The sequence below is a fragment of the Marinobacter sp. genome (genome assembly GCF_052091845.1).
Taxonomy (GTDB): domain Bacteria; phylum Pseudomonadota; class Gammaproteobacteria; order Pseudomonadales; family Oleiphilaceae; genus Marinobacter.
Genome location: NZ_JBQDCO010000033.1, coordinates 1 through 44,454, shown reverse-complemented (window position 1 = coordinate 44,454; position 44,454 = coordinate 1). Strand labels below are relative to the sequence as shown.

Here is a 44,454-nt window from a genome sequence, read left to right as displayed (position 1 = left end):
GCTGAGACCATACCCGCGGAACCTGATCCGGATTATACCGGCGAAGGGATTGAGCACTCGCCCACTCAGGTGGGGCCCGCGGCACGGTTACCTCTGAATAGCTTTTTGATTTTTTGATGAGGGTACACCACCATGCTTAAAAGGGCATTTTCGCTTCTCTTGCTCGCCTTCCTCTCTGTGACTGCACTCGCTGCTCAGAAGGCCTCAACCCTGACCATTTATACTCACCCGTCTTTTGCAGCCGAATGGGGGCCGGGGCCCGCCGTCAAAGAAGCATTCGAGCAAACCTGTGATTGCAAAGTTAACTATGTGGTGTTGAACAGCGGCGGCGACATTCTTCAGCGTCTGCGCCTTGAAGGCGAAAGCACACGGGCCGACCTAGTGCTGGGGTTGGACACCGCCACCATGGAGACAACACGACAAACCGGCCTGCTGGCGGAACATGAAACCGACTTGTCTGCCCTGGATTTACCAATAGACTGGAAAGACCCGGTGTTTGTACCTTACGACTGGGGTTACTTCGCGTTTGTTTACGATACCGAACAACTGTCCGAGCCGCCGCAGAGCCTGGATGCGCTTATTTCTGCCCCGGACGATCTAAAGATCATTATTCAGGACCCCAGAACCAGCACCCCCGGCCTCGGCTTGCTGCTATGGATGCGCCATGTATACGGCGATCAGGCTCCGCAAAAATGGCAACAGCTTAAGGGTAAAATCCTCACCACAACCAAAAGCTGGAGCGATGGCTACTTTTCGCTGTTCATGAATGGCGAGGCTCCGCTGATACTTTCCTACAGCACATCCCCGGCTTATCACATGGCGGTGGATAACACCGATCAATACCAGGCGGTTGAATTCAAGGAAGGCCACTACCTTCAGGTTGAAGTTGCCGCTTTGGTGAAATCATCCGATAAGAAGAAACTTGGCCGGGCGTTTCTCGATTTCATGCTCAGTGCCGATTTTCAGCGGCACATTCCTCTCAAAAACGTGATGTACCCGGCAACAGATTTGGGCGACGAGTTGCCAGCTGTGTTCGACAAGCTGATCCAACCCTCAGAAGCACTTTACTTTGATCCGAAAACCGTAAGCGAGCACCGCCGTGCATGGCTGAATGAATGGCTCGAAGCCATGACGCGCTAAACACAGACAATATGTACACTGTATCAGGTTCCGATCGACACCCTGCCCCGTTTAGTCACCCAGGCTGGCGATTCTGGCCCGGCCTGGCCATTGCTGGCGCATTGATCACGCTGGCATTGGCCGGGCTGGGCGCATTGGTTTGGGAGACATCACTGCCAAGTGTGAGCGAACTGTGGCAAAGCCGTTATTTGCGCACGGTTGTTACCTTTACTGTGTGGCAGGCGTTTTTATCAGTGGTACTCAGCCTGCTTGTTGCGGTTCCTATCGCCCGAATTCTAGCCAGACAACCCTCTTTCCCCGGCCGTTCTGCGCTGCTTCGTTTAATGGAGCTAAGCCTTGTACTCCCTTCAATTGTGGCAGTGTCTGGTCTGGTTAGTGTCTACGGACGCCAAGGCTGGTTCACGAGCGTGGCTAACGACTGGCTGGGCGTATCCTGGAACCTGTATGGCATTAACGGCATTGTCTTGGCTCACGTGTTTTTCAATGCGCCTTTGGCTGCGCGTATCCTGTTACAAGCAATTGAAAGTGCGCCTGCATCCCAGCGACGAGTGGCTGCGCAGTTAGGGCTGGGCCGCCGGTGGTATTGGCGAGCAGTGGAGTGGCCAGCAGTAAGGCCTGTTATGCCGGGTCTGGCGGCTCTGGTATTCACCCTGTGCTTTACCAGTTTTGCCATTGTGATGACCCTCGGCGGCGGGCCAGCGGCCACCACTATTGAAGTTGCTATCTACCAATCATTAAGATTTGAGTTTGATGCCGGTCAGGCCGCTCTGCTGGCCATGGTTCAACTGCTTATTTGCGGGTTGCTCTGGTGGTTGGCCGCCCGCCACGGGCTTACCGCGTCACTACTCCCAGACAGGCAAGTTGCCTCACACCGAAGCAAAGCTGGCAGCTCTCTCAAGACACGCATCGCAGATAGCGCCCTACTCGGATGCTTCGTGCTGTTTTTGATTATGCCCCTGGCCGCTATTCTCCTTAAAGGTTTGCCAGGCATAGGCCTCGCCTTTTTTCCGGAAGGCAGTTTTTCGGTCAACCCGGCCTTACTCGATGCCACCTTGAGAAGCCTTTCCATCGCCCTGCCTGCAGGGCTGATCTCCGTGAGCGCTGCGTTGTTGATTCTGGCTTGCGGTTCAACAAGTTCAAGGCCAGCGTTGTCCCGGCTTACTGATGTAGCTGCCTATCTGCCGTTAATGGTGCCGCCCCTGGTTTTAGGCACCGGTTTGTTCCTGTTGTTCAGGCCAAGCCTCGGCAGTTCCAGTCAGGGCCTGGTCCTGGTGACCATCATTAATGCCATGATGGCGCTGCCTTTTGTACTGCAAATGCTCAGAGGGCCAATGGGGAACCTGGATTCATCCAGCCGTTATCAGGCCGACCAGCTTGGCGTGCTGGGCTGGTATCGCTGGCGCTGGCTACATTGGCCCAGATTGCGCCGACCTCTGGCCCTGGCCATGGCCTATGGCACAGGCCTGTCAATGGGCGACTTCGGTGTGATCGCCCTGTTCGGAACCCCGGGCCAGCCCACCCTGCCCGTTCTGCTTTACCAGCAACTGGGCAGTTATCGCATGGATGCCGCCGCGGCAACCGGATTGTGGTTGGTGCTTTTGTTACTCACGCTATTCAGCGTGTTTAACCGGCTGGGCATACCTGAGCGCAAATCCGGACGAAATGCTCACTCGCAACGCGTAGCCACGGAGCCGACGCATGCTTGACGTAAAAAACCTGGTGTTCGCTTATCCCAATCAAAGCGTACCCTGGAACTTTAACTTTACCGTGGAGCCTGGCCAGTGCATCGCCATCCATGGGGCCAGTGGCTCTGGAAAATCAACGCTGATGAATCTGTTGGCAGGTTTTCTTGACCCGCAATCTGGCGACATTCTGTGGCAAAATAAAAGCGTTCGCAGCCACGCTCCCTGGCAGCGGCCCATGACCAGCGTGTTTCAAGAGCACAACCTGTTCGAGCACCTGAGCGTTGAGACAAATATTGGCCTGGGTATTCACCCCGGGCTGAAGCTTACCCAGGAAAACCGGCAGGCTATTGAGCGCGGCCTGCAAAGAGTTGGGCTGGGAGGCTTTGAAAAACGATTGCCAGGTGACCTGTCCGGCGGCCAGCGGCAGCGTGTTGCATTGCTGCGAGCCTTGCTACGCAAACAATCCGTGTTGCTTCTGGATGAACCGTTAACGGGGCTGGACAGCGAAGCCCGGGGCCTTATCAGGCAACTGCTACTTGAACAAAAAGCCCATGGAACCCTCATAGTGTTAGCCAGCCACGACGAGGAAGATCGCCGGATACTGGCAGATAGCGTTTTTAGTCTCTAAGCTAGTGAGCTAACCAACCAACTTTTGGATTTCTGACACCCGTGTCTCGTGCCAGCTCCCCAGAAAATCAGAAAACGTCCCAAGTCTACCTTCAGAACGGCACTCTGGTTATCCGGGGCGATTGGACTCTCAGCGATTACCAGACACTTAAACAGCTGGTTGAAGAGTGCCCGGACCAGCGTTGGAAATCTGAGCATATTGATCTTAAGGAACTCGGGCGAGTTGATACAGCGGGGGCCTCTCTTCTTGCTACCTTGCTGGGGCCGGAGGTGCTCAGCAAGCTGGCAAAACAGGACACTACCCTGCCCCGGGAACAAGGCGCACTCCTGCAGGCCGTGGCTGATGCCCTGCATCAGAGGCCAGCATCCGAGCCTAAGAACTTTGGCCCCGTTCGGCAGTTCCTGACACAGACAGGCCAAACCATGGAGGGCATCTGGCACCTGCTCTATCAGTTAGCAGGTTTTGCTGGCCAGATTCTCGCGACACTGTTTACAATTTTACCGAGATTTAATCGGTGGCGGGTCACACCGTTTGTAGCGGCCATTCAGGACACCGGGCTCAACGCCCTCCCCATAGTCGCGCTGCTGACATTTCTCGTAGGTGCGGTTGTAGCCTTTCTTGGCGCCACAGTCCTGAGTGATTTCGGCGCCACCATTTACACAGTCAACCTGGTGGCTTTTCGTTTTTGCGTGAGTTTGGGGTTCTGCTCGCAGCCATTTTACTTGCAGGTCGCACTGCCAGTGCATTCACGGCGCAGATTGGCGCCATGAAAGTAAACGAAGAATTGGATGCCATTCGCACACTGGGCCTGGATCCGGTTGAACTATTGGTGATTCCACGGGTTTTAGCCATGATGGTTAGCCTGCCGATTCTTACATTTGTCGGGATGCTGGCGGGTTTAATTGGTGGTGGTATGGTCTGCGCGATAGCCCTGGATATTTCACCGGCCCAGTTTATGGCGATAGTGGAGCGGGATATTGCTCTAAAGCACTTTCTTGTCGGTATGTCGAAAGCACCGATCTTTGCCTTTCTCATTGCTGCCATAGGTTGTATGGAAGGATTCAAGGTAGGCGGCAGTGCGCAATCAGTGGGCGTGCATACAACGTCCAGCGTGGTCCAATCCATATTTATGGTTATTCTCCTGGACGCCTTTGCCGCACTCTTCTTTATGGAAATGGGCTGGTAAACCATGGCGCACACTGGCACTCAAACATTTAATAGCCAACCACGGGCCATTATAAAAGTCCGCAACCTGTGCAATCGTTTTGGTACCCATGTGGTTCACAAGGACTTGGACCTTAACCTGTTCAGAGGCGAAATTTTGGGGGTTGTCGGTGGCTCCGGTACCGGCAAATCGGTGTTGCTCAGAAGCATTGTTGGACTGAACAGACCTTCAGAGGGGCGCATTCAGGTTTTTGGGAAAGACCTGGAGGAGTTAAGCACCAAAGAGCGATCAGAAACAGAGCAACGATTTGGCGTTCTGTTTCAGCAGGGCGCCCTGTTTTCCTCGCTGAACTTACTACAGAACATTTCTCTGCCATTGATTGAGCATTGCAGGCTGTCCCGATCCGACGCAGAAGAACTTGCCCGCATGAAATTGGCACTGACCGGGCTGCCTGCTAACTCTGCCCTTAAGTACCCGTCGGAACTCTCCGGTGGTATGGTCAAACGAGCGGCATTGGCACGATCTCTGGCAATGGATCCCGAAATCCTGTTTCTGGACGAACCCACTGCCGGCCTCGACCCAATTGGTGCTGCCGCGTTTGATAAACTGATCGTTACCCTACGCAATGCTTTGGGGTTAACGGTGTTTCTGGTCACCCATGATTTAGATACCCTCTATACAACCTGCGACCGAGTAGCCGTGCTTTCTCAGAAGAAGGTTTTAGTGGCAGACAGGATTCAAAAGGTGGCCACAACAGACGATTCGTGGATTCAGGACTATTTTCAGGGCCCCCGCGGGCGGGCAGCCAGTTACGCATTCCAGGCTCAGCAACAGAGCCGGCAACAAGAGTAAGAGACTATGGAACCGAAAGCACACCACGTGATCATCGGGCTGTTTACGCTGATTTCAGTGGTGGCCGCCTTGTTGTTTACCATGTGGCTGGCCAAGTCTTCAGCTGATCGCGAATGGGCCTATTATGAAATCGTGTTTGATCATGCGGTAAGTGGGCTCTCAAAAGGTAACCCAGTGCTCTACACCGGTATTAAGGTTGGCGATGTGCTGGATCTTCAGCTGGTTTCAGACAACCCGGGCCATGTGCGTGTTCTGGTGCGTGTAGAACAAGGCGTGCCTGTGCGGGAAGATACTCGTGCGGGGCTGGTATTGGCCAACATTACCGGCAGCATGAGCATTCAGTTCAGCGGCGGCAGCAAAGACAGCCCGATACTGGAAGGCACTATGGATAAGCCCGCACGCATAACCGCTGAACCCTCGGCGTTTAAAAGCCTGCTGACGAACGGTGAAGCGCTGCTAACAAAGGCAGAAACCCTGCTTACCCGAGCGAACAACGTACTTTCTGAAAAGAACACGGAAAACCTGACGGTAATTCTCGATAATGCCAGAGAAGCTAGTGACTCTCTATTGGGCAGCCGTGACCAGATAATGGCACTACTCCAACGCATGGACGAGGCCGGCCAACGCGCTGCCGAAGCGGCAGGTAAGGTCTCTGAAGTGTCGGACAACGCTAATGCTCTGTTAGAAAACGAAGGGAAAGCGGTGCTAACCAGTATGAGTGCCGCAATGCAAACGGCTCAGCAGGCTGTTTCCCGTATGGATAACTTAACCCGTGAAAACCAGGGCGCCATAGATTCCGGGCTTCAGGGTATGGGCGAATTAGCCCCGGCCCTGAGAGAATTGCGCAGCACCCTCCGAAACCTGAACCAGTTTACACGCCGTCTGGAAGAAGACCCCACCGGTACCATCTGGGGTGGCCCCAGCATTAAGGAGGTAACCCAGTGAACAACACTGCTGTAAAGACAATCAGGGCAGCGAGCACTGCACTGCTGATTTCCGGCATCATGACGGGCTGTACGGTTTTCCCAACCCCGGAAGCCCCCAGGGTGATGGACTTCCCGGTGCCCCAGGGGGTGCAAAAAAGCTCGGTTAGCCGGCCCCAAAGCCTTCGAGTCGATACTCCTTTCGCATCTGAGCCGTTTAACAGCACGAGAATACTTGCAAAGCCCGAGCCTTGGGAATTTCAGGTTTACGGTGGGGTTCGATGGCGTGATACGGTGCCGGTTATCCTGCGCGATATGTTGGTAGGCGCCTTCAGGGCCAACGCAAACTTCCGGGATGTCACCATGGATACCGGCCCTGGCAACACAGGCCTCAGCCTGGCGACTGAAATTACGGCCTTCCATACGGTCAACCAAGGCGCCAACACCAGGGCAACTATTGCCATTTACGGGCAACTGATCGATACCCGCTCGAGAAAAACCCTGTGTTCAGAGCGTTTCATTGTGTCTACGCCTGCCGAAGATACAAGCATAGATGCAGTGGTTCAGGCGTTCGGGGGCGCCGGCAAAAGGCTCGCAGGAGAAGTTATAACCTGGGCAAACGCGTGTGAAATGAACCAGAATTAGTCTTTTTTCGGGAACAAATCCGGCCACGCAGCTTTTAAGTAAAGCCCCATGGACCAAAGCGTTAACATCGCTGCGATATATAACAGACCTACGGCAATCCCTGAAAGGAGTTGTCCGGGAGGAAACGCCAGCAAACCTACAATAGACGCCATCTGCGCCGTGGTTTTAATCTTGCCAATGTAGGACACAGCAACACTGGCGCGGCTGCCGATTTCTGCCATCCATTCCCGCAACGCGGAGATGACAATTTCCCGACCAATTATCACCGTTGCCGGTATGGTAAGCAGAAGCGTGGAATACTCCTGAATCAACAACGCCAGCGCCACCGCTACCATCAATTTGTCAGCAACCGGGTCTAAAAAAGCGCCGAAAGGCGTGCTTTGATCAAGCTTGCGGGCAAGATAGCCGTCTAGCCAATCTGTGGCCGCCGCTATGGCAAAAATCGCCGCACTCGCCATATAACTCCACTGCACGGGGAGATAAAACACCACCACAAAAACCGGAATCATGAGGATGCGGGAAAGTGTGAGCAGGTTGGGTAAATTCATACTGTTATGACTCATCGTGCAGTGCTGCGTATATGTTTTCAGCCAGTGATTTACTAATGCCCTGAACTTTAGTCATTTCATCGACACTGGCTTTGCGTAGTTCCTGTATGCCGCCAAAATAGCGGATAAGCTCTCGGCGGCGTTTTGGGCCAACCCCTTCTATGCCTTCCAGGGTAGACTGGCGGCGTTTTTTGTCCCGCCCTGCGCGGTGCCCGGTAATAGCAAAACGGTGTGACTCATCCCTAATGTGCTGAATCAGGTGCAGTGCCGGTGAATCGGCAGGTACCCGGAATACGTCACCGGTCATGGCGTCAATCAGTTGCTCCATGCCTGCACGCCGGGTTACACCTTTGGCTACGCCGATCAGGGGGATATCAGACACACCAAGTTCATCAAACACTTCCCGGGCAATGTTCAACTGGCCTTTACCGCCGTCAATAAATACAAGATCCGGGCGTTTGCCCTCGCCAGCAACCATGCGGCGATAACGACGAGTCAACACCTGGCGCATGGCATCGTAATCGTCTCCGGCTTTCACCCCTTCGATGTTATACAGCCGGTAATCACTTTTCAGCGGCCCATTCTCATCGAAAACGACACAGGATGCGACGGTATTTTCACCATGGCTGTGACTGATATCAAAACACTCCATGCGCGACGGAGTTTCCGCAAGCTCCAACATATCCCTTAAAGCCAACAAGCGCCGATAAACGGTTTCCTTGCTGGCCAGGTGTGTGAGCAAGGTTTGCCGGGCGTTAGTCATGGCCAATTCCAGCCAGCGCCGACGCTCGCCCCGCACATTTCCTCGTATGCGTGTCTCGCGGCCTGCAGCATCGGAAAGAGCCTGAGCGAGCACAACCTGCCCTTCAATATCCACCGGCACCAGCACATCCCGCGGTATTTCGCGGCGGGTATTACCGCCAAAATAATACTGGCCCAGAAAGGCGCTAAGCAGTTCACCCTCTGATTGCTCGAGGGAATAACGGGGAAAATAATCCTTGGTTCCCAGCACCCTGCCGCCCCGCACAATAATAACCACAATGCACACAACACCGGCATCCTGCGCAATGGCGATCACATCGGCATCACCGCCCTCACCGTCTACTGATTGCTGCTCCTGCACATGGCGCAGATGATTGATCTGATCGCGGTAGGCAGCTGCTTTTTCAAACTCGAGATTTCGGGAGGCCTCTTCCATGGCATCCATAAGGTTTCGAATGATAACCGGGTTTTTGCCTTCCAGAAAAAGACTGGCGTGGCGAACATCCTGTTGATAATCTTCGGGCGAAATATACCCCACACAAGGCGCTGTGCAACGGTTGATCTGATACTGCAAACACGGGCGAGATCGATTACTAAAATAGCTGTCGCTACAAGATCTTATGCGAAATACCTTTTGTAAAACATTAAGGCTTTCCTTGACTGCGCCCGAGCTTGGAAACGGTCCGTACCAGGTTCCCCCACCCTTTTTTGTGCGCCCCCGCCTGAAGGTCAGCGAAGGATACTCATGATGGGAAGACACATAAATATAAGGATAAGACTTATCATCCCGTAACAGGATGTTATAGGGCGGGCGCAGAGATTTGATCAGGTTCTGTTCAAGCAGCAGCGCTTCAGTCTCGCTGCCAGTAATGGTTACTTCAATAGAAGCAATTTTTGCCACCAGGGCTTCCGTCTTCGGGGCCAACCCTGTCTTGCGAAAATAGCTGCTGACTCGTTTTTTTAGATTACCGGCCTTTCCCACATACAAAATGGAACCGGCGTCGTCGTACATACGATAAACGCCAGGTCGTTCCGTAAGCTGCTTCAGGAAATGTTTACTATCGAATGTTCTGCTGCTTTCGCTCGCGGAATCAGACTGGGTGGGCATCGAGTAAACCGTACCGTACAGCCATCAGGGCCAGCTCAACATCACTGGAAATTTCCAGTTTTTCGAAAATGCGGTAGCGATAGCTATTAACGGTTTTTGGGCTCAGGCAGAGTCTGTCTGAAATATCCTGCACTTTCTGGCAATCCACCACCATCATAGCTATCTGCATCTCACGCTCAGACAAGCTATCAAATAGCGATGACTCGCCCTCTTCGTATTTATCGCCGCTCAATTGCTTTAATGCCATTTTTTGCGCGATTTCAGGGCTGATATGTCTTTGCCCTGCGTGTGCCATACGAATGGCACGAACCATTTCACGGATATCTGCGCCTTTGGTGATGTAGGCGGTGGCTCCGCTTTGCATAACCCGAGCGGGATACGGATCATCTGCGCATGCGGTAACCACGATCACACGGATCGTGTCGTCAATTCTCAGTATTCGTCGAGTAGCTTCCAGGCCGCCAATGCCAGGCATCCGGATATCCATCAATACAATATCCGGGCGCAGTTTGCGCACAAACTCTATAGAGCCTTCACCGGAAGAAGCCTGACCGATCACATCAATATCCGGGTCATCCGCGAGCATACGGGTTATCCCCGAGCGAACCAGCTCATGATCATCTACAACCAATACCCTGATCAAAATCCACCTCGCACCCCGCTTTAAAAATCAGCGTGATTGTACCTCGTACAAACGTCCCCGGGTAGATGCAAATCAAAACGCTGAGAGGTTAACCAATTATTTCGGCACTCCAAGCCCGGCTGTATTCTCTACCGGATCAAACCAAACCACCAGATCGCCCTGCCTGACAGCGTCCATAATACGGCTTAGCTCAGCGAGAGGGCTTTCGGTATCGTTCAGCCCATGATAACGGGTGCAGTATTCTTCTGCCAAACCTGTGAGTTGATCGTCCGTTAGCAATTCTTTGCTTACAATGAACTTTTCCTCCCGGGGATCCGGTTGCGCCTGCTGCGCCATTTCGTCGTTCATGCCATCTCCTTTTAAAAGTCTCATCTTAGGTAATATGCCTGCTAACGAGAACCCTCGCTCACTTTCAAAATGCCGAATGATTCTCTATTATCCTCCATTTCAAGAAACGTTTGGATGCTAATGAACCCGTTGGTTTTTCGACTCACACTTCCGATTCTTTTCGGCTATCTCCCGCTCGGCATGGCCTTTGGCGTGTTATTTACCACCCAACTGGACTACGCATGGTGGGCTGCGCCGCTAATGGGTGTGTTAATTTATGCGGGGGCTGGCCAAATATTAGCCGTGAGCCTTCTCGCCGCAAGCGCTGGCTTGCTGGAAGTATTTATTGCCATGTTTGTGCTCAACGCACGCCACCTTTTTTACGGCCTTTCCTTGCTGGGGCAATTCCGGGGTGCTGGCTGGCGCAAGCTCTATCTGATTTTCGGGCTGACCGACGAGACGTATTCATTACTGACCAGCCGGCCTCGATCCCAAGACAAAACTCACGAGATGGATGTAGATTTCCGGATTACAGCGTTTAATCAGGTTTACTGGGTGATTGGTTGCACTCTGGGTGCGCTACTCGGACGTAACGTAGCGTTCGACAGCACAGGCATTGAATTTGCCCTTGTCGCCTTGTTCATCGTGCTAACCATCGAACAACTCAAAGCCCTGGGAGACGCCTTTCCAGTTTGGGCAGGTGCCGCTGCGGCAGGCATTGCCATGCTATTACTGCCTTCAGCTCACCAACTGATCGGCGCCATCGCCATTGTTACTGCCGTGCTTTTACTGCAATACCGGCATCTACGGGCTAAAGACCCTGTGGAGGCCAGCGACCATGCATGAGACAGGTTATCTGGTTGCGTTCATTGCCGTTGCTACGGCCGCCACCTTTGCAACCAGAGTTATCCCGTTCCTGTTTTTTGAGCGCCACACTGAACACCCTCTTGTGCAACACTTGGGGCGCTATCTGCCAGCCGCGGTCATGGCTCTGCTGGCGACCGTGTATTTGCAGCGTTCAGGGGATTGGTCAGCGCAAGCGCCCGGGCTTGACGCGGCTATGGCGGGCGCACTTGTAGTCATCATTCATCTGTGGCGGCGCAATGCCCTGCTCTCTATTGCCACTGGTACAGGAGCCTACATGTTGATACGCCAAACCGGGGTACTAAACACGGGGCTTTTTGGTTAAGGTTTTGCCTCAGCCGGCCTTGGGCTCCACATTAGCAACCAGTCTTGAATCGCTCAGGGCAGCGGTACGGTGTTTCACCACATCTTTATATTCCGAGCTTTCGATCATCGCCAAAAATGCGCCTATTGATGGGTAACGCACCAGCAGTACCTGGTCCCAGGACTCATCTGGCGGCGCAATGAGCGAGCCGACACTTCGGCCAGACCAGATAACCTCGGCACCTACAGCACTCACGCTGGCCGCCGCTTCCCGCATATAAAGCTTATAAGCCTCACGCCCACTCAGCTGTGGTATTTCACCGTCATAACTGGCCTTGTCCCGAAATCGCAACAAATTGAGCATCACTACCGGGTGGTCTTTCGGGGTGTCTGCCAAAACCTGCTTCAGCTGCTCAGGCGTCGGGTTTACGGTGCTCATGATGGCCTCTTGGTGCAGTATATTCTGCTTTACTATAGCCTAATTTATGTAACAAAAGGTAAATGATTCCATTACCTTTTAGTCAGACCTATTATAACGCCCTCACTTCTTTGCTAACGGCCACCCTGAATGGATTTGTTTACCCTGTTCCAACAAACACTGGAAACCACACTGCCAGTTTTCGCCATGGTCTTTATTGGACTTGGGCTACGGAAAATCGGCTGGATTGACGATATGTTCGTTCATACGGCTTCGGCGCTGGTTTTCAAAGCAACACTGCCAACCCTGGTTTTTCTCAGCATTATAAAAGCCGATCTCAGCACTTCCCTGAACCCTGGGCTGTTGATTTTTTATCTTTTTGCCACGCTGGCCAGCTTCGCCCTCGCTTGGCTGTGGGCCCGCTGGCGAGTCGCCCATGAGGACAGGGGTGTGTACGTACAAGGGGCCTTTCGGGGCAACTGCGGCATTGTGGGGCTGGCATTAGCAGCAAATCTTTATGGAGACTTCGGGCTTTCGGCAGGCAGTGTTCTGCTGGGGGTGGTTATCTTGTCTTACAATGCTCTTTCGGTGATTGTGCTCGCGGCGTACCAGTCAGGGCAATCTCCAGAATGGCGCAGTATTCTTCGGGATATCCTGCGCAACCCATTGATCCTCTCTGTATTCGCAGCTATTCCGGTCGCCTGGCTTAACCTGAAACTACCGGAGTGGATACTAACCAGCGGAGATTACTTCGCTTCCCTCACCTTGCCTCTGGCACTGCTGTGCATTGGTGCAACAGTCTCGTTCCGTGCCCTGCGCACCGACAGTTCAACCGCATTCAGTTCTGCGCTAATGAAGATGGTGGTATTGCCAGTACTTTGCACAGGCGCCGCTTGGGTAGCTGGCTTTACTGGAGCCGAACTTGGTCTGCTGTTCCTGTTTTTCGCAAGCCCGACCGCAGCAGCCAGTTTTGTAATGGCCAAAGCACTCGGCGGAAACGACAGGCTGGCAGCGAACATCATTGCGATAACCACTCTGATGGCCAGTGTCACCATAACGCTCGGGGTCTTTATATTGAAAAGCGCAGGCGTTATCTAGACCTCGCCACCGCGCTCACTCTTATGCGCTCTCGGCGACTCGCTTCGCCATTGCAAACCCTCGCTTGCAACCGTCCAGATAACCAGAACCAAACAGATTGTAATGATTCAGATAATGGTAAAGGTTGTAGATATCACGTTTCTGCAGGTAAACCTCTGAGCGGGGATAAATCCGGTCATAAGCCTCGTAGAACCGCCTGCCAAAACCACCGAACATTTCAGTCATAGCCAGGTCTGCCTCTCTGTCACCGCAATACACTGCTGGATCGATCAACCAGGGTTGTTTCGCGTCGAACAGCACATTGCCACTCCAAAGATCGCCGTGCAGCAGGCTGGGGTGCGCGCAATGTTCGTTCAGCCACTCGGCCAGACTTTCTCCATGCTTGCTCAAAATGTCATGGAATACCGCCAGTACAGAAGGCTCCCGGATTCTGGAAACCTGATAGGCAAGACGATCCCTCACGAAAAACTCGCCCCAACCTGCCGACCAGCGGTTCGGTTGTGGCGATAGCCCTATGTAATTATTTCTATCCCAACCATATCGGGATCTCGCAGCCTTGTGCATGTGCGCAAGGCCTTCGCCAAGCATCTCGAGCGTGGCCGGCACTGCGGGCCCGGAATCGATAGCCGCAATAGCCAATTCCGTTTCGCTGACTGCGTACACCTCCGGGACTCGAATGCCGGACACGTTCGCATTGCGAAGCGCAACCCTCAGGCTATCAAGGCCTTCCTCTTCACAGATCAACGCATCCGCATATTCGGTACTGTTTTGTTTGGTGAACACGCCCGCCATTTGCTGTCATTCTCCTTGGACTCTCTCGCCTGCAAGCGTTAGATTCATACGAATCTTGGTATTTTAAGTAACCAGCAACAAAGCAGGATCGCCGATGACTGAAGAAAAACCGTTCTCCCAAGCCTGTGAGAATAACAAGCAGGTTATTCTCGAAAAACTCGCAGTAATATTCGACACTCCCGGAACCGTTCTGGAGATCGGCACAGGCACCGGGCAGCACGCGGTTCATTTTGCCCGAAACTTACCGCACCTGACCTGGCAGCCCAGCGATCATCCCGATAACTATCAACTTTGCACGCCCTGGCTCAAAGAGGCGGGGGTTTCCAATATCAACGAACCCCTGGCCCTCGATGTCAGTAGCAGCAACTGGAAACTGCCGCCAATCAACGGCGCTTTTTCAGCAAATACTGCACACATCATGTCGTGGCCGAACGTTGAGGCAATGTTTCAGGGTATGTCTAACCAGCTGCAATCAGGCGAAGCTTTTTGTCTGTACGGCCCGTTTAATTATAACAATCAATTTACCAGTGCCAGTAACCAACAATTCGACGTGTTTCTGCGGCAGCGGGACCCAGTAATGGGAATTCGGGATATAGGTGATATAAGGCACCTTGGCCTTGCTTGTGGGCTGGAGCTGAAGGAAGACTTTGAGATGCCGGCAAATAACCGGCTTCTCGTATGGATAAGGCATTAAATCAGTTTGCACTTGCGAACGAAAATGAGCTAAAGCTTGCCAACACCATTATTGACATCTACGAGGTTCAATAGCTCCCTCGCTAAAAATGAAACCAATAGCGCACCATGGGCCATTGTGATTTCCGGAGGATAAGTGGCAGCAAAGGCATCATATTGCCGATGGTAGCATTGAGCGGCCTAAACGCTGGCCAGCGCCGCTCGCACTTTCTTGCCAAGGTGCCCCATATCAACCCGGCCAAGCACCAGAGGCCGCAACTCTTTCATCACCCGGCCCATGTCCTGCATTCCCTGAGCATTGGTTGAACTGATTGCCTTGCGAATCAGGCCATCCAGCTCATCCTCCGTCAGGGCGGCGGGCATGAATTCTTCAATAATTACCATTTCTGCCCGCTCTTTGTCGCCCAACTCTTCACGGCCGGCATCGTCGTACTGGCTTGCAGCATCTCGGCGTTGTTTGAGCATTTTATCCAGCACTTTCAGAACGTCATCGTCATTCACTTCACTGCGCTCATCAATCTCGATTTGCTTGATCGCAGCCTGCGCCATCCGAAGGGTAACAAGCCGGAGCTTGTCCCGGTTACGCATCGCCTCTTTTACTGCGCTGGTTAGTTGGTCTTTGAGTGATAGCTCAGCCATGATCGGCCTCCTGTTCTATTGATAAGTTTGCACTATGCTATAAGTAATGAGCGCCGGCCGGCCTCGCTCCAGCGAGTCTTGCCGGTTGTGACCAGTTGCGCGCGCCATAAGTCTTTTCCAGTTTTTTCAGATCCGCGATACAACGCGATAACAAATTTGAATGATCGCTCGATTTTACATTGAGCAATCACTCACGCCCAGCTACAGTTGAAAACCAAATCATCGTTATGGCGTTGGCTGCCGCCAGAAGGGGATGCCACATGCTAAACAAAAAATGCCCGCCAATTATAGTATTCGACGTTAACGAAACACTTCTTGATATCACCACCTTGGAGCCGTTGTTCGAACGTATCTTCAGCGATCGGCAGGTTTTCAGAGAATGGTTCGCACAGCTGGTCCTATACTCACAGACAATGACGTTATCCGGCTTATATACGCCCTTCGGGGAGCTTGGCATAGGAGCCTTGCGGATGGTTAGCGAGATTTATCAGGTAAACATTACGGACCCGGATATTGCGGAGTTAAAAGAGCGGATGAGCAAGATGCCAGCGCACCCTGATGTCGAGCCGGCGCTCGCCCGGTTGCGCAAAGCTGGATTTCAATTGGTTACGCTGACCAACTCAGCCAGTGGCGCCTCGCCCACTCCACTGGAAAAGGCGGGGCTAAGTCAGTTTTTCGAGCGTACCTTCAGCGTTGACGCGGTCGAGAAATTCAAGCCGGCGCCCGAAGCATATCGTTTGGTTGCCGATGAACTGGCCGTCGAGACGTCAGACCTTTGCCTCGTTGCTTGTCACTTTTGGGATACCATAGGTGCCCAGGCGGCAGGCTGCCGTGGGGCTCTTGTTATGCGCCCCCACAATGCCACCCTGCCCGCTCCAGGCGTACCACGTCCGGATTTTATCGCATCAGACCTGAGCGTTCTCGCCGACCAGATTATCGACTCTTAATACGCTCCGTCGCTGTAAATCAGCTCGTAGCTGTGGCTGTAGATTTCCACAATGCTTCCAAATGGGTCTTCCATGTAAATCATGCGGTAAGAGGGTTTTTCAGTTAAGAGGAAAAAGCAGGCAACTTGGGATATTTTATTTTGCACCAAAAAACGAAAACCCTGATTTTCCATAAGAAAATCAGGGTTTTAATTGGCGGAGAGGGAGGGATTCGAACCCTCGATACGCTATTAACGTATACACGCTTTCCAGGCGAGCGCCTTCAGCCACTCGGCCACCTCTCCAATAAACTGTTTCAAATCAGCTATAACGTCGCTCATTTGAGGGCGCAAACTGTAATGGTTTTAACGGCGCTTGGCAACTCTCTTTAATCAATCCCGGCAATTTTTTTGGCTTACCCCATTATCCTTCGAATAGTGCTCCCTGCTCTCGCAACGAGTATCATGGTAAGCAGACTTAACCCAGCCCTTTAAACAAGCCCGGAGGCTAGCCATGCTCATCAAAGCGGAACAATCAGCCGTGCTGCTGGTAGACGTTCAGGAAAAGCTAATGCCAGCGATTACTCACGGTCAGGAAGTGGTCAGCCAATGCGTGAACCTCGCTACAATGGCGGGTCTTCTGGATATACCTGTTCTGGCCACCGAGCAGTTCCCCGAAAAGCTGGGGCCCAACGTAGAGTCAGTGAAGGAGCTTTGTCACCATACACTCGCAAAATGCCACTTTGACGCCTGTCCAGACGGGCTAGTTGATAATCTCCCGGAAGGCCGGCAGCACATTATTATCGCTGGCTGCGAAACCCATGTGTGTATGATGCAGACTGCACTCAGCCTTCTTGATGCGGGTTATAAAGTTTGGGTTGTTGCAGATGCCACGGGATCCCGTAACGAGTTCGACCGGGATGTTGCGCTTGACCGGCTCAGTGTTAGCGGGGCACGTATCGTTACCGTAGAAATGGTGGCTTTTGAGTGGTTGCGACACTCCAAACATCCGGCTTTTCGTGATGTGCAGGCGCTGATTAAGTAGCCATAGCTCATTATTAAGAGGGCATGCAATGCTGAAAGTGGCTATTCAACCGGGCGATTTCGTACCACTTAACCAGCTACTTATTCGTTTCCAACCCGCTCACCGGCTCAATACCGCTGGGTACACCCGTGCAAGCTGTCAAAAACAAAATGTATAAAAACACCAACGGTACAGCCGCTCTGTCGCGCAAAATGTCACAGGCACGCCTCTTGTTTCACAAAGTTTGAACGCACTCGTCGCCCCTATCTTACTCGGTCTAAACTCTGCACAGTCAGATCCAATGCTTTTTGCATATCCAACCTGGCAGAGTGGCCGACATCAGGGTTATTCAGGTTATTGCCGCGCTCTGATGGCAGAATGGGTGATGTAAGGTCATCGGCGCCTACCGGCTCAAAGTCATGTTCATCACTGATGGTCATGGCACTGCGGCGCAAAAGCATGCGCAGCTGCTCCGGAGCGAGCTCCGGATTAATGGACATCATGGCGGCAAGCAACCCTGTTACCAGTGGCGTGGCGTAGGATGTCCCGCAGTGCGTCTCGCCTCGGTCACCCGGCGTCGGCGTTGATCCCCGAGCACAAGCTGCTGCTGTAATATCGACCCTCATATCGATATTTGAAGCCTCACGCTTGGTGGCGTAACCCGGATCACTAATGTTCAACCCGCTTTTTTCGCTTAGCTCGTGCCCACCTACAACAAACAATTGCTCAGTGATGAATGACGAAGGTAAGCGATACTCATCCTTGCTCGAATAGGATGACGCATTGCCAGCCGAATTAACAACGACCACGTTGGGATGCTCGCGTCTTAACCAGAGGAAAAACTCTTCGAGCAACTCTTCATAACCGCTCATAGCAAGCCCGGAGCGAACAAGAGAATCGACTTCATTGCCATCAACACTGACGGCGCCAATACGGTGTACTCCCCAACTCCAGTTGAGCACACGAACACCGTCCTGCACCAGATTTACAGAGGCCGCCACATTAGCCGTAATGCCTGCATCGGAGCCCCGCTCAACAATTACATCAAACGAGCCTACCTTGTTAAGACCGCTCAAAAACCCAGTATTGCCGCCATTTTCCCAGCCTGCCGCGAGTATACCCGTTACTGTCGTGCCGTGATCATCGGGTTTTTTCGCGTCGCGGGCGTAAACACAGGTACCGGATTTTTTCGAGCGGCAGCCTCCCAGGTAACCACTGAAGTCCGGCGCATCAAAGTCTACGTCACGTTCTATTATCCCGACTCGTATTGGGTGGGGTTTGATTGGCTTGGCGTTTGCGCTCAATCGCCGAGTGTAGTAGTTGACTGCATCGAGAAAACGATTAGCGGTCCATTCATCCTGACCTGACACGGAGGGTTCAGTTGCGCTCTCCTGCTCTTGCGATTGGCGGGGACTTTCCGCACTGGTTTCCTCGATAACAACCGCATCAACGCTAACCTCATTGCCCAAGCGAAGAATCAGAGCATCCCTCTCAACCAGGTTAGTGACAGATAAGCGGAGCTGATAAGTGTTCAGCGGAGGGATTGCACCAACAATGCGGGCGCTAAATTTATCTGCAAGCCGCCTGGCTTCTTCAGCACCATCGTGGCTCTCTTCAATGATAACGCTGATCAAGTCCACGTATGTGGTTAACCCATCCATGTTGGTGGCAACTTCATCTTCGTTTGCTGCAATTACGTGGCTCTTGGCCAGACTGAGCCATACCGGATTGCTCTTGGCTTTCCCTTGCTCAAGCCAGAGCGGCCCGCTACGTTGGTGACCCTGCACGGAAAACGTCAATACGCCATCGTGATGCTCGACCTGCTCATCAGGGAGCGCTTTGTTATCAAACATCACGCGAACACCCTTACTTTCCAAACCTCGCGCGGTAACGGAAAACACCTTTGTGCCGGAATCCGAAGCGGTGTTGATGGGCTCCCAATGTGCGATTCGCAACTCTTCCGCGACAACCGAAACGCTGGCCAACCATAAACCGCTGGCAATCAAGATGCATCCTGAAAGATGCCGGAAGATCCTGCCCATATACCACTACTCCGCCTTGCTAGAAATAAACAGGACTGGTGATGAGACTACCAGCGCACGCCTTCTCCCCGGGTTAGCCATACCAGCATCAATAAGCCATGAATAACCAGAAAAGGCACAGCGAGCATTACAAGAGCAGACCAGCCAAACCACGAGAGAATAACGCCCGCTGATAATGCGGCCGCTGCCTGGGACCCGAATACAAAAATATCGTTGAGACCCTGAACCCTGAAACGCTCGGTGTCTGTATAACCGCGCGGCAGCAACGTGGTGCCACCCACAAACAGAAAGTTCCAGCCGATGCCCAATAGCGCCAAAGCCGACAGGTAATGATAAAAGTTGTCGCCACTGGCAGCCAATCCAATGCACCCGAGGTATGCAAGCAACCCGGCCCCCATCATCACAGGAATACCTATCACTCGTGTTAGCCAGCCGCTGATAAGCGACGGTAAATACATGGCTATAATGTGAAGCTGAATAACCCGCTTGGCGTCGCCCAGGTCATGCCCTGCCATCTCTGTCATGCTCAGGGGTGTTGCGGTCATCACAAAGCTCATAACGGCGTAGCCGATGGCAGCAGCACTGATTGCCACCCAGATCAGCGGATTGGCGAGGATTTCCTTCATTGGCCGACCGCCGCCTGCATGAGCTTCCCTTGCTCGCTCGCCCTGGGCACGATAACCAGCAGCAAGGATAACCAAAGCTACAATTTGAACACTCGCAAGCCCTAACCAGCTTAAAAGGAAAGGGTGTACTGCCTCTGCTGCGCTGCCCAGTGTGGCAATCTCTGGTCCTAGCCAGGCGGCAACCAGGCCACCAAGCAAAACCCGCGCCGCGGCAGACCCTGCCATATGATCGGGAACCGACTCCATGGCGGCAAAGCGATACTGATGCACTACGGCTAACCCTGTGCCGCCAACAACAGCCGCCAGACACAGCAATGGAAAGAAACTGAGCCAGGATGCGAAAGCACCGAGACAACCTGCCAGCATGCCCATGCATGTACCGAGCAGCATCACTTGTTTACGCCCCAGCTTCTCCATCAGCCAGGTTGCAGGTTTGATAGCAAGTACAGTGCCCACAACAACCAATCCCACCGGCAGTGTGGCGTATTCTGGAGCGGGCGCAAGCAGCCGCCCCTGAATGCTTCCGATGAACACGATAAATGGCGCAGTGCACATAGCCAGGGCTTGTGCCGCGACCAGCACCCACACATTAAGGGGCATTATTTATTTTTTCCTGTAGATAATGCCGGGATGACACTGCACCATCTCATATAAATCGGGCAGTCCATTGAGAGACTCCGAGGCACCAAGAATAAGATAGCCGCCGGGGTTTAGCGTAGCGTGAATGCGAGTAAGAATGTCTCTTTTGAGATCTGCAGAGAAATAGATCAACACATTGCGGCACATTACTATGTCGTATTTGCCCAGCATATAGCGCTCGAGCAGGTTGAGTTCCCGGAACTCGACCATGCTTTTGATTTGTGGCCGAATCTGCCAGCCTCCGTTGGCGGAAGGCGTAAAAAACTGCTTTTGACGCTCCGGTGACAACCCTCTTCCAATGGCGATCATCTCATATTCACCACGGCGAGCCACCTCAAGTACGCTTTTCGAAATGTCGGTCGCCGTTACTTTTACATCACGTAGCTTCCCCGGTTTTTGCCGCCTGAACTCATCGACAATCATGCCAACCGAATAAGGCTCCTGGCCCGTAGAGCACGCCGCAGACCAGATTCGTAAAGGCGTAGCAGATGAACGCTCTGCAAACTCTGGAAGCAGTTTTTCCTGCAAAATGCGGAACGGATGATTATCACGAAACCAAAGGGTTTCGTTGGTAGTCATCGCATCTATGACGACCTCTCTCAGATTACCCCTGCCCGGCTTTTTCAAGCAAACCAGCAAGTCTCCCAGAGAGCTCAAACCGTTCTCTTCGAGAATCCGGCGCAACCTGCTTTTGACGAGGTACTGTTTGTTCTCGCCCAGCAAAATACCACACGCATCCTGCAGGAACGATTTGAAGGTTTCATATTCCTGTGGCGTAATTTCCGCGTTCATTGGATCTCTATTTAAATGAATAACCAGACAATCAAATCAGTTCTGATCAATAATTTCCATGATTCGTTCAGCGAGTTCGTCGGGGCTGAACTTGGCCATAAAATCGTCTGCGCCAACTTTTTTGACCATAGCCTTGTTAAACACTCCGCTCAATGAGGTATGAAGCATAACAAACAGATCGCTCAGAGCAGGGTCACTTTTTATTCGGGTAACCAGTGTGTACCCATCCATTTCAGGCATTTCTACATCGGAGATGACCAGGCAAAGATGATCGGTTGCCTTCGACCCGTCCGCTGTAATTGATTTAAGGTATTCGCAGGCTTGTTTGCCATCATTCCGGGATATAACTTCCATACCAATCGCAGTAAGACAACGTTCAATCTGGCGGCGAGCAACGGTGGAATCATCCACGACCAGAACAGGCAAATGCCCCGGAATCCGATCAGCGCTTTTGCTCAGAACAGCCTCCGTTACATCTTCGCTCAAGGGAGAAACCTCTGAAAGCACCTTCTCTACATCTATGATTTCCGCCAGTTTATCATCAATTTTTGTGACGGCTGTAAGGTAGACATCCTTACCTGCGCCTTTGGGAGGCGGAAGAATATCTTCCCAGTTCATATTCATGATCCGGTCTACACCGGTTACGAGAAATCCTTGGGTTTTTCGATTGTACTCGGTGATGATCACAAAGCTGTTCGATAGATCTTCCTGAGGAATACCCGGCAGGCCAATAGCCATACCCAAATCAATCACCGGAATGGTTTCGCCGCGAGTATGCGCAACCCCGCGAACCACCGCGCGACTGTTAGGGATAGACGACAACCTGGGACATTGAAGAACCTCCTTAACTTTAAACACGTTAATGCCATATACCTGGCGACCGCGTAAACGGAAAAGAAGGAGCTCAAGCCGGTTCTGTCCAACCAACTGCGTACGCTGGTTTACACTGTCTAATACGCCTGCCATTGCAGTTTCTCCTGGCTATCCCGGTAGCACCGGCATGCATTTTGCTGATCTGTTAAATAAGTTGTCGGGGTGACGAAATAATGTCGCCCGTAATCGTGATCAGACTGTTTAACGGCCAGAGCACCGCAATCCTTAGGCACTTTCTATGCATTTGTGCCGTAGCAATGACAGACAGCATAGGACAAACCAGCACATATGCGCACCCAGCTTTTAGTATTGACCTTGTTCATATCGGCATTAGCCAACACTGTACAAGCAAAAACCAGTGCTAACGAGATACGCGAAGCCGCTACATCCTTTCTTGAGGCCTTTGCTGCAACACAGGCCGAAAAAGGTTATCAGGTTACGTTCGAGACCGGCAGCATTGATAGCAGAATTTCACTGGCACCCTGCTCTGCCCCTCTTGCAGTGGAGTTTACAGGCGACCCATGGAAAAGCGACCACCCCTCGGTTCAGGTTGCCTGCAGTGGCGAGAGACCCTGGCGCATGTTTGTGACAACCTCTGTGTCGATTAACGGCCCTGCGTTGGTAGCGGCACGCCCACTGGGCAGAGGTGAGCGCGTAACCAGTGGTATGCTAAAAACCCGATCTGTTGTGGTGAATGCCAGCCGGCGGGGGATCATAACCGATGCAAACCTGGTGGAGGGAATGGTCATTCGAAGGCCGGTTAACGCCGGCTCGGCTATTACTCCGGATTTGCTTGAGGCGCCAGATGCCGTTAGCCGGGGGGATCATGTTATTATTACGGCCCGCAACGGATTCTTCTCTGTTCGTAGCCGGGGAAAGGCCTTGGCAAGCGCATCCGTTGGTGATCAAATTCTAGTGGAAAATCTGGCGTCGTCTCGAACGGTAAGAGCCAATGTGACGGCGCCCGGGCATGTTGAAATACCCATGTAGCGTGCAAATTTCGCGGCAGGCCTTTTCCGCCGGCAAAAACATGCCGCAAAAACTGCGATTTTCCAGGCAACACCAGAATATGTGACAAAACGTTAACGAAAAGTATATATCTGCCCCTAAAGTATGCCAGCAGCCGGCCGTTAAGCAGATATAAACCCGAGCCAGCCCACGTATGTGTGGCTTAACTGAAAAGCAGGTATCGATATGTCAGTTGACTTCAATGGAATTGGCCAAGGCCAGGTCAACACCCAGAGAACCACGGCCGACAAGCTCGCCAACACACAAGGCGCCAGGCAAACTGCTCCAGAGCAGACCAATGCCAAAGCCGAGGGCGCACGGGGCGAAAACGTTAACTTGAGCAGTCAGGCCAGAAATCTTAAACAGCTGGAGCAAAAGCTGGGAGATTACCCTGAAATGGATGACGATCGAATCGAACAGATTCGTTCACAACTCGAAAACGGCACCTATAAGATCGATGCAGAGAAACTGGCCCAGAAAATGCTTGATATGGATAAAAGCATTTTCGGGTGAGTAAATCATGGCTGCAATTGATGATCTGAAGAATCTTCTTTCCCTGGATATCCGCCAGCTGGAAACCTTGGCGGATACCCTTCACAAAGAAAAGTCCTGCCTTTCGGGTTCCGACACTAAAGCGCTCGACACCCTGACTCGTGAAAAAAACGCGATTCTTGAGCAGATTCGTGGGCGTGCAAAGCAAAAAATTCATGCATTGGTAGCCATGGGCTTTCGGCCGGACAGTGGAGACCCTTCCCGGTTCATTCTCAGTGCCGGCTTGAGCGACCTTCACGCCCTCTGGAAAGAAGCTGACATAAAACTTCGTGAATGCCACATTCTCAACGAAAACAACGGACGCATCATCAGCCATTTGCAAAAACGGCTCACCCGGCTTACTGACATCTTCCGGGGAGCTTCAGGTCAACAGAAGTTATACGGCGCCAAAGGCCAGCGGACAGCCGTATCAAACCGTACGGTTCTTGCCAGCGCCTGATTAACGCGTATAGATCGTCATTCCGGAATCAGGGTGGAAGCGGATATTCTGGATGCTTACGTTACCCATAGCAGGACTGCTCCCACCGCTGACCCGGATATTATCCATGCGGATTTCCTCTATACGCTCAGGAAAGGCCATGGAAACTGCACCGCCTTCACCCACAAGATAGGCGGGCTCACCTTCCCGGTAATGCACACCGGAGATTGAAATGTCTGAGTCCAGCATGTTGAGCACCGGAACGAACACATTCGCGGTAAGCTTCAGGCCTTCAACAATGTCAGGCCGCATACCGCTGCCCTCACCGGAATCATTACTGCCCGCCGCGCTGGCAACCGAGCCAATACGGTCAAACAACGTAACGCTACCTTGCCCGGAAATCGACGACAGCTCGTCCTCCGTCAACGGCGCCATTCCCGACAGATCAGAATACTCCCCGGTTTCTACCGCTTGCGCTGCGCTGGCATTGCTACTTGCCGCAAATGTAACCAGTGGTTGAAACGGCAGAGCAGCCATGGTGACCATTGCAGCAGCATTGCGATAACGAGACTGATGCTTCAGGACCCGACCGAGCTCTTTTTCAGTTATCCAACCGGCGGCAATAAATACTTCGCCTAACCGCGTGCCGCGCTCACGCTGCACTCTGAGGCCTTCTTCAAGCTGCCCCTCAGACAAATAACCACGATTGACCAGCAATCGTCCAAGCCGTGATTTTTCCTCAAACCCTTTACGGATTCTCACTAGCCTCTCCTTTATTCTCACAGTGATTACCGTACAGCCCGGCCCGGTGAGTGTTTCCTACCTACTTTCACCCTTCAAAGGTTAGCTGATAGCAGCCCATCATGCGCAGATGCACTTCCCGAACTGTGAATCAAATCTGTTAAGATCAGGGCACCATTTAATCTGCGTGATTATTGCAGGAAAACCAGCTGCCGCTAACTAACAGAGAGCCAGGTGATGACAAAATTGGTAAAACCCTTCAGCAATGTGATCAAAGTCGTAGTTTTGGCTCTGGGCCTGTCTTCTTTAGCGTTTCAAGCACACGCCCAACCCGACACTGAGGCTGCGAAAGCCGAGCTGCCCAAGGTTCGAATTCTAACCAGCGAAGGGGCTATTGAGCTGCAGCTTCGCCCAGATGTCGCCCCGAAAACCGTTGAAAACTTTCTTGAATACGCCCGTGATGACTTTTACGACAATACAATCTATCACCGGGTCATTCCGGGTTTTATGATTCAAGGTGGCGGCTTTACCCCCGAGATGACACGTAAAGAAACCCGCTCTCCCATTCAAAACGAAGCTTCGCCAACCTTGCCCAATCTGCGTGGAACGGTCTCCATGGCACGAACTAACGCCCCGGATTCCGCAACCTCCCAGTTTTTTATAAACGTCGCAAACAACGATTTCCTTAACGCAGGCGTTCGCGGCGCAGGCTACGCGGTCTTCGCAAAGGTAACCGAAGGCATGGGAGTGGTGGACACCATTGCCAAGGTAAAAACCGCGCACGTCCGTGGCATGGCTGATGTGCCGGTAGACCCAGTGATCATTAAAAACGTTACCTTGCTGGAATAACTGCACACAGCAGAGTATCAATAATGAGCCTACCTACCGCTCCACCCGCCATCGAGCCAGCAGAACCAAGCTGGGGCAAAGACACAGCCGAATTCAAATCATTCGGACGCCAATACGGTTGCTCTAAAAAGGAGTTGGAAGACTTCCGGCATGGATTTATCGAGCACAACAGTTTACCGGCTCGTTTTTCTTCTGTTCCCGAGGCAGGCTCTTTCGTGGTTGCAGAGGCGGGATTTGGCTCAGGCCTGAATTTTCTTGCGACTTGGCAGGCATGGCAAGCCTGGAAGCCTGACCACGCAGCCACCCTTCACTTTGTTGCCTCTGAGCGCGCGCCCCTGACTCTGCAGGCTCTCAAAAGTGCGCTTTCCATATGGCCGGAATTCCAGGACCTGGCAAATGAACTGATTGCCAGCTACCCGCCTTTGGTGCACGGCGCCCATCGCATAGTTTTGGCTGAAGGCACAGTTCGCCTGACGCTATTCTTTGGTGAGTCGAACGACGCATGGGATACCCTGACTTTTAAGGCCGATGCCTGGATATTGAACGGGTTTGAACCAACCCTAGCCCCTGAAATCTGGCAAAAAACCGCAACCAAAGAGGCTATCCAACACAAACAGCCCGATACATCCGGATCGCAGGCACCCTCTGTAGCTGTCATTGGTGCAGGTATCGCTGGGTGCCTGCTGGCAAACAACCTTGCACGCAGAGGCCATAGGGTTACGCTGATAGATGCGGCGGATGAACCAGGCTCTGCCGCATCGGGGAACCTTCAAGGTGCCATGTACGTCAAACTGGGTGTGGAATTTAATCACCAGACCCAGCTTGCACTCTCCGCACTCACATTCAGCCAGCGATATTATGCGCGATATACCGACCAGTTCTGGCACCCAACCGGTTTGATCCAACTTGCCTGGAGTAACAAAGAACAATCCCGCCAGCGCCGATTTACCGAGCGAAACCAATACCCGGAAGAGCTTTTGCGCTCTGTCACCCGCCACGAAGCCGAGACGCTCGCAGGTGCCAAACTCCCGTGTGGCGGGTTATGGTTTCCTGGTTGCGGGTGGCTGGAGCCAAACAAACTCTGTAAATCCCTGGCTTTACAGCCCGGCATTAAACAGGTTTTCGGCTATGCGGTTAATCAGCTAGAGCCTTTTGACGGCCACTGGTGTGTGTCCGGTGCAGCCCCTCACAACTCAGACATTCACGCAGACCAGGTGGTAATTTGCGCGGGGCACCTGACACCAGAGTTAATTCCGGGACCGGGCTCCTTCCGCTTCAAGGCGATACGCGGCCAGGTGACCTACCTGCCTGATCCTCTTATAGCGCAACCTCGCGCAGTGATTTGCGGTGCGCGCTATCTTAACCCGGTGCATAACGCCCAGGGTGAGAACCTGGCCGTGGTTGGCGCTACGTTTGATCTTCACAGCAAGGAGACAGCCACTACAATCGAGAGCCACCGGGAGAATATCCAGGCGGTGTCATCCATGGTGCCAGACATTATTTCACAGAATCTGGCAAACGATGGCCTGCCGGATCAGCTTGAGGGCCGGGTGGGGTTCCGTTGCACAACTCACGATTACCAGCCAGTTGCCGGGGTGCTGAGTGATACGCAGGGGCAAAACATAGAAGGGCTGTATCTTTTGACCGGCATGGGCAGCAAGGGCCTGACTTATGCCCCTGTGCTTGCAGAGTTTGTGGCAGACCAACTCACGGGGCAGCCACAGGCTCTGCCGGCAACTCTGGCCAAGAGGCTGGCAACAGGGCGCATGCGCCAACGCAAGACAGACGCTTCGTAATTAAATGTTAATGATCTGCGTTGCCCGGCCGATAACCTCTACGTAGGGGACTTTTCAGAGGGTAAAACCAGTGTCTATTTTTGTTAGCGAACCAGGCCGCCCGGTGGGGACAAGATTACCAGAGGTGTTACGGGGTCGCCGCGTGGGTAGTGTTAGTGAGCTGGCAGATAGCCAACCCATCAATACCGAGCGCGGTGAGGCAACAGACGCTGAGTTTCAGCTGGCAGCGCAGTCTGGCCGACACCGTGCTTTGGAGGAGTATGGTGCGGCGGCCGCCGGCGAACGCAAGGAACAGAGGCCCTATTTGCCAGTCTCTTCCATATGCACCCCTGCCCTGTATTCGCTGCCCGCCTCAGCCACTGTCGCAGAAGCAATCGCTACCATGACAGAGCAAGGTGCAAACCACCTGGTGGTGATTTCAGACACCCATGTTGCAGGGCTTGTAGGGCAGCAATGGCTTTTGGCCTGGCTCCACGAACATCAGGCCGATGCGCGAAACCAAAGTTTGATTCACATTGAGTTACCGGCGTTCCTGACCGCCGCCCCCGAAACCGACGCTCACCAACTCGCCAGACTAATGCTCGCACACCAGCTAAATGCCGCTTTGGTTGTAGATACCCGGAACGAGCCCGTGGGTGTGGTTACCAGCACGGACTATTTGCGCCTGTATGCAAGTGCGGATGGTCAGCAAGGCAGCGCCTAGGGCGTCAGCAACACACCTTCCGGGCTAAACAATAACAACTCCCAGGCTGACCCTTTTCGAACCAATGCAACAATTTCATCGTCGCGATAGTTAGCTAGCTGTGTAATTTCCGAGTCACCTACGTTCAACTGATAGCGCCATTCGTTCCGAAACACGCTGTTCTCAGCGTCTGGCTCAGGCTCGGGTACCAATGACAGCCGCTCAAGGATAGCTGAGCGCCCGCCGCCACTGGGGCCCGCAATACCGGCGAAATCACCATCAGAACTGCCCGCAGCGATCAAATCACCAAAAAAGCCGGTTAGTGCAGCAAACTGTTCTTTAGAGTTATCATTTTCATCATTCAGGTTAAAGGCCCGAACAAACTCGCCACTGGTGGTGTAGCCAAGCACAAAGCCGCTTTCGCTATTGGTGCGCTCACTCGTCAGGTGCGGACCATTACTGCCCTCATCTGGCTGCGTAGCTGAGTATTTATTACTGCCATTCCCCAGCAACCATAAAGTGCTACCGGCCAACACACCGCTGGTGATGTGTTCATCTGCCTGGGTGCCGCGCTGGTTCACTGTGAGATTGCCGTCTCCCGACGCTGTGGTGTAAAAATACGCGTCCTCAAACCCCAGGGAAGGCTCACCGTTAACGGCCCCCTGGGCGGAACCGAATAATAGTTGGCTGGCACCCTCGGCACTTCCGCCCGCAACTTTATCTTGTTCGTGGGAGCCTACCTGCCGTGTCCAGGCTAACTTAGGGATAAAGCTATTTCCCTCAGGCTGTGAATCTATGCGCTGTAGAAAACTGTCAACACGCCCCACAGGGGTTTGGCCTGGCCACACGCCGTCAGTTTCGCCGGCAATCACGACAAAACCGCTTGCGGAGTTGATGCCTGCCCAGCGAACTGTATCTTTGCCTGCGGTGCCAGTGCGCGTGGTCCAGGTTTCAACGTATTCACCACCGTTACTTGCACTGTCAAACCAGTAAAGCGAGCTGACAACATCCATACCACCCTGCCCTGCGGTACCGGCCACCGCGCCGGCTGCACTGTACGCTACCAAAAGCTCAAAACGGTCGCTCTTAACGTTGTTCTTTGTGATCTCGCGTTTTGCCAAACCGATTACCGGTTCCGGTTCGGATAGCTGATCTCCCGGTGCCGATACCTCAAGCTGCTGGAACAAAATGCCTTTTTGGTCATATATGCGCACCATCACCCTGTTACTGTCGGAGGGATCATACCCGGCTACAAACATTTTGCCGGCATGCCCCACAGCCATATCCGTTGGGAGAAAGCTATCCCCGGGGTTAGTAATCAGTGGCGAAGTCAGCTCATTGATACTAACCCGAAGCATGTTTTCGCCCTGCGACCGAGCGTAGTTTTCGCGGCCAAGCTGAAAAGCTGTATCCAGGCCGAGCAAGATAAAACGGTCGTTCTCGTCTGCATTGGAATACGACGAAGGGCTGGCAATCTCAACGGTAAACGTAACCTCATCCTCATCATCCGGAAAAACCAGCTCGTCTCCCGGCAAGCTGGTTTTGAACTCAGTGCCGAGCTCAGCAGAAGAGTCTTCTGTGTGTTTCAGCTTTGCGTAAACTGGCCCCTTACGCTCCCCCGTCAAACGGGCTACGTAAGTGCGGGAATCACCCACGTTCAACGCATCCCGCGTGCCGCCTGCGGTAGTCCCCAGGCTCACTTTCGGTTCATTATCGTCTATCACCAGTGTGGTACGCACGCCACTGTTTGTCTTCCCGAGCCCCGCCAGGCCTGAACGCACTTCCGTCAAGCTCAGGTATGCCACTTCGGAAGGCTCTGCAAAGCTGTCATCCACTACTTCCAGCCGAATATAGCATTCCGTCACTCCCGGCTCGAAGGTGACAACACCGCCTGTGGTTACTCCGGTGTTGCCGGTTTCATAGGTTAGATAATCAATTTTTTCCAGCAACGGCTCACTGCCACTGCCCAGGGCCACGATATCCTGCCCGGGTATGGCATCGCCTGAGTTGGCAGCACTGTGATCGCAGCGTTGATGAGGACTTTCAAATTCGGCATCGCAGCTGTCTGCGTCATAACCCGACGTCAACTCAAACGCAACGGCCACCTGGGTTACGGAGGGCTTGTCCAGCATTACTTTTGCAAAAACGGCCCGAGTAGGCAAGGTAAGATCTCGATCACCGTTAACCACGCCATCTGCATCGTACGTATTGATGGTAAAACTGTGTTCGCCCGCTGTTTCCAGATCAGGCAATGGGCAATGCTCGCGTCTGGTATCCGGAATAGTTGCCGAGGCACCTTCGGTAAAAGGTTCGGCTTCCAATGATAAAACGTTGCGTTTAACCTCAATATCGAACGGCTGGGCACCTGCCTCCTGGCCATCCGTGGTCACCAGATTGATACCCTCCAGTTTACCAAGATCGGCATCTCCACGGTCGCCGCCGCTGAGCCCCGGCACACCGCGCATAATAATGCCTTGCCGGGCCTTGTTACTGGTGTCTTCAAGTGCCAACCAGGAAGGGGCGTTGGTCAGCGTATAGTCGAGTATGCCCTCACCACCGTATGCGCCAAAGTTGTAGTAGTACTCTACACCCAGGTAGGCAGCCGCCGGCGGAATGCCCAAAATGGTTGGCTGATCGGGGTCTTTCTCGGTTTTACAGCCAGAGGCAGTAATGGCAAGCAGCAATACAGCAGCAACCTGAATAACGGTAGCAGTGCGGGGAAACAACTCGGCGCGCATGGGAAAATCCGTTTCAGAACGTTGTTGTTATGGCAGTGGGTATACATTGGCGCAAGCCAATGCTTTACACACCGTTACAGAACAACGCCATGGTAGCCAGTTTCGGAGACAGGGTATCTGCGCGAGTTCTCAGATTCACTGGCCGGCTAAACCTCCATGGATTTGAATCCCGGAAAACTGTGGCACGGCTGCTTACACCCCGTGCTCTTTCAGCATATCCAGCAAGCCTGTTTCATCCAACACCTGCACGCCTAGCTGTTCGGCTTTCACCAACTTTGAGCCAGCTGCCTCACCCGCGACAACACAGGCTGTTTTCTTTGAAACACTGCCAGCTACTTTTGCGCCAAGCGTTTCCAGCTTTTCCCGGGCCTCATCCCGAGTGAGCTCTGACAAAGTGCCTGTAAGCACCCAGGTTTGCCCCTGAAGTGGTTTGGCACTCGCGGTCACTACCTCATCCTGCCACTTCACACCGGCTTCGCGCAGGGCATCAAGGGTTTCCCGATTGTGGGCCTGTTCAAAAAAGCTTCGAATATGACCGGCAACAATGGGGCCCACATCCTGTACAGCTATGAGCGACTCCTCATTGGCACCAGCAACCGCATCCAGAGTGCCAAAATGCGACGCCAGGGATTTGGCCGTTGCCTCGCCCACTTCACGAATCCCCATCGCGTAAAGAAAGCGCCAGAGTACAGGTTGGCGCGCACTATCTATGGCCGCAACCAGATTGCCCGCAGACTTGTCCCCCATCCGGTCTAGCCGTGTTAAATCTCTGGTCGTCAGCCGATAAATATCTGCAACGGTTTTCACCATGCCCTGATCCACGAGGATATCAATCCATTTATCGCCCAGACCCTCTATATCCAGTGCCTTTCGAGAGGCATAGTGCCGAATGGCTTCTTTTCGCTGGGCAGGACAAAACAGACCACCGGTGCAACGGGCAACGGCTTCACCTTCTATCTGAATAACATCCGAGTCGCACACCGGGCACTGCCTGGGTAGCTCTACCGATGTGGCATTAGTCGGGCGTTTTTCCGCAACCACCTTCACCACTTTCGGAATGACATCCCCTGCCCGGCGAACAAACACGGTATCGCCAATACGAACGTCGAGACGGCGGATCTCATCCATATTATGGAGCGTGGCATTGCTTACGGTTACACCACCTACAAACACCGGTTTAAGCCGGGCAACCGGCGTAACAGCTCCCGTGCGCCCCACCTGAAACTCTACATCTTCAATAACTGTCAGCTCTTCCTGGGCGGGAAACTTCTGGGCAATGGCCCAGCGTGGTGCACGAGACACAAACCCCAGAGTTTGCTGAAGATCCAACCGGTTTACCTTGAATACAATGCCATCAATTTCATAAGGCAGTGCATCTCGCTTGCGCATCAGCTCTTCATAAGCCGACAGGCATTCACTCGCACCCTGGGCCTTGCGCATTTCAGGGTTAATCCGGAACCCCCACCTTTTAACCTGCTGCAGACACCCCCACTGCGTATCCGGCAGTTGGCTTTCGTCAGTCACCGCTACGCTATAAGCACACATTTCCAACGGTCGCTTTGCGGTGATCGTAGATTTTTTCTGCCGCAAGCTGCCGGCAGCGGCATTACGGGGGTTTACGAAGGTTTTGTCGCCCTGATCCGCCAGACGGCTGTTCAGTGTTTCAAAGCCGGCTTTCGGCATATACACCTCGCCCCGAACCTCCAGCATATCCGGAACCTGATTGCCCCTCAGGCGCAGAGGGACAGACGGAATAGTGCGAATGTTGGCGGTAATGTCTTCGCCGGCATAACCATCGCCACGGGTCGCAGCGCGAACAAGAGAACCTAGCTCATAATGCAGGCTAACAGCCAACCCATCCAGTTTTGGCTCACACACATATTCAACGGTTTCATCGCCGCCGAGTCGTTCCTGAACCCGGCGGTCAAAATCACGAAGTTCGTCTTCGTTAAATGCGTTATCAAGGGACAGCATGGGCAGGCGATGAACCACCTCCTCAAAGCTGGTCTCGGTTCTGCTACCTACCCGCCGGGTGGGCGAATCATTCGACACCAGTTCGGGGTAATCGGCCTCAAGCTTTTGCAACTCCCGGAACAGGCGGTCGTACTCCGCATCCGGAATTCCCGGATCGTCCAGCACGTAATACCGGTAATTGTGCTCATCAAGAGCAGATCGAAGTTCCTCGGTCCGCTTGATATCGTCCGGTGAAGGCTTGCTCATAAACGTGTGCCCTTGGCTGTCAAAAAAATGCCCGGATCACTCCGGGCATTGTTACGTTCACTGTGACCCTGAGTTCGGATCAGTGCAGCGGCGATCGCTGCTTGCGTTCGTACTCGCGGATACGCTGACGGCAATGCTCTATGGTCTGGGCTGTCATCACACTGCGGCGTTCATCTTTAAGCTCCCCGCCAAGATTGCGAACCACGCATTGTGCAGTTTCCAGCATAAAGTCAAAGGCTTGCAGCGCACTGGTTGGCCCAGGCATACTCATGAAAAAGCTAATGCCCGGGGTTGTCATGGCCTCTACGTTGTCAGGCGTAAAAGTGCCAGGCTCCACCGCATTTGCCACACTGAACTGTACAGGACTTATGGTATCTTCTGCCTCATGGCGGTGGTAAATATCCATATCGCCATGCACCAGGCCACAGGCTTCGAACAATTTCTGTAGGGCCGCCCCACTGAAGTCTTCACCCTGAGCCGCTAGCACGTTGATCACAATGACCTCCCGGGCTTCCGGGCGATTGGCACCGGCAAGAGGCAAATCCGGGTCTGGGCTTGAGGCGCTTGCAGATGAATCCGGCGCTGGCTCTGGCTCTGGCCCTGTCTGATCATCATCGGCAGCCCCCCAGCCCGTATCCGCGACCGACTCTTCTTGTTCTATGGATGAGAAGCCGGATGGCTCACCGGTATCCGGCGCCGGGTTCTGGCCTTCATTTTGAGGAGGTTCAGAGGGTGAAGGGCTCTGATTTTCTGCGGAGTTATCTTTTCTCAGAGTGTCACGAACAGGCCGCGTCGGCTTTTGTTTCGTTGTTTTTGGGCGCGAAGGCTTTTCACGTCGAACATAGCCCCGCTCCTCAAGCGTATCGTCTGAAATAGTTCTCGCGCCCCCGTTCGGGAGCTCGGGGTTATGGTCGTCATCCAGCGGAGATTCTTTCAGGTCATTGGCACCCATGCCTGAAGAAATCGCGGTAGATTCCTTGCGTGCACGGCGCATGCGCCTTAAACCGTCGATAACGATGCCGATAATAACCAGGGTGCCGATGGCAATTAACCATTCCCTAAGTGACATAGTGCTGCTGTCCTGTTTGCAGATAGAATCCGGGAGCCAGTAAAGCGATCCACCTGCTACTCTAAAAAAAGCGCGTAGTGAATACAACGCAAAGCCATGCCACATGGCCTTTTTGTCATTCTTGGCGGAATTTTGGCCACCCTGAATCTAGGCTTCTGCCAGTGCCGCCGCCTCATCCACATCCACGGTTACCAGGCGCGAACAACCTGGTTCGTGCATGGTTACACCCATTAGCTGATCGCCTATTTCCATAGCAATCTTATTATGGGTTATATAAATAAACTGAACCTGTTTCGACATTTCTTTAACCAGATTGGCATACCGACCCACGTTGGCATCGTCCAAGGGTGCATCCACTTCATCCAGCATGCAAAAAGGCGCAGGGTTGAGCTGAAAAATGGAAAAAACCAGAGCAATGGCTGTCAGCGCTTTTTCACCACCTGAAAGAAGGTGAATTGTGCTGTTTTTCTTGCCTGGAGGACGAGCCATGATCGCCACACCCGTCTCCAGAAGATCTTCACCGGTCAGCTCGAGACTGGCATTGCCGCCGCCAAATACTTTTGGGAACAGAGCCTGAAGACCACCATTTACCTGATCAAATGTTTCTTTAAAGCGTTGACGGGTCTCCCGATCGATTTTCCGAATGGCCGTGTCCAAAATTTCCAACGCTTCAATTAAGTCATCATGCTGATGATCGAGATAGATTTTGCGTTCGCTCTGAACCTGATATTCATCAATCGCCGCAAGATTTATAGCCCCAAGGCGTTGAATCCGGTTACCGATCTTTTCAAGTTCGGCAGCCCATTCGTCCTGATTCGCATGGTCAGGCAGCTGAGATAATATATCGTGCAGCTTCACATCCAGCTCCCCAAGCTGCTCGATGTGATTACCTGAACGGATCTCCAGTGCCTGGGATTCCATTTTCAGCTTTTCCAGCTTGGCTCGAATATCCTGGATCTGGTGCTCCGTGCCACTCCTGCCCTGCTCCTTTTCCCGAACTTCGCGATCTATTTCTTCCAGCGCATCGCGAGCCACAGCAAGTTTCTCCTCTTCTGCAAGGCGACGTTCCAGCAGACCTTCAAGCTGCATCTGCAAGTCTTCCATGGGCTCTTCCGCACTTTCCCGGGATTCCCTGAGCATCTCCAGTCGTTCTTCCAGACGCTCTTTTTGCACCTGCATTCGGTCTATAGTCTGACTCAAGCCATCCTGCTGACTGTTGAGCGACTGCACCTGCAATTGCAGCTGGTGGGCCTGGTCCCGATCGCGGCGAGCGTCCTGGCGCAAACTGTCCAGCTTTTCCCGGCGCACATCACGCTGTTCAAGCAAGCGCTCTTTTTCGTCGTCGCTGTCTTCCGTCAGCGCCAACGCTTTTTGCCACTCTTCACGCGCGCCGGCAAGGTCTTCCTGCTTGCCTTCAAGGCTAAGAGTTACGTCTGACACGTCCTCCTGAATCTGCATAAGGCGTGCGTCAATCTGTTCAGCACGAGCACGAAACCCGCTGACCCTGGAGACCACCAGGCCAAGCTCACGGTCTGTGTCACTTAGTCGGGCCTGTGCATCGTCTCTTGCCCCTTCTGCTCTCTCTGTGCGCTCCTGCAGAGCCTCATAGCGCGCGCCCACGCTATCCAGGGTTGCCTCTGCCTCCAGCAACTGCTCTGTCAGTTCGTCAACTTTTTTCTGCCGTTCGATAACACCAATCTGACCAACATCAGAATCTGGCATCAATACCCAATCGCGAGCAACCCAAACGCCCTCACGGGTAATAAGGCTGCAGCCCTGTGCAAGCTGAGTTCTCTGAGCTAAAGCATCTGTGAGCGTTTCGGCAATGCCGATACCTGTCAACATAGCGGTGACGGAAGCCACGCCACTTACTTTGGCCGCCAAACCCTGAGCCGGACCATTATTGCCAGAACCTGCCTGAATCACCGCAAGCCCCTTTGGTGCAGCCTGCAAAGCCTGGGACAGCGGGCTGATCTCAGGCAGAAACAATCCCTGGCTGAACCGCCCGATAACCTGCTCCAGAGCAAACTCCCAGCCATCGTTTATGTGCAGCTGGCCCGCAACCCGGGGCAAATTACCCAGTTCATGCTCAGCCAACCAGGCCTGCAGCGTGTCATCATGCCCACCCAGTTGCTCATCAAGCAGCGATTGCTGTGAGTCCAGCGCGGCTTGCAGGCTTTGTACCCGTTGCCGGGCATCGGCCAGACTCTGCTCGGCACCACGCTGGCTATGGCGGGCATCGTAAAGTTCGTCCTGCGCCGCTTCGATGCGCTCGGCTGCTTCCTCTCGCTGCAATTCCAGCGACTCCTGCTGCTCCATAAATGCCACCAGCTCAGCACGGTCAACCTGCCCGTCAAGCTGCGCTTGTTCATCCCGAAGCTTGCTCTGACGAATCAGTAGTTGCTCTATGGCTTCATCCAGGGAGCGAATTCGCGATTGCGCAACCTCGGCCTCGCGTCGAGAATCGGCAGAGCGAGCACTAAACTCTTCCCAGCGCTGCTGCCATTCGCTCATTGCGTCTTCCGCCTGCTGAAGTTGCTCGCCAGACTCTTCAGTACGGATAGCCAGCGCCTCCTGCTCGGGCTCAATCATGTAGAGTTCTTCGCGAACGCTGCCCAGTTTTTCTTCGTCCTGGCTCAACTCCCGGGTGAGCTCCCTCTGGTTGGCCATAGCCTGTTCAAGCTCCACCGCGGTTTGTCTGCTGCGTTCGCGCTGATGCTCAAGGCTCTGTTCAATGCGGGCGATATCCGCACCCGCTTCGTAATAACGGGCCTGGGCACGATTAAAATGTTCAGAGCGCTCCTGATGGCTGTCACGAAGGGATTCAAGGGATGTTTCGAGGCTGATGCGTCCGGTAAGTTGCTTTTCAAGCTCCAACTCGGTGTTACGGATTTTGTCGCGCCAGATTTGCAGATCGTTATCCAGTGATTGCCAACGCAAAACCGTTAACTCGGCCTTCTTCTGGCGCTCGTCGTGTTTGTAGGATTTATATTTTTCTGCCGCAGCCGCCTGGCGCTCAAGGTGTTGCAACTGCCGCCCCAGTTCTTCGCGCAGATCAGTAAGGCGCTCGAGGTTTTCCTGGGTGCGGCGCATACGATTTTCAGTTTCCCGGCGTCGCTCTTTGTATTTCGAGATGCCGGCGGCCTCTTCAATGTAAACCCGCAACTCTTCTGGCTTGGCCTCAATCAGCCGTGAAATCATGCCCTGCTCGATAATGGCGTAGCTTCGTGGGCCGAGGCCCGTACCAAGAAACAAATCAGTGATGTCCCGACGGCGGCATTTGGAGCCGTTAAGGAAGTACTCGGACTGCCCTTCTCGTGTAACACGGCGACGCACCGAAATTTCGCTGAAGCGAACAAACTCGCCTGGTGCAGAGCCATCGGTGTTATCAAAAACCAGCTCAATTGTTGCCTGACCGACCGGCTTACGGGCACTGGATCCATTAAAGATAACGTCCGTCATGGATTCGCCACGCAGGAACTTGGCAGAGCTTTCACCCATTACCCAACGAACGGCATCGATAATATTGGACTTGCCGCAGCCATTGGGCCCAACCACCGCAGTCATATTGGTAGGAAATGGCACCGTTGTCGGATCAACAAATGATTTGAATCCGGCAAGCTTGATGGATTTCAGGCGCATGTCAGGCGCTCTCCTCCTCCCTGAGAATACTCAGTATTTGCTGACGCTGATGCTCGCCAAAAGCACAGATTGCGGACTGCAGCCTATCGGCGTCGCCACTCAAGGCGGCTTCACCGAGCTGCTGAAAGAATAAAGCAGTCTGATCAATACCCTCGCGGAAACTCTCAAGGGCAGCAAAATAGGTTCGACTGATCGCGGGCCTGAAATTTTCCAGGGTTTCTTCAAGAAACGGGTTCCCGACCAGTTCGTAGGCATAACGCATTACGCCAAAGCCCGCATCAATCACTTTTTCGGCAGCATCCGGACCTGTTGAGTTCACCGCATGGATAACCGCGTCAACCTCACGCACCCGCCGCATAACACCACCTAACTCATCTCCACTCCAGCGTTCGATAACTTTGCGCCCGAGCATGCAGAGCAGATCGATGTATATGTCATAGAGGTTGTTAACACTGGCCACAGTCAAGCTGGAAACCACCGCACCTCGCCGCGGAAAAATGTCAACCAAATGCCTGCGCTGCAAGATTAGCAACGCCTCACGAACAGAGCCCCGGCTCACATTCAGGTCGCCGGAAACCTTAAGTTCCTGTATGCGGCTCCCAGGCTTGAGTTCTCGCGTAACAATTCGCTGCCCCAGATGCTGGGCTATTTGTTCTGAAAGACTATCCGGGGCCTGAAACGTCATACGAAATGCTGCTCACTTCTGGAAATGGTGCGAATTTAGGGCGGTGAGTTTACCACAGGGGCTGTTCATCCCCACCCCCTCGTGATTGTGCATTTCCCGGTAGTGAGCGTTCCCGGGCGAAACCTTGCCAGCATTTTGACACCACTGTGGCGGCTGATCCAAAAGCCATTGAAAAGGGTTGAGCTATATCTTTTACATATATGGTTTAAAACACAAAACACTATAACGGCACAATCTATGCTAAACAGACAATTACATTAATACAGTTGGCCAGTGAGTGAGTCTCAGTGAAAAACATACCGTCGATAAAGCGAAGCACCACTCAACAAAAAGATCTGGCCGCCTTGCGACAAGCCTATCAGGGGTGGTCAAACGCCCCCGACCCTTTTACACGGCTGACGCGCAAGCTCTCCACCAGCCTTTCCCTGGAAACCCAGCTCGGCATTTTGGCTGAGGAGATAGGCAACACTATCCCGTTTGACGCCCTAAGCTATCGCCATCACATTGCTCGTCGGGATTTCGTATACGTAACGGGACTTGGCGGGCCGCACCGCTGCGAATATCGACTTAACCTTGAAGGCGTCAATTACGGAACCCTGACCCTGAACCGTCGGCAGAGATTTTCAGACGATGAGTTACAGGGTATTGAAATGTTCATAAGCGCGGCGATTTGCCCGCTGCGCAATGCGTGCCAGTTTATAACGATTGAACAAGCGGCGCTGACGGATGCGCTAACATCCATCCCCAACAAACGTGCCCTCGATGAGCAGCTCGAACGCGCCAGCCTGCTGTCTGACCGACACGGAAAAGAGTATTCGCTCATTCTCTGTGATCTGGATCGTTTCAAAACCGTCAACGACCAACAAGGGCACGTAGTGGGAGACCATCTGCTGCGGTTAACCGCAGAGGCTATCGAAAACGCGACCAGAAATTCAGACAGTGTTTATCGTTTTGGGGGCGAAGAGTTTGCTGTTTTACTTCCCTATACGGGCGAACAGGAAGCAAAGGATGTGGCAGACCGCGTACGCGATGCCGTTGCCAGACTCAGGGTCGACTGCGGCGGTACCGAGCTATCCACAACCGTCAGCTGCGGAGTGGCCCGGCACTTGCCAGAAGAAAGCGCAAACAACTGGGTAGCACGTGCCGATGAAGCGCTTTACAGTGCAAAAGCCCAAGGCCGCAATTGCACCAGGGTGTTTGCAAGCATTGGTTAATTAACCCGGCTGAGCCTCCCTACCCGGGCTTCATAGGCGCCCTATTTACTGGAATGCCTCTTACGCGCCCGGGCTGGCTTGCTGTCGCTAACATCCCAGCGACGGGACCCGGGTTTTCTGGCACTACCACCCGGGCTTTTCTTTCTTTTCCGCTCCTGGGCCGCTTTTTCGTCCGGTGTTTTCTGCGGAATATCAATAGAAGCCAGCCCGACCGTGCGGCTAAGGGTATCCACCGCTTTTTGATCCAGCTCCTCCCATTTGCCAAGCGTTAGCCGGCTGGGCAGGAAAATGGGGCCATAGCGTACTCGTTTCAAGCGACTTACACGCACTCCCTGGGATTCCCATAAGCGTCTGACTTCCCGGTTGCGGCCTTCGAGAAGCGTTACATGGAACCAGCGGTTCATTCCGCTTCCGCCCGCCGGGCTTATATCGCTGAATTTCGCCATGCCGTCTTCAAGCAGTACACCCGCCATTAAACGCTCAATCATAGCGTCATCAACCTCTCCGAATACCCTGACTGCGTACTCCCGGTCAATCTGACTCGAAGGGTGCATCAGGCGGTTCGCCAGTTTTCCATCAGTCGTAAACAGAACGAGCCCCGTGGTATTGATATCCAGACGGCCGATCGATATCCAGCGAGTGTCTTTAAGCCGTGGTAGACGGTCGAAAACTGTTGGCCTGCCTTCCGGGTCTTTACGGGTGGTTAACTCACCTTCGGGCTTGTTATAGATCAAAACCCGGCGCACCGTAACCGCTGCGGCCTCAACGTCCAGCCGCTTTCCATCAAGCTCAAAACGGTCGCTAACCGTCGCCTTTTGGCCAGGTGTCGCAGGATCGCCATTCACGGTAAGGCGACCGGATTCCATCCAGCCCTCAATCTCACGGCGCGAGCCAATGCCAGCGCGGGCAAGAAGTTTCTGGACACGCTCCGGCCCTTCGTGGGCAGTCGCATTTGCGGCGGATTTCGTTTTCTTTCCGGGGCGTTCTGACGCCATGAAAATAATCCTTAGTCTCTAACTGATGCCCCAATGGTATCAGTGAATTGTCTGGTCTGGAGGGCTATTGTCTGCGTGTTCTTGCGTGGCTGAATCAAATGCGATTTCAGCCTGAATGTTCCGTTCAATCTCTCGTCCTATTTCCTCCAAATCCCGTATCTCGGATAACGGTGGCAATTGGCTCAAACCGGAAAGATTAAAATAATCAAGGAACTGCCGGGTGGTCGCATACATGGCTGGCCGGCCGGGAACATCCCGGTGCCCGACAACGCGCACCCACTCTCGTTCAAGTAACGTGCGAATGATATTGCTGCTTACCGTAACACCCCGAACGTCTTCTATTTCGCCACGGGTTATAGGCTGACGATAGGCAATAAGAGCGAGGGTTTCCAGCAGAGCCCGGGAATACCGCTGCGGTTTTTCTTCAAACAGACGGCTCACCCAAGGAGCAAATTCTTCTCGAACCTGGAGCCGATAACCGCTGGCCACTTTGCGCAGTTCAAAGCCACGCCCCTCGCAGGCCTTGTCCAAAAGCATCATGACATGCTCCATGATTTGCCTGGCCGGGCGATCATCTTCTGCAAACAGTCCTCGAATCTGATCAATGGTCAAGGGCTTGCCCGCTGCAAGCAGAGCAGCTTCAGCAATAGCCTGAAGCCTCGAAAGGTGTTCTTCATTCATGATAACTATCCGTTGTTCTGTGCGGAGTACCTTACCGCGCAGCCCGCGCACGCACGTGAATAGACCCGAGGACGTCTGACTGTACTAATTCAATTAACTGCTCTTTTACCAATTCCAGCGTTGCCAAAAATGTTACCACCACGCCAAGACGACCTTCTTCAGCGGTAAACAGGCTTTGAAAGGTAGCAAATTGATCATCTTGCAGCACTGCCAAAATGGCAGACATTCGCTCCCGGGTAGACAACCTTTCCTTTTCCACATGGTGGCTTACAAAAAGGTCGGCACGCTTTAACACACCTTGCAGCGCTAGCAACAAATCCCGCATATCAACATCTGGATGGGGTTGGTTTGACGCTAGTTGCGGCAGGGCAGCGGATACAGGCAGTGTGTCTCTCTCCATGCGCGGCAGCGCATCAATATCCTCAGCGGCCTGCTTGAAACGCTCGTATTGTTGAAGCCGCCGGATAAGCTCTGCCCTGGGATCTACCTCTTCCTCTTCATCATTTACCTGCCTTGGCAAAAGCATACGGGATTTAATTTCTGCCAGAGTAGCCGCCATCACCAGATATTCTGCGGCAAGGTCAAAGCGCAAGGCTTCCACCGCGCCAATGTAGTCCATGTATTGCCGGGTAATATCACTTACATCTACATCCAGAATGTCCATATTCTGGCGTCTAATAAGGTAAAGCAACAAATCAAGAGGCCCTTCAAAGGCCTCAAGAAATACTGCAAGGGCATCTGGCGGAATATACAGATCGCTGGGAAGATCAACCAGCGGCTTTCCGGATACCCGCGCCAGTGGCGCCGACTCAGGCTTAGCGATAGCTCAGCCCCATAGCAGCCCGCACTTCCTCAAGGGTATCGCGGGCCGCGTCTCTGGCACGTTCACGACCTTCTTGCAGAATCGACTGGACAAGATCCGGATTGCCTTCGTACTCTTTGGCTCGCTCATGCAATGGTTTCTGTTCTTCAATAATGGACTCAATCAGCGGCGCTTTACACTCCAGGCAACCAATGCTGGCGCTACGGCAACCCACCTGAACCCACTCTTTTGTGGCATCATCAGAGTACACTTTGTGCAGCCCCCACACCGGGCATTTCTCCGGCTCGCCCGGGTCTGTGCGGCGAACTCTCTGGGGATCTGTCTGCATGGTGCGAACTTTCCGGGCTACGCTATCCGGATCTTCTCTCAAACCAATGTAGTTGTTGTAGGACTTGGACATTTTCTGCCCATCCAGGCCCGGCATTTTGGAGTCCGGTGTCAACAATGGCTGGGGTTCCGGCAGAATAACCTTGCCGCCACCCTCGATATACCCATACAAACGCTCGCGATCGCCAAGGGAAATATTCTGTTGCTCCATAAGCAGCGCCCGAGCCGTATCCAGCGCTTCCATGTCACCTTCTTCCTGATAGCGCTTTTTAAGGGTGCGGTAAAGTTTGGCGTTTTTCTTACCCATCTTGACGATGGCCGATTCTGCCTGCTCTTCAAATCCTGCTTCGCGTCCGTAAATATGATTAAAACGACGGGCGATCTCACGGGTGATTTCAACATGGGATACCTGGTCTGCACCTACCGGCACCCTACCCGCACGATACATCAGAATATCGGCGGTTTGCAGCAGCGGATAACCAAGAAAACCATAGGTTGCCAAGTCCTTTTCCCGCAACTTTTCCTGCTGATCCTTGTAAGTTGGAATACGCTCCAACCAGCCCAACGGCGTGATCATGGACAGCAGCAGGTGCAGTTCCGCATGCTCGGGAACCTGGGATTGAATAAACATGGTAGACGAGCCCGGATTCACCCCTGCGGCCAACCAGTCAATCACCATGTCCCAAACGCTCTGTTCGATGCCGGAAGGATCATCGTACTGAGTGGTTAACGCATGCCAGTCTGCGATAAAGAAGAAGCACTCAAATTCGTGCTGGAGTTTCACCCAGTTTTTTAGCACACCATGGTAATGACCAAGGTGAAGCTTGCCGGTCGGACGCATACCGGACAATATCCGTTGCTGGGAATCTACTGAACTCAAAGCACAAACTCCTTCTTTTGAATGGGACTCGCCCATAATAGATCAGGCGACCTGATAGTATAAATAAAAAACCCCCGCTCTGCAGAACAGAACGGGGGTTTTCTGAAAGAAGCCCGCTTACCAGCCGGTCACTTCCTTCAGAGCCTTGCCAATTTCGGCCAGGCTACGCACGGTTTTGACGCCGGCATCGTTCAGCGCTGCAAACTTTTCGTCTGCCGTGCCCTTGCCACCGGAGATAATCGCACCGGCGTGGCCCATACGTTTACCCGGAGGTGCGGTAACACCGGCAATGTAGGAAACCACAGGCTTGGTAACGTTTTCTTTGATAAACGCTGCTGCCTCTTCTTCTGCGGTACCGCCAATTTCACCAATCATTACGATCGCTTCTGTCTGCGGGTCGTTCTGCAGCAGCTGGAGAATATCGATGAAGTTGGAACCCGGAATCGGGTCACCACCGATACCGACACACGTAGACTGGCCGTAACCGAAATCTGTTGTCTGCTTGACCGCTTCGTAAGTCAGGGTGCCGGAACGGGATACGATGCCCACCTTACCTGGCTTGTGAATGTGGCCTGGCATGATACCGATCTTGCACTCACCCGGGGTGATTACACCGGGGCAGTTAGGACCAATCATGCGAACGCCTTTACGATCAACGTATTCTTTGGCGTACAGCATATCGATGGTCGGAATACCTTCGGTGATGCATACAATCAGCTCAAGGCCGGCATCTGCTGCTTCAATGATGGCATCTTTACAGAACGGAGCCGGAACGTAGATAACGGTTGCCTGAGCACCGGTCTTTTCCACAGCGTCGCGTACAGTGTTGAACACGGGCAGGCCAAGGTGCTCGGTGCCGCCTTTACCCGGGCTTACGCCGCCAACCATTTTGGTACCGTATTCAATAGCTTGCTCAGAGTGGAACGTACCCTGTGCGCCGGTAAAGCCCTGGCAGATAACCTTGGTGTCTTTATTAATCA

General features: G+C 53.3%; 41 protein-coding genes, 1 tRNA gene and 2 pseudogenes. 20 read left to right on the top strand and 24 right to left on the bottom strand.

Annotated features, from left to right (window positions below; all coding sequences use genetic code 11):
- Positions 1-132: 132 nt before the first annotated feature.
- The 7 genes and pseudogenes from thiB to ACTHYN_RS11590 all read left to right on the top strand — a co-directional run bounded on the left by thiB (position 133) and on the right by ACTHYN_RS11590 (position 7,038).
- On the top strand, positions 133-1,140 hold the full coding sequence (thiB, locus tag ACTHYN_RS11620) for a thiamine ABC transporter substrate binding subunit (RefSeq protein WP_441812613.1): 1,008 nt from the start codon (positions 133-135) through the stop codon (positions 1,138-1,140).
- Complete coding sequence (gene thiP / locus ACTHYN_RS11615) at positions 1,116-2,846, top strand: thiamine/thiamine pyrophosphate ABC transporter permease (protein WP_441812612.1); 1,731 nt, start codon at positions 1,116-1,118, stop codon at positions 2,844-2,846. Before thiB ends, thiP begins: the two co-directional genes overlap by 25 nt.
- Positions 2,839-3,453, top strand: coding sequence for a thiamine ABC transporter ATP-binding protein (locus ACTHYN_RS11610; protein ID WP_441812611.1), 615 nt, complete (start codon positions 2,839-2,841; stop codon positions 3,451-3,453). The genes thiP and ACTHYN_RS11610 overlap by 8 nt, the downstream gene beginning before the upstream one ends.
- A gap of 422 nt (positions 3,454-3,875) precedes the next feature.
- A pseudogene (locus tag ACTHYN_RS11605) lies at positions 3,876-4,639 on the top strand (MlaE family ABC transporter permease).
- 3 nt (positions 4,640-4,642) lie between these two features.
- Positions 4,643-5,470 (top strand): ABC transporter ATP-binding protein, encoded by an 828-nt coding sequence (locus tag ACTHYN_RS11600; protein ID WP_441812610.1) that lies wholly within the window; start codon positions 4,643-4,645, stop codon positions 5,468-5,470.
- Positions 5,471-5,476: 6 nt separating this feature from the next.
- Positions 5,477-6,415, top strand: coding sequence for an MlaD family protein (locus tag ACTHYN_RS11595; RefSeq protein ID WP_441812609.1), 939 nt, complete (start codon positions 5,477-5,479; stop codon positions 6,413-6,415).
- Complete coding sequence (locus ACTHYN_RS11590) at positions 6,412-7,038, top strand: ABC-type transport auxiliary lipoprotein family protein (protein ID WP_441812608.1); 627 nt, start codon at positions 6,412-6,414, stop codon at positions 7,036-7,038. The genes ACTHYN_RS11595 and ACTHYN_RS11590 overlap by 4 nt, the downstream gene beginning before the upstream one ends.
- Here ACTHYN_RS11590 and pgsA read toward each other — a convergent pair.
- The 4 genes from pgsA to ACTHYN_RS11570 all read right to left on the bottom strand — a co-directional run bounded on the left by pgsA (position 7,035) and on the right by ACTHYN_RS11570 (position 10,447).
- Positions 7,035-7,586 carry a CDP-diacylglycerol--glycerol-3-phosphate 3-phosphatidyltransferase gene (gene pgsA / locus ACTHYN_RS11585; RefSeq protein WP_441812607.1) on the bottom strand — a complete coding sequence of 184 codons (552 nt, stop codon included), beginning with the start codon at positions 7,584-7,586 and terminating at the stop codon, positions 7,035-7,037. The two genes, ACTHYN_RS11590 and pgsA, sit on opposite strands and share 4 nt — an antisense overlap.
- 4 nt (positions 7,587-7,590) lie before the next feature.
- A complete protein-coding gene (gene uvrC, locus ACTHYN_RS11580; RefSeq protein WP_441812606.1) occupies positions 7,591-9,456 on the bottom strand; it encodes an excinuclease ABC subunit UvrC in 1,866 nt (621 codons plus the stop codon).
- A complete protein-coding gene (gene uvrY / locus ACTHYN_RS11575) occupies positions 9,440-10,099 on the bottom strand; it encodes a UvrY/SirA/GacA family response regulator transcription factor (RefSeq protein WP_441812605.1) in 660 nt (219 codons plus the stop codon). The genes uvrC and uvrY overlap by 17 nt, the downstream gene beginning before the upstream one ends.
- 96 nt (positions 10,100-10,195) lie before the next feature.
- The gene (locus tag ACTHYN_RS11570) at positions 10,196-10,447 is read right to left on the bottom strand and encodes a hypothetical protein (RefSeq protein ID WP_441812604.1); all 252 of its coding nucleotides are present in this window, start codon (positions 10,445-10,447) and stop codon (positions 10,196-10,198) included.
- Between the two features lie 120 nt (positions 10,448-10,567).
- On the opposite strand from ACTHYN_RS11570, the gene ACTHYN_RS11565 reads away from it, so the two are divergent.
- Together ACTHYN_RS11565 and ACTHYN_RS11560 are read left to right on the top strand one after the other, a co-directional pair.
- Positions 10,568-11,272, top strand: coding sequence for an AzlC family ABC transporter permease (locus tag ACTHYN_RS11565; protein ID WP_441812603.1), 705 nt, complete (start codon positions 10,568-10,570; stop codon positions 11,270-11,272).
- The gene (locus ACTHYN_RS11560) at positions 11,265-11,615 is read left to right on the top strand and encodes a branched-chain amino acid transporter permease (protein ID WP_441812602.1); all 351 of its coding nucleotides are present in this window, start codon (positions 11,265-11,267) and stop codon (positions 11,613-11,615) included. Before ACTHYN_RS11565 ends, ACTHYN_RS11560 begins: the two co-directional genes overlap by 8 nt.
- Positions 11,616-11,624: 9 nt before the next feature.
- On the opposite strand, the gene ACTHYN_RS11555 is transcribed toward ACTHYN_RS11560, so the two are convergent.
- On the bottom strand, positions 11,625-12,032 hold the full coding sequence (locus ACTHYN_RS11555) for a DUF1330 domain-containing protein (protein ID WP_441812601.1): 408 nt from the start codon (positions 12,030-12,032) through the stop codon (positions 11,625-11,627).
- A 129-nt stretch (positions 12,033-12,161) separates the two neighbouring features.
- Between ACTHYN_RS11555 and ACTHYN_RS11550 the strand changes: the two genes are divergently transcribed.
- Positions 12,162-13,109 carry an AEC family transporter gene (locus ACTHYN_RS11550; protein WP_441812600.1) on the top strand — a complete coding sequence of 316 codons (948 nt, stop codon included), beginning with the start codon at positions 12,162-12,164 and terminating at the stop codon, positions 13,107-13,109.
- A gap of 21 nt (positions 13,110-13,130) precedes the next feature.
- Here the strand turns inward: ACTHYN_RS11550 and ACTHYN_RS11545 are convergent, their stop codons facing one another.
- Positions 13,131-13,901, bottom strand: coding sequence for a fructosamine kinase family protein (locus ACTHYN_RS11545; RefSeq protein ID WP_441812599.1), 771 nt, complete (start codon positions 13,899-13,901; stop codon positions 13,131-13,133).
- A 94-nt stretch (positions 13,902-13,995) separates the two neighbouring features.
- Here ACTHYN_RS11545 and ACTHYN_RS11540 point away from each other — a divergent pair, with 94 nt between their 5' ends.
- Positions 13,996-14,595 (top strand): DUF938 domain-containing protein, encoded by a 600-nt coding sequence (locus ACTHYN_RS11540; protein ID WP_441812598.1) that lies wholly within the window; start codon positions 13,996-13,998, stop codon positions 14,593-14,595.
- Positions 14,596-14,774: 179 nt separating this feature from the next.
- Here ACTHYN_RS11540 and ACTHYN_RS11535 read toward each other — a convergent pair whose 3' ends face one another.
- Positions 14,775-15,233, bottom strand: coding sequence for a GatB/YqeY domain-containing protein (locus tag ACTHYN_RS11535; protein WP_441812597.1), 459 nt, complete (start codon positions 15,231-15,233; stop codon positions 14,775-14,777).
- A 260-nt stretch (positions 15,234-15,493) separates the two neighbouring features.
- On the opposite strand from ACTHYN_RS11535, the gene ACTHYN_RS11530 reads away from it, so the two are divergent.
- Positions 15,494-16,180, top strand: a complete 687-nt coding sequence (locus ACTHYN_RS11530; protein ID WP_441812596.1) for a haloacid dehalogenase type II — start codon at positions 15,494-15,496, stop codon at positions 16,178-16,180.
- Here the strand turns inward: ACTHYN_RS11530 and ACTHYN_RS11525 are convergent.
- A pseudogene (locus ACTHYN_RS11525) lies at positions 16,177-16,281 on the bottom strand (glyoxalase); the annotation flags it as partial. The gene ACTHYN_RS11530 and the pseudogene ACTHYN_RS11525 overlap by 4 nt on opposite strands.
- A gap of 92 nt (positions 16,282-16,373) precedes the next feature.
- A tRNA-Ser gene (locus tag ACTHYN_RS11520) sits at positions 16,374-16,464 on the bottom strand.
- 208 nt (positions 16,465-16,672) lie between these two features.
- On the opposite strand from ACTHYN_RS11520, the gene ACTHYN_RS11515 reads away from it, so the two are divergent.
- A complete protein-coding gene (locus ACTHYN_RS11515; RefSeq protein ID WP_441812595.1) occupies positions 16,673-17,203 on the top strand; it encodes an isochorismatase family protein in 531 nt (176 codons plus the stop codon).
- Positions 17,204-17,445: 242 nt separating this feature from the next.
- On the opposite strand, the gene ACTHYN_RS11510 is transcribed toward ACTHYN_RS11515, so the two are convergent.
- The 4 genes from ACTHYN_RS11510 to ACTHYN_RS11495 are packed head-to-tail and all read right to left on the bottom strand — an operon-like array spanning position 17,446 to position 22,247.
- Positions 17,446-19,224: a S8/S53 family peptidase gene (locus ACTHYN_RS11510; protein ID WP_441812594.1), complete on the bottom strand. Its 1,779-nt coding sequence runs from the start codon at positions 19,222-19,224 to the stop codon at positions 17,446-17,448.
- Between the two features lie 47 nt (positions 19,225-19,271).
- On the bottom strand, positions 19,272-20,450 hold the full coding sequence (locus tag ACTHYN_RS11505; RefSeq protein WP_441812593.1) for an MFS transporter: 1,179 nt from the start codon (positions 20,448-20,450) through the stop codon (positions 19,272-19,274).
- Positions 20,451-20,453: 3 nt separating this feature from the next.
- Entirely contained in the window at positions 20,454-21,281 is an 828-nt protein-coding gene (locus tag ACTHYN_RS11500) for a CheR family methyltransferase (protein WP_441812592.1), read from the bottom strand.
- 36 nt (positions 21,282-21,317) lie between these two features.
- On the bottom strand, positions 21,318-22,247 hold the full coding sequence (locus ACTHYN_RS11495; protein WP_441812591.1) for a chemotaxis protein CheV: 930 nt from the start codon (positions 22,245-22,247) through the stop codon (positions 21,318-21,320).
- A gap of 195 nt (positions 22,248-22,442) precedes the next feature.
- Here ACTHYN_RS11495 and flgA point away from each other — a divergent pair, with 195 nt between their 5' ends.
- The 3 genes from flgA to ACTHYN_RS11480 all read left to right on the top strand — a co-directional run bounded on the left by flgA (position 22,443) and on the right by ACTHYN_RS11480 (position 24,153).
- Entirely contained in the window at positions 22,443-23,144 is a 702-nt protein-coding gene (flgA, locus tag ACTHYN_RS11490) for a flagellar basal body P-ring formation chaperone FlgA (RefSeq protein WP_441812590.1), read from the top strand.
- A gap of 204 nt (positions 23,145-23,348) precedes the next feature.
- Positions 23,349-23,675, top strand: a complete 327-nt coding sequence (gene flgM, locus ACTHYN_RS11485; RefSeq protein ID WP_441812589.1) for a flagellar biosynthesis anti-sigma factor FlgM — start codon at positions 23,349-23,351, stop codon at positions 23,673-23,675.
- A 7-nt stretch (positions 23,676-23,682) separates the two neighbouring features.
- A complete protein-coding gene (locus tag ACTHYN_RS11480; protein WP_441812588.1) occupies positions 23,683-24,153 on the top strand; it encodes a flagella synthesis protein FlgN in 471 nt (156 codons plus the stop codon).
- Here the strand turns inward: ACTHYN_RS11480 and ACTHYN_RS11475 are convergent, their stop codons facing one another.
- A complete protein-coding gene (locus tag ACTHYN_RS11475) occupies positions 24,154-24,894 on the bottom strand; it encodes a pilus assembly protein PilB (protein ID WP_441812587.1) in 741 nt (246 codons plus the stop codon). It lies immediately after the preceding gene.
- Positions 24,895-25,110: 216 nt separating this feature from the next.
- Here ACTHYN_RS11475 and ACTHYN_RS11470 point away from each other — a divergent pair, with 216 nt between their 5' ends.
- The 3 genes from ACTHYN_RS11470 (at position 25,111) to ACTHYN_RS11460 (ending at position 28,221) form a co-directional block, all read left to right on the top strand.
- Positions 25,111-25,722 carry a peptidylprolyl isomerase gene (locus ACTHYN_RS11470; RefSeq protein ID WP_441812586.1) on the top strand — a complete coding sequence of 204 codons (612 nt, stop codon included), beginning with the start codon at positions 25,111-25,113 and terminating at the stop codon, positions 25,720-25,722.
- Between the two features lie 23 nt (positions 25,723-25,745).
- Positions 25,746-27,518, top strand: coding sequence for an FAD-dependent 5-carboxymethylaminomethyl-2-thiouridine(34) oxidoreductase MnmC (gene mnmC, locus ACTHYN_RS11465; RefSeq protein WP_441812585.1), 1,773 nt, complete (start codon positions 25,746-25,748; stop codon positions 27,516-27,518).
- A 70-nt stretch (positions 27,519-27,588) separates the two neighbouring features.
- The gene (locus tag ACTHYN_RS11460) at positions 27,589-28,221 is read left to right on the top strand and encodes a CBS domain-containing protein (protein ID WP_441812584.1); all 633 of its coding nucleotides are present in this window, start codon (positions 27,589-27,591) and stop codon (positions 28,219-28,221) included.
- Here the strand turns inward: ACTHYN_RS11460 and ACTHYN_RS11455 are convergent.
- The 5 genes from ACTHYN_RS11455 to ACTHYN_RS11435 form a co-directional block, all read right to left on the bottom strand.
- Positions 28,218-30,938 (bottom strand): Calx-beta domain-containing protein, encoded by a 2,721-nt coding sequence (locus ACTHYN_RS11455; RefSeq protein WP_441812583.1) that lies wholly within the window; start codon positions 30,936-30,938, stop codon positions 28,218-28,220. The genes ACTHYN_RS11460 and ACTHYN_RS11455 overlap by 4 nt on opposite strands.
- A gap of 192 nt (positions 30,939-31,130) precedes the next feature.
- Positions 31,131-33,158, bottom strand: a complete 2,028-nt coding sequence (gene ligA / locus ACTHYN_RS11450; protein WP_441812582.1) for an NAD-dependent DNA ligase LigA — start codon at positions 33,156-33,158, stop codon at positions 31,131-31,133.
- 79 nt (positions 33,159-33,237) lie between these two features.
- Complete coding sequence (zipA, locus tag ACTHYN_RS11445; protein ID WP_441812581.1) at positions 33,238-34,227, bottom strand: cell division protein ZipA; 990 nt, start codon at positions 34,225-34,227, stop codon at positions 33,238-33,240.
- Positions 34,228-34,374: 147 nt separating this feature from the next.
- Entirely contained in the window at positions 34,375-37,869 is a 3,495-nt protein-coding gene (smc, locus tag ACTHYN_RS11440; protein ID WP_441812580.1) for a chromosome segregation protein SMC, read from the bottom strand.
- A gap of 1 nt (position 37,870) precedes the next feature.
- Positions 37,871-38,554, bottom strand: a complete 684-nt coding sequence (locus ACTHYN_RS11435) for a GntR family transcriptional regulator (RefSeq protein WP_441812579.1) — start codon at positions 38,552-38,554, stop codon at positions 37,871-37,873.
- Between the two features lie 287 nt (positions 38,555-38,841).
- Between ACTHYN_RS11435 and ACTHYN_RS11430 the strand changes: the two genes are divergently transcribed.
- Complete coding sequence (locus ACTHYN_RS11430) at positions 38,842-39,768, top strand: GGDEF domain-containing protein (protein ID WP_441812578.1); 927 nt, start codon at positions 38,842-38,844, stop codon at positions 39,766-39,768.
- Positions 39,769-39,809: 41 nt separating this feature from the next.
- Here ACTHYN_RS11430 and rluB read toward each other — a convergent pair whose 3' ends face one another.
- The 5 genes from rluB to sucD form a co-directional block, all read right to left on the bottom strand.
- Complete coding sequence (gene rluB, locus ACTHYN_RS11425; RefSeq protein WP_441812577.1) at positions 39,810-40,763, bottom strand: 23S rRNA pseudouridine(2605) synthase RluB; 954 nt, start codon at positions 40,761-40,763, stop codon at positions 39,810-39,812.
- 39 nt (positions 40,764-40,802) lie between these two features.
- A complete protein-coding gene (scpB, locus tag ACTHYN_RS11420; protein ID WP_441812576.1) occupies positions 40,803-41,444 on the bottom strand; it encodes an SMC-Scp complex subunit ScpB in 642 nt (213 codons plus the stop codon).
- A gap of 31 nt (positions 41,445-41,475) precedes the next feature.
- Positions 41,476-42,267, bottom strand: a complete 792-nt coding sequence (locus ACTHYN_RS11415; protein WP_441812614.1) for a segregation and condensation protein A — start codon at positions 42,265-42,267, stop codon at positions 41,476-41,478.
- Positions 42,260-43,474 (bottom strand): tryptophan--tRNA ligase, encoded by a 1,215-nt coding sequence (locus ACTHYN_RS11410; protein WP_441812575.1) that lies wholly within the window; start codon positions 43,472-43,474, stop codon positions 42,260-42,262. Before ACTHYN_RS11410 ends, ACTHYN_RS11415 begins: the two co-directional genes overlap by 8 nt.
- A gap of 117 nt (positions 43,475-43,591) precedes the next feature.
- Positions 43,592-44,452 carry a succinate--CoA ligase subunit alpha gene (gene sucD, locus ACTHYN_RS11405; protein WP_441812574.1) on the bottom strand — a complete coding sequence of 287 codons (861 nt, stop codon included), beginning with the start codon at positions 44,450-44,452 and terminating at the stop codon, positions 43,592-43,594.
- Between the last annotated feature and the right edge of the window lie 2 nt (positions 44,453-44,454).

Coding starts and splice junctions, on each gene's coding strand:
- thiB (WP_441812613.1), top strand. CDS start 133: ATGCTTAAAAGGGCATTTTCGCTTCTCTTGCTCGCCTTCCTCTCTGTG.
- thiP (WP_441812612.1), top strand. CDS start 1,116: ATGGCTCGAAGCCATGACGCGCTAAACACAGACAATATGTACACTGTA.
- ACTHYN_RS11610 (WP_441812611.1), top strand. CDS start 2,839: ATGCTTGACGTAAAAAACCTGGTGTTCGCTTATCCCAATCAAAGCGTA.
- ACTHYN_RS11600 (WP_441812610.1), top strand. CDS start 4,643: ATGGCGCACACTGGCACTCAAACATTTAATAGCCAACCACGGGCCATT.
- ACTHYN_RS11595 (WP_441812609.1), top strand. CDS start 5,477: ATGGAACCGAAAGCACACCACGTGATCATCGGGCTGTTTACGCTGATT.
- pgsA (WP_441812607.1), bottom strand. CDS start 7,586: ATGAATTTACCCAACCTGCTCACACTTTCCCGCATCCTCATGATTCCG.
- uvrC (WP_441812606.1), bottom strand. CDS start 9,456: ATGCCCACCCAGTCTGATTCCGCGAGCGAAAGCAGCAGAACATTCGAT.
- ACTHYN_RS11570 (WP_441812604.1), bottom strand. CDS start 10,447: ATGAACGACGAAATGGCGCAGCAGGCGCAACCGGATCCCCGGGAGGAA.
- ACTHYN_RS11565 (WP_441812603.1), top strand. CDS start 10,568: ATGAACCCGTTGGTTTTTCGACTCACACTTCCGATTCTTTTCGGCTAT.
- ACTHYN_RS11560 (WP_441812602.1), top strand. CDS start 11,265: ATGCATGAGACAGGTTATCTGGTTGCGTTCATTGCCGTTGCTACGGCC.
- ACTHYN_RS11555 (WP_441812601.1), bottom strand. CDS start 12,032: ATGAGCACCGTAAACCCGACGCCTGAGCAGCTGAAGCAGGTTTTGGCA.
- ACTHYN_RS11550 (WP_441812600.1), top strand. CDS start 12,162: ATGGATTTGTTTACCCTGTTCCAACAAACACTGGAAACCACACTGCCA.
- ACTHYN_RS11545 (WP_441812599.1), bottom strand. CDS start 13,901: ATGGCGGGCGTGTTCACCAAACAAAACAGTACCGAATATGCGGATGCG.
- ACTHYN_RS11540 (WP_441812598.1), top strand. CDS start 13,996: ATGACTGAAGAAAAACCGTTCTCCCAAGCCTGTGAGAATAACAAGCAG.
- ACTHYN_RS11535 (WP_441812597.1), bottom strand. CDS start 15,233: ATGGCTGAGCTATCACTCAAAGACCAACTAACCAGCGCAGTAAAAGAG.
- ACTHYN_RS11530 (WP_441812596.1), top strand. CDS start 15,494: ATGCTAAACAAAAAATGCCCGCCAATTATAGTATTCGACGTTAACGAA.
- ACTHYN_RS11515 (WP_441812595.1), top strand. CDS start 16,673: ATGCTCATCAAAGCGGAACAATCAGCCGTGCTGCTGGTAGACGTTCAG.
- ACTHYN_RS11510 (WP_441812594.1), bottom strand. CDS start 19,224: ATGGGCAGGATCTTCCGGCATCTTTCAGGATGCATCTTGATTGCCAGC.
- ACTHYN_RS11505 (WP_441812593.1), bottom strand. CDS start 20,450: ATGCCCCTTAATGTGTGGGTGCTGGTCGCGGCACAAGCCCTGGCTATG.
- ACTHYN_RS11500 (WP_441812592.1), bottom strand. CDS start 21,281: ATGAACGCGGAAATTACGCCACAGGAATATGAAACCTTCAAATCGTTC.
- ACTHYN_RS11495 (WP_441812591.1), bottom strand. CDS start 22,247: ATGGCAGGCGTATTAGACAGTGTAAACCAGCGTACGCAGTTGGTTGGA.
- flgA (WP_441812590.1), top strand. CDS start 22,443: ATGCGCACCCAGCTTTTAGTATTGACCTTGTTCATATCGGCATTAGCC.
- flgM (WP_441812589.1), top strand. CDS start 23,349: ATGTCAGTTGACTTCAATGGAATTGGCCAAGGCCAGGTCAACACCCAG.
- ACTHYN_RS11480 (WP_441812588.1), top strand. CDS start 23,683: ATGGCTGCAATTGATGATCTGAAGAATCTTCTTTCCCTGGATATCCGC.
- ACTHYN_RS11470 (WP_441812586.1), top strand. CDS start 25,111: ATGACAAAATTGGTAAAACCCTTCAGCAATGTGATCAAAGTCGTAGTT.
- mnmC (WP_441812585.1), top strand. CDS start 25,746: ATGAGCCTACCTACCGCTCCACCCGCCATCGAGCCAGCAGAACCAAGC.
- ACTHYN_RS11455 (WP_441812583.1), bottom strand. CDS start 30,938: ATGCGCGCCGAGTTGTTTCCCCGCACTGCTACCGTTATTCAGGTTGCT.
- ligA (WP_441812582.1), bottom strand. CDS start 33,158: ATGAGCAAGCCTTCACCGGACGATATCAAGCGGACCGAGGAACTTCGA.
- zipA (WP_441812581.1), bottom strand. CDS start 34,227: ATGTCACTTAGGGAATGGTTAATTGCCATCGGCACCCTGGTTATTATC.
- smc (WP_441812580.1), bottom strand. CDS start 37,869: ATGCGCCTGAAATCCATCAAGCTTGCCGGATTCAAATCATTTGTTGAT.
- ACTHYN_RS11435 (WP_441812579.1), bottom strand. CDS start 38,554: ATGACGTTTCAGGCCCCGGATAGTCTTTCAGAACAAATAGCCCAGCAT.
- rluB (WP_441812577.1), bottom strand. CDS start 40,763: ATGGCGTCAGAACGCCCCGGAAAGAAAACGAAATCCGCCGCAAATGCG.
- scpB (WP_441812576.1), bottom strand. CDS start 41,444: ATGAATGAAGAACACCTTTCGAGGCTTCAGGCTATTGCTGAAGCTGCT.